The organism is Paucibacter hankyongi (genome assembly GCF_037482915.1).
Taxonomy (GTDB): Bacteria; Pseudomonadota; Gammaproteobacteria; order Burkholderiales; family Burkholderiaceae_C; genus Paucibacter_A; species Paucibacter_A hankyongi.
Genome location: NZ_JBBHJX010000023.1, coordinates 1 through 55,649, shown reverse-complemented (window position 1 = coordinate 55,649; position 55,649 = coordinate 1). Strand labels below are relative to the sequence as shown.

The window sequence follows — 55,649 nt, the reverse complement described above, 5'->3', positions numbered from 1 at the left end:
AGGCAAAAAAAAGGGCAGCCGAAGCTGCCTTTTTTCTTCAGCCTCAAAAGGCTTACTTCTTGGCGAAGCCAGCAAACTTGTTGCGGAACTTCTCGACGCGGCCGCCCAGATTGTCGATGCTCTTTTGCTGGCCGGTGTAGAAGGGGTGCGATTCGCTGGTGGTTTCCAACTTGACCAGCGGCATTTCGCGGCCGTCTTCCAACGTGATGGACTCTTTGCTGCTCATTGTCGAGCGAGTCACAAACTTGAAGCCGTTGGATTGGTCCACGAAGCAGACTTCGCGGTAGTTGGGGTGAATGCCGTCTTTCATGAGAAACCTCTCGCTCGATTTGCGCTGACGTGCCGGCAGCTTCTCGCCACACCATGTGACGCACTTTCCGACAGCGACAAAAACGCGGATTATAGCCAGGAAACGAGGGCTTGGCTAGCCGAACCCTCGCGAGGCGCCCAATTGCAGAGATTTGGGCGCCGTGAAGTCCGATGAATCAACCGCCTCGACGCATCATGTCGAAGAAATCCAGGTTGTTCTTGGTGGACTTCATTTTGTCCAGCACGAACTCCATCGCCTCGATTTCGTCCATGTTGTAGAGCAGCTTGCGCAAGATCCAGCTCTTTTGCAGGATCTCGGGCTTGAGCAACAGCTCTTCGCGGCGAGTGCCGGACTTGTTGATCAAGATCGAAGGGTAGACGCGCTTCTCGGCCATGCGGCGATCCAAGTGGATTTCGCAGTTGCCGGTGCCCTTGAACTCTTCGTAGATCACTTCGTCCATGCGGCTGCCGGTATCGATCAGCGCGGTGCCGATGATGGTCAGCGAGCCGCCTTCTTCCACCTTGCGGGCAGCGCCGAAGAAGCGCTTGGGGCGCTGCAGGGCGTTGGCGTCCACACCGCCGGTCAAGACCTTGCCCGACGAGGGCAAGACGTTGTTGTAGGCGCGAGCCAAGCGGGTAATCGAATCCAGCAGGATGATCACGTCCTTCTTGAGTTCGACCAGGCGCTTGGCGCGTTCGATCACCATCTCGGCCACTTGTACGTGGCGGGCGGCAGGCTCGTCGAAGGTCGAGCTGATCACTTCACCGCGCACGGTGCGGATCATCTCGGTCACTTCTTCGGGGCGTTCGTCCACCAGCAGCACGATCAAATGCGAGTCGGGATGATTGGCCACCAGCGCGTGCGCGATGCTCTTCATCATCTCGGTCTTGCCGGTCTTGGGCTGCGCGACGATCAGAGCGCGCTGGCCTTTGCCGATCGGGGCGATCAAGTCAATGATGCGGCCCGTGACGTTTTCTTCGCCCTTGAAGTTGTCGCGTTCGAGCTTGAACTGTTCGCGTGGGAACAATGGCGTCAAGTTCTCGAACATGATCTTGTGCTTGCTCTCCTCGGGCGTCAGTTGATTGACGCGGTCAACCTTGACCAGGGCAAAGTAGCGTTCGCCGTCTTTGGGGACGCGCACTTCGCCTTCGATCATGTCGCCGGTGTGGAGATTGAAGCGACGGATCTGGCTGGGGCTCAGATAGATGTCGTCGGTCGACGCCATATAGCTGTCGTCGATGGAGCGTAAAAAGCCAAAGCCGTCGGGCAGCACTTCGAGCACGCCGTCGCCGAACACTTGTTCGCCGCCCTTGGCGCGCTTCTTCATGATCGCAAACATCAGCTCCTGCTTGCGCATGCGAGCGACGTTGTCGATTTCCAAGGCCTCGCCCATCTTGATGAGTTCGGAGACGTGGAGTGCTTTCAGTTCTGAAAGATGCATGGGTGAACACCCGGTAGTTCGTCAAAAGTCCTGCCAAGGACTGGGGACAGATACTTCGGCAGCCGGCTCATCCGCTGATGATGGGCGATGGCGCATGGCCGGTGAGGGCGGGCGTTGTCGCGGAGCAAGAAACAATGCGGGAGCTTGGGCGCCGAGTCCACGCGTCGTGGCCATTAAAAAGGCCTAGAGCGTGTTGGCAATACGCTGCTGAAGCGGGATGCAAGTGCTTGAGAAATGCGCCCCGCTACAGCAATCTGCGTTGATTATAGGTTGGCGTCCAGGAAGGCCGTCAACTGGGCCTTGGACAAGGCGCCAACTTTGGTGGCGGCCAGTTGGCCGTCTTTGAAGAGCATCAGCGTCGGAATGCCGCGGATGCCGTATTTGGCGGGCACTTCGCGGTTTTCGTCGACGTTCATTTTGGTGATTTGCAAACGATCGCCGTAGTCCTTGGATACTTCATCAAGGATGGGGGCAATCATCTTGCAGGGGCCGCACCATTCGGCCCAGTAGTCCACCAGCACGGGCTTGCCTGCTTGAATGACATCGGAATCGAAAGACGCGTCGGAAATGTGTTTGATCAGTTCGCTACTCATGGAGTGTCCTTGGGCGGGCCGGATGCAGGGCCGGCAGAGCGCCAGTCATGGCTGGCATTGGTGCTGAATGATTTTGACACAAAGACTGACTCAGTTTCAGGGAGGGGCATTGGCGTGAGTCTTGTTGATGTGCGAGCGCTGCACAGAGGGCTGAGGGGAACTTATTCCACTTATTTTTCAAAACTCTTTACGAGTGCTAAAAAATCAGGCTAGAATAGTCGTCTTAGTCGGGGCGTAGCGCAGCCTGGTAGCGCATCTGCTTTGGGAGCAGAGGGTCGCGAGTTCGAATCCCGCCGCCCCGACCAAGACCCAATTGGATAACCCGCTGTGAGCTCAGGCTTGCAGCGGGTTTTTTCATGCCCGCTTCAAGGGCCGAGCAAAGGTAAGGGCATGCCCAGATGTGCAGGCAAGTCATGCGGCGCGTCCCTGGGTATCCTCGCTTGTTCCGCCTCTGATCGGGCGCGGAAAATCCGGCGAGGCGTCTCGCGTGAATTGGCGCAAGTCAGCGCGAATGGGCGCGAACTGGCGTAAATGGGCTGACCAAGCCTTCAACTCTTTCTCTTCTCTCATGGCTATCCAAACACTGACCGACGAGCAGATTCGCACCTGGACCCGGGCGCAAAAAGACGAGTGGTGGTTCAAGAATGTCTATCGCGGCGATATGCCGCAACTGACGCTGCGCTCGGCGCTAACGGGCTTTTTGCTCGGTGCGGTGTTGGCTGCAACCTCGCTTTATATCGGCGGCAAGACCGGCATTGGCATTGGCGTGGGTTTGACCTCGGTCATCATGTCTTTTGCGCTGTTCCGCGCCCTGCATGGTGCGGGTTTAGCCTCTGACTACACGATCCTGGAGAACAACTGCACCCAGTCGATCGCGACGGCTGCCGGCTATGTGGTGGCGCCGCTGTATTCGAGCTTGGCAGCCTATATGTTGATCACCGGCCGCATCATTCCGTGGTGGCAGATGATCACCTGGATGGCGGTGATTTCCATCTTGGGTGTGTTGGTGGCTTTTCCGATGAAGCGCCGCTTCATCAATGAAGAGCAGTTGCCCTTTCCCGAGGGGCGCGCCAGTGGCGTCGTGCTGGATTCCTTGTACACCGGTGACGCCGGCGAGGGTGTCTACAAGGCCCGTTTGCTGGGGCGGGTTGCGATGTTCACGGCCCTGTATCAGGCGGTGGTCAGTGATGGCTGGATGAAGCTGCTTCAGTTCAAGATCCTGCGCATGGATCAATGGGCTGGCATGAAAGAACCCTGGCACATCCATGAGCGGCTCGACAGCTATTACTACCAGGCGGCCGCCAAGGCCGAGCTGTGGATTCCCAAGATCATGGGCGTAGATTTCCGCGTCCTCGGTCTTCGTTTGACCTTGGATGCGGCCATGCTCGGTGTCGGCGGCTTGATGGGTATCGCGGTGGCCACCAGTTGCATGCTGGGCTCTTTCATCAACTTCGTGATTCTGGCGCCCATCATGATCAATGCGGGCGATATCGCTCAGCGGGTCTCGCCGGCCGGTGCGGTGGTGCCGATCTCGCGCGCCGAGATCGTCAATCAATGGTCGCTGTGGTGGGGCGTGGCGATGATGGTGGTCGGCTCCTTGGTTGGCCTGCTGGCCAAGCCGGAGCTGTTCACCAGCATGTTCAAGTCCTTTGGCAAGAAGAAGGATGCTGCCGCCGCAGGCCCTGACTTGCTTGCAGGCATTGAAGTGCCGCTGTGGATCTCTTACGTCGGTGTGCCGGTATTCAGCATTTTGGCAGCTTGGGTTACGCACGCCTTCTTCGGCGTGCCGATGTTCCTGGCGCTGGTGTCTCTGCCCTTGATCTTTATCTTGACCGTGATTTGCACCAATGCCATGGCCTTGACCTCTTGGACGCCGACCGGCGCGCTGTCCAAGATCACTCAGTTCACCATGGGTGCGATTGATCGCTCGAACCCAGCCAGCAATCTGCTGCCTGCCGGCATGACCTCGGAGATTGCCTCCAATGCGGCCAATCTGCTTTCAGACATCAAGCCGGGCTATATGTTGGGCGGCAAGCCGCGCCATCAGGCGATTGGTCATGTGATCGGCATTTTTGCTGGGGTGATGGCTTGCGTGCCTTTGTATTTCTTGCTCTTCTTGCCGGCCGACGCCAATGGTGTGCGCTCGACGGCGACCTTGGTGTCTGAACAATTCGCGATGCCGGGTGCGCTGCAGTGGAAGGGTGTGGCTGAATTGATTGCCAAGGGCCTGAAGGAGTTGCCTAGCTCGGCCCTCGTGGCTATGGCTGTGGCGGCGGTTTGTGCGGTGCTCATTGAGCTTGCTCGCATTGTCACCAAGGGACGCTTCCCGCTGTCGGCCGTGTCTATCGGTTTGGGTGTGGTGCTGCCGCCGGAGTCGGTGTTCGCCATGTGGGTCGGCGCACTGCTGTTCTGGTTCATGGGACGCAAGAACAAAACGGCTGGTAGCCCGGGTCATCGACTTTGGGTTGAAGGCTGCGAGCCGATTTGTGCCGGTTTGATTTCCGGTGCTGCTTTGATGGGCATTGGCAATGCCATCGTCAATGTGTTGATTGGCTGATCATCTGAATGGCGTAGGCGCAGAGTTTGGCTGGCAAGCTGGCCGAACCTGAGCTTCGCTCATGTCACAATGACGCCCCTGCTGAAGTCTTGGGCGCCAAGATATCAGCCTCTGACCGACCATAGCTCAACTGGATAGAGCACCCGCCTTCTAAGCGGGCGGTTGCAAGTTCGATTCTTGCTGGTCGGGCCACCTCACCATCGTGAGCCTGGTTTCCCGTGCATTTCCCTGCGCTGTCTCAGCATTTGCGCCTGCGAATCAGCGGCAAACAAAGGCTCGATCTATTTCGAGTCGGTGCGGCCTGTGCTGATTGCGCGGGCCTTCAGTGCCTCTTGTACTGACTTTCGCCGAACAGGTTTTCGCGCGCCTTGTCGTTGGTCAGGGGCCTGTGCTGTGTAGACAGCACGTCCAGGCCTCTCTGCACCGCCGGGCGTGCGCTGACCTCGTCAAACCAGCCCTTCAGGTGCGGATAGTCGCTCAGTTCAATGCCTTGGTTTTTCCAGGAGCGCAGCCAAGGGAAGATGGCTATGTCGGCAATGCTGAAATTGCGCCCGCCGAAGTAGGTGGCCGCGGCCAGTCGCTTGTTCATCACGGTGTAAAGGCGCCGTGCTTCACTGCTGTAGCGTTCAATCGCGTACGGAACTTTTTCCGGCGCGTAAATGCGGAAATGGTGGGCTTGCCCCAGCATCGGCCCAACCCCGCCCACCTGGAACATCAGCCATTGCAGCACCTCATATTTACCCGCCGTGTCGGGCGGCAAGAACTGACCGGTCTTGCCGGCCAAGTACAGCAAAATGGCGCCGGATTCGAACAACGAGATCGGTTTGTCTTCGGGGCCTGCGGGGTCGATGATGGCGGGAATCTTGTTATTCGGGCTGATGCTCAAAAAACGAGGCTCAAATTGGGCTCCGCTGCCTATGTCCACGGGGATCACCCGATACGGCAAGCCGCATTCTTCCAACATGATGTGAACCTTGTGGCCGTTGGGTGTGGGCCATGAATACACTTCGATCATTTTGTTTCCCATCGATCAAGGGCTTGCGGGCATACCGCCCTGGCTCAGTGCATTGTCCTAGCTCATGTTTTTTAAGCAAGTAAAACACTGGTTTGTGGCGCGTGCGAATGCCTCGCGCTGGCGCTCCATTTCCGACTGGGCCGAGGCTCGCAATGGTCAATTCCGGATGGCGCGTGATGGTCAAGGCTTCTTGATCGAGCAGCCGAAGGCCTTGCCGGGCGCATTGCGGATCGAGTGGGGGCGCTCGCAGCGGGCCTATATCGAGGGCTTTGAATTGCGCATGCGCTGCGAGCTGCGCTTGCACAGTGATCTGCAATTGCTGATTCTTTGCCGGCAGTTGATGGAAAAGCTCGAGGCCTCGGTGTTCGAGGCCTACACCGATACCTTGAAGACCCGAGTTGACACCGACACGCCGGAAGAGATGCGTTGGTTGGTGATGTTCCCCAAATTCAGCCACATCAGCTCTAAGTTGGTTCGGCAGCGTTTTGGCGCGCTGGGCGTCAACAAAGAGTTGACCGCTGAGTGGGTCGAGGGGGAATTGAGTTCTCTTTTGGCGCAGGCCAGCTTGGAACTCTTGCCCGAAGGCCAGCCTTTCGTGCTGATGACCATGCGCGGCAATGTCTATTTGCGCACGGCGATGGCTGAGCCTTCATTGCCGAAGATACAGGCCTTGGTCAAGTTGCTGGAGTCGGCCTGCAAGGAAGCGCAGTCGGTCAACGCGCGCTTGTCGGACCGCGGTCCTTGGCCCACGACCACTTCGGTGGCGTGGCAAAGCTCTCGGCCGGAGGAGGATCAAGCGCCCGCTTGAGTCGGTCTGGCCTGCTGGTGATTTGGCTGCGCCGGGCCTACGCCCGCTCGGCAAATTGCCAGGCCAGGGCGGCCAGGGGTGCGGCGCCGGCCGCAGCCTCGCGCGCTTGGGCGCTGGCGGCTGTGCCTTCTTCAACCCGTTTGGCAATGCCTTGCAAAATCGCCGCGATACGGAACAGGTTGTAGGCCAGGTAAAAGTTCCAGTCACGCATTAAGTGATCGACGTCGGCGCGCCCGCTGCGCTCGCAGTAGCGGCGCACATAGTCCAGTTCGGCTGGGATGCCCAGGGCCTGCAAGTCCAGTCCGGCCAAGCCGCGTGCGGCACCCGAAGTTTGGATGTGCCAGCTCATGCAGTGATAGCTGAAGTCGGCCAAGGGGTGGCCCAGTGTTGAGAGCTCCCAGTCCAGCACGGCGAGGACGCGAGGCTGCGTGGGGTCAAACATCAAGTTATCGATCCGGAAGTCGCCGTGGACGATGGACACCTCGCGCTCATCACGGGCGGAGTCGGGCATATGGCTGGGCAGCCACTGGATCAGGCGGTCCATGGCGGCAATCGGTTGCGTGACCGAGGCCAGGTATTGCTTGCTCCAACGACCGATCTGGCGTTCAAAGTAATTGCCCGGTTTGCCATAACTGCTCAAGCCGATGGCTTTGTAGTCAATGCGATGCAGCGCGGCGATCACCCGGTTCATCTCATCAAAGATGGCGCCGCGCTGGTCCGGGCTCATGCCGGGGAGGGCGGGGTCCCACAACACCCGGCCGGGCATGAACTCCATGATGTAGAAGGCTCGGCCGATCACCGACTCGTCTTCGCACAGCGCCAGCATGCGTGGCACGGGCACGGCGCTACCCGCCAAGGCCCCCATGACGTTGAACTCTCGCTCGATGGCGTGCGCCGAGGGCAGCAGCTTGGCCGCTGGCCCCGGCTTGGCGCGCATCACATAGCAGCGCGCGGGCGTGATCAACTTGTAGGTCGGGTTCGATTGCCCGCCCTTGAATTGCTCAATGCTGAGCGGCCCCGCAAAGTCCGCCAGGTGGTTTGAAAGCCAAGCGCTCAAGGCCTGCGTGTCGATGGCTTGGCTGGGGGCGCCTGTTCCGGTGAATGCTTCCATGGGGCTCTTGCTGTCCTAGCGTTGGGTGAAGGTGCGGCTGGCAGCCCGGGGTGGGGCTGTGATCAGCCGCTGGCGATGGCCAGTAGTTTTTCTTTGCTCAGAACCACCAAACGAGTTGGCTCGACGCGTACCGCGCCTTCGCGTTCGAAGCTCTTCAACTCCTGATTGACTCGCTGCCGCGAAGCACCCAACAGCTGGGCCAGGTCTTCTTGCGCCAACTGCAGGCCGATGCGAATCTCTTCGCCCTGCTGCACGCCGTAGGAGCGTGCCAGCAGCAAGATCTGCTTGGCCAGGCGCGAGGCCAAGGGCAGGGTGTTGAGGTCCTCGACCACGTCGAACATCAGGCGCAGGCGGCGGCAGTTGAGGCGCAGCAGCGCCTCGTAAAGTTCGGTGTGCGAATGCAGCAGGGCCCGAAAGTCGGGCTTGCGCACGACCAGCAAGGTGGTGGCGCCGTGGGTGTAGGCATCGTGGGTGCGTGGCAGTCCGTCGAACAAGGAAATATCGCCGAACCAAGTGCCCGGCTCGACATAGGTCAGCGCAATTTGTTTGCCGGCCAGTGAGACCGAGCTGATGCGCACCGCACCCAAGGCGACCCCGACCCATTCCTCTGCGGTTTCGCCGCGACAAGACAGCAGGGCGCCATCGTTCAAGCGGCGAACCGTGGCCCGGGAAAGGATGTCGCTGCGCAGGGGCGCTGAGAGCTTGGAGAACCACGACCCCGATTCGATGTTGTTGCGTTCGGGGAGTGTAAGAACCGTACTGTTCATGCTTTGTCGCTGACGTGACAGCAGGACGCTGCTGTGCTTCGGAGGGCATTGTCCACGAGCACCGTCAACCGCGCTCGTGGTCCGCGCAGCGTTGGAGATCAGTGGCTTGCTGTCGGCTTCCTGCACTGCGGATGCGCAACTGATGCGCAACTGATGCGCCGTGAGCCGCTGGCACTTTAACAACGCCGCGCTATCCCTGGGATCAGCGGGCAGTCTGCCATGCTAGAGTGAGAGAACTAACATTTGCCCCGGCATGTACCGAGAAACTGCAGCGCCCCTTTTTGTCATGCGTACCACTTGTGTGGGTGCCCTTTTGCTGTGCGGTCTGGCGCTGGGTTTGACCGACAGTGCGCAGGCGCTGGGTTTGGGGCGGCCGCAGATGCGCACGGCGCTAGGTCAGGCCCTCAACCTTGAGTTCCCGCTCAGTCTGAGTGCCGGAGAGTCGCTGTCCGCAGACTGCGTGACGGCCGAAGTGACCGCTGGAACCAGTCGCCTGCCCGCCGCGGCAGTGCGCGTGCAACTGCAGGGCGCGAGTGACAGCTCGGTGCGCGCGATTCGGGTGCTCAGCAGTGTCAAGATTGAAGAGCCCATCATCAGTGTGACGCTGAACCTGGGCTGCCCAACCCGATTGACGCGCCAATACAGTGCCTTGCTGGACCCGCCGAATGCGCAGGGACAGCATGCCGGTTCCGACATTGAAGAGTTGCCGCAGCAGGCGATGCCGCCACGTTACTCGCCGGCTTTACGGGCAGCCTTGGCCACCACGGGCGCTAAACCGCAAGATTTATTGGGCGCTGATGTGACCGACGCGGGGGCGTCTGAGCGCCTGTCGTCTGGCCCGGCGCTCGCTGCGGCCGCCAAGTCCAGTAAGCCAGCCAAACCGAGCAAGTCCAAGAAGCCTGCCGAGCTTGGTGCAGAGACAGCCAACTTGGCGACCGCACCAAAAGAGTTGGGTGCGGTGGAGGCGGCTCCGGTGCGAAAAACTGGTGCTGAGCCTCATGCACAAGCTCAGGTCGGCAAGTCTGCAGGTTCAGGCAAGGCGGCTGCTGCTGCGGAGCGGCCCGCGCCTCTGGACAGTCCCAAGTTGAGGCTCGAGCCCTTGGATTCGGTGGTGTCCGCCGCAACCGCAGCGCATGTCGCGGCCAGCGCAGCCGAGGCAGAAGCGGCCTTGCAGCGTTTGAATGCGCTGGAGGCTGGGCTGGGCAAGTTGCGCGAAGACAAGCGCCTGTCCGAACAGAAGCTGAAGGACATGCGTGCGCAAGTCGCCGCCGAAGCGTCGGGCGACGGGGCTTCAAGCGGTGTGGATCCCTTGGTCTTGGGGCTGGGTTTGCTCAGCCTGGGTTTGGGCGGGGCCTGTGCCTATCTGTGGCAAGCGCGCAAACGGGGGCAACAGGGGCATGGCGCCAGCTGGTGGGCAGCCGCGGGTGCTGCCCATGATGACTTTGAGCCTGCCGAGAGAACGGCATCAGAGTCAAGCGCAGCGAGCGCTCTCGGATTGGGCTCGCTGACGACAGTAACGCCGCAGCCCGAGGACGTTATGCCGCAGCGCGGTGTGGCGACTGCCGATGTAGCTGCCGCTGCCACTGTCGCTGTCTCGGCCGCCTCCACGGATTTGGGCGCCTTGGGGCGCGATGATGAGCGCACCATTTCACTCGCCAAATTGAGCGATGTGGACCATGCCTTGGACTTTGCGCGTCCCAATGCCGCGGATCTGGATTTGTCATCCAAGTTTGGCCTGCTGCCTCAAGAAGAGTCGCCAGCTCATAGCGACGCTGCGCGCATGGCCGGGCTTTTTGGCCATGACGCAGCTGCCGAGCCACTCAGTGTGCAGTTTCTGGATGCTGCGCCCCAGGCTGAATTTGCGCCCGTGACCGGGCTGGGTGGCCTCGGTGCCGCGGCCCCGATCAAGGGTTTGGTTAGCGTCGAGGCTTTGATCGACCTCGAGCAGCAGGCCGATTTCTTCCTGGTGCTTGGCCAAGAGGAAGCGGCGGTTGACCTGCTCCAAGACCGCATCAAGAGCGGCATCGACAGCGCCTTGCCGTATTTGAAGCTGATGGAAATCTGCCAGCAGCGTGGCGATGCGCTGGCTTTTGCCGATATTGCAGGGCGTTATGCGCTACGTTTTGATGCCTCCGCGCCGAATTGGGATCAGGATTTGAGCCAGGGTCGCGACTTGGAGGCTTACGCCGACGTCCTGCGTGAAATTCAGGGCCGTTGGGTGGACAGCGGCGCCAGCATGAGCCTGTTGCAAAAGCTGTTGTCCAATCAAGCGGCTCGCGGTGTGAGCCTTGAGTTGCCTGCCTTGCGTGACTTGCTTCTGCTGTACAGCGTGGCGCGTGATCGCTCGGAGCATGAGGTCCGAGGGCAGGAAATCGATCTTTTCTTGCCACTGGAGTCCGAGCAGAGCAGTCAAACTGGCTTCGGCATGATGGCGACCATGGTGTGGCAGGCGGCTCCGGCGGCCGATGCCGGTTCGACCGCGCCGGTCGATGTGGACATCGTGCTGGACGAATTGCCGCCGCCAAAATCCTGAGTAACTCTGGGTTTGAGCGGGCCGAGCCGGTTCAAATTTTCTGTAGCAGGCTGAGTGCCCGGTCCAGCGTTTGATCTTGCTTGGCAAAGCAGAATCGGATGATGGTTTGATCGCTGCCCTGGGCATAAAACGCCGACATCGGAATGGCCGCGACACCGCACTCGCGGGTCAGCCACTCACAAAACTGATGGTCGTTCAGCGCTGGCAGATGGGATGCGCGCAGATCGCCATAGTCGACGCATTGGAAATAACTGCCCTCGCTCGGGAGTAGCTTGAATTTCGTGCCCGCGAGGCCGGCTCGGAAGCGATCGCGCTTGGCTTGGTAGAAATCCGGCAAGTCGAGATAGGGTCTGGCGTTCTCCATATAGCTGGCCAGGCCATACTGCATGGGCGTGTTGACGGTGAACACGTTGTATTGGTGAACCTTGCGGAACTCATGCGTCAGCGCCGCGGGCGCCGCCACATAACCGACCTTCCAGCCGGTCACGTGATAAGTCTTGCCGAAACTGGAGACGATGAAGCTGCGGCTGAGCAAGTCTGGGTAACGAGCCACGCTTTGATGCGCTCCGCCGTCAAAAACCATGTGCTCATAGACCTCATCACTGATCAGCAGAATTTCGCTGCCGCGCAGCAAGTCGCTCAGGCAGCTCATTTCATCGTCGGTCCAGACGGTTGCGCTGGGGTTGTGCGGCGAGTTGATGATCAGCGCGCGGGTGCGCGGCGTGATGGCTGCGGCGATGCGAGCGAAGTCGGGGCGAAAGCTCCCGGGTGTCAGTGGCACAGGGACGGGCACGCCGCCGGCCAGCTCGATATTCGGCAGGTAGCTGTCGTAACAGGGTTCCAGCACGATCACTTCATCGCCCGGGTGCACCACGGCCAGCAGGGCAGTCAGGATGGCCTGAGTTGCACCCGCCGTGATGGTGATCTCGCTGTTGCTGTCAAAGGCATGGCCATGCAGCGCCTCTATCTTGCGAGCCACCGCTTCGCGCAATGGGGCCACGCCTGGCATCGGTGGGTATTGGTTGTGTTGGGCCCGCATGGCCGCGGTGACGGCCTCCGGCAAGGCGGGGTCGCAGGCAAAGTCTGGAAAGCCCTGCCCCAGATTGACCGCGTCATGGGCCTGAGCCAGCGCAGACATGGTGCTGAAGATGGTGGTGCCGACCCTCGGCAGTCGGCTGCGCAAGCTGGGGCTTGGGGGAATGGTTGCGGCGTTTGATGAGGGCTTGGGGAAGGGCGGAGGACAGGACATCGTGGGGCAGGTCAAAGGCTGTAGTCGCTGGCGTCGCCGTTCATGGCGCGCTCCAGCAAATGCCGGTTCAGCCGCTCGGACAGCAACTCGGCAAAGCTGTAGACATAGTTACGAAGATAGGCGCCGCGCTTGAAGGCAATGCGGGTGACGTTTTGGCCAAACAAATGGCCCAGCGGGCGCGACACCAGATCGCCCCCGGGAGGGTCTTCGCGCACGGCCATTTCGGCCACGATGCCCGCGCCCATGCCAAGCCGCACATAGGTCTTGATGACATCGGAGTCGATCGCCTCAAGCACGATATTGGGGTGCAGGTGCCGCGCCGCAAAAGCCTTGTCGATGCGGGTCCGACCGGTGAAGCTGGGGTGATAGGAGACCAGCGGCTCGGCCGCCAATTGCTCCAGCGTGGGCCGCTCGACCAGCGCCAGTGGGTGATCGACCGGCACCACCAGGACATGCTGCCATTCGTAGCAGGGCAGGCTGACCAGTTCATCGATGTGGGCCAGTGACTCAGTCGCCAACCCGACGTCGGCACTGTCATCCAGCAGCATGCGAACGACCTGGTCCGGCGTGCCCTGATGCAGGCTGACGCGCACCAAGGGCAGTTGTCGGCGCAGTTGTGCCACCGGACCTGGGAGCACATAGCGGGCCTGGGTGTGGGTGGTGGCGATCGACAGGGTGCCGTTGTCCTGCTTGGAATACTCTTCACCGATGCGTTTCAGGTTGCCGACCTCACGCATGATGATTTCGATGGCGGCCAGTACCTGCTGGCCTGGCTCGGTGATGCGGCGCAAGCGCTTGCCGTGGCGCGAAAAAATATCGATGCCCAGTTCTTCTTCCAATTCCAGGATGGCCTTGGAAACGCCCGGCTGCGAGGTGAAAAGGGCCTTGGCGGTTTCGGTCAGGTTGAGGTTGCGACGGGCAGCCTCTTGCACGAAGCGGAACTGGTGCAGGTTCATGCTGAAGTGTCCTTCTAGCGCGCTTCGGCCTTGTGCGCTGGCGCCAGCCAGGCCAAGCTGGCTTCGGTCATGGCCTGCAGCACGGGTTCTTGGTCTCCGATGGCGGGGTGCAGCAGCCATTCGACGGCCGTGCCGTATTGCGCCGTCAAGCGTTCGATCAGCGGCGGGATGTCCTTGCGCACATGGCCGCCGGTGCCCAAGAACATCGGCACCACATGAATGCGCGTACAACCCTGTGCCACCAAGCCATGGGCGGCTTCTTCCAGCCCGGGTTGCATGAACTCCAAAAAAGCGAGCGCGAGAGGTGTGCCGGCCTGGCGTATTGCGATGCGGCGGGCCACTTCCTTGAAGGGACGCGCCCAATCAGGGTCGCGCGCACCATGGGCAAACAGCAGCATTCCGTCCATTCGAGGTTCCATTCGGGAAAGAGGTCTTAGCGATAGCGAACCAGCCAGCCAAAGGCCGCCAGCGACAGGCCCAGATAGGCCAGGCTGGGCGTTGCGGCCACCATCCACGGCGTCCAGTTCTTCAAGATGCCGATATGGCCCGCCACATTGTTCAGCAGCACAAAACTGATGCCCAGCATGATGCCGCCGAACACCTTCAAGCTGATGCCGCCAGAGCGCCCGTGCATATAGGCAAAGGGCAGGGCCAGGGCGATCATCACAAAGCAGGCAAAGGGATAAAAGGCCTTGCGCCAAAACTGGATGTTATGGGCTTGGGCCGATTGCTCTTGGGCCGACAAATGCTTGGTGTAGCGGTACAGCTCCAGCGTAGACATGGAGTCGGCTGGCAACACGGCCGCCGCAATCACGCCCGCATGCAGCGAGCTTTGCCAGTTCAATACCGGTAGCGTGCTCTCCTTCACGACCGGGCTCGTGTCTTCGGTTGCACTTGCGGTCGATACGCTGACAGGGTGCTGTGGCAGCCACTCGGACTGCGTGACCTCTTCCAATCGCCACAGGCCTTGGCCATCAACGCTGGCTGACTTGGCTTCAATGCGCGATAGCAGGCCGCCGTGCGCATCGAATTCAAAAATGCGCACCCCCAACAAACTGCCGCGCGCATTCGCTTGGCTGACGTTGATTGAAAAGCTGCGCTCTTGGCCGTCCACCACTTGATGGTCTTTCAGCCAGGCTCCGCGGCGACCCGAGTTGACATCACCGGTGAAGCGAGCGCGCATCAAATCGGTCTGGGCATCAAAGTAGGGCGCCGCATAGTCGCCGATCAAAAACGTCAGGGCCGCCAGCACGGCTGCCAGACTGGCCAGCAGACCCAGGGCGCGGCGTGGCCCAAGACCACCGGTACGCAGGATCGTGAACTCGCTCGATTGCGCCATGCGCGCCAGCGAAAAAATGCTGCCAATCAAGGTGCCAATCGGCAGCAGTTGGTAAGCGTGCCCGGGTAGCTTCAACAGTGCCACAAGCGCGGCTTTGGCGGCACCCGCGCCAACACGGTTCATGCGTTCAAGCTCTTCGACGAAATCGATGAAATAGAACAGCGCTAAAAAAGACACCGACACAAACAGGATGGAGCTGATGATGTCGCGGTAGAGCAGTCGGCGGACGGTCTTCATGCTCCGGCCGCTCCAGTTGCATCGACGGTTGAGGTCTTGTGGCGCCGCCAGGGCAGGCATAGCCGGTTGCCTTGCTCCCGCAACCAGAGCACGGACATGGCCAGCAAGAACACGCTGCCGTGCACCTGCGCCAAGCCCACTGCGAGGCTCACCTTGCCGGTACCCACCCAGGACTGCGTCAGGCTGAGTAAATTGAAATAGACCACAAAGCTGAGCAAGGCAAACAGTAGGTTCCAACTGTTGGCGCGGCGCGGGTTGGTGGCCGCCATGCCCAGCCCGAGCAGGGCCATATTCAGGCACGCCAAGATCATGCCAAAACGCCAGGCCAACTCGCCGTCATTGCGAGGATTCGGGTTGCGTAGCAACTCCAGCGTACCGGTGGCCTTGGGCGGGAGTTTTTCGGCGCTGCGCAGCACCTGACTGTCGGCCAGGATCTTGTATTGTTCAAAGCGAGCTAATGATTTCTCACCGCTCTCCAAATTGCTCTCATTGCGCTGGCCACGCTCAAGCACCAAAAAGCGGTCGGCTTCGGTCAATTCGACATGGCCTTTTGCCGAGGTGGTCACGGCCTCGGTCTTGCCTTGCTGGGTCAGGATGAACACATTGCGGCCGGTGCGGCCGTCCGCGCTGTCGCGGTCGATGAAAAAGACGCTGCTGCCGTCTCGTGAGGCCTGGAATTGGCCCGGCGCCACGCGGGACAGGTCGCCGCGTTTTTGATATTGCTCGCGCAACTGGTTGCTGTTCTCGTTGCCCCAGGGCCAGAGCAGCAACTCCAGGACGACCACTGCCAACAATACCGGCAGGGCCAATTGCAATACCGGCTTGATGAAACGACGCAGGCCAATGCCGCTGGCAAACCAGATGGTCATTTCGGACTCGCGGTACATGCGTCCGAGCGAGGCCACGATGCTGATGAACAGGGATAAGGCCAGCATCGTTGGCAACTGGGCCAAGGAGGCGTAAGCCATCAACAGCAAGACATCTTGAGGCGCGACATTGCCCCCGGCGGCTTGGCCGAGGGTGTTGATCAACATCATCGTCAACACAATGGTCAGGATGACCACCAGGGTCACACCGAAGCTGCGAGCCAGTTCGGAACGTACGGAGGAATCGAATAACATCCGGGCACTTTATCTATTCGGCGACATTATGGACTTCCGTACACAGTCTGCGTCCTTCGACGCTTTGGCCGGCATCAATGCCGATGCTCTGATTCTGGTTCTTGCGGGCGAAGAGTTGCCTGCCGGTTTTGATCCGGCGCTGGCGGCCTTGGTGAAGGACTCGATCAAATTGGGTGACTTCGAACTCAAGGCTGGCAAGGTCTTGAGCCTGCAGCGAGCCGCTGGTGTGAAGGCGCCACGCCTGGTTTTGGCGGCGGCCGGCAAAGCCTCGTTGAAGAGCGCTCGTACTGCGTTTCAAGCGGCCCTCGGTCAGTTGAAGGGCCGTGGCGCGACGCACGCTGCGACGGCTTTTGTTGGCTTTGAGGCGATGAGCGACAGCCTGGCCGAGCAGTTTGTGTTGGCTGCCGGTGATGCCAGCTATGTTTATCGTCACACCAAGCCGAGCGCGCCTGCTCAAGGCAAGTTGGGCAAGCTGAGCCTGTTGCTCAACAAGGCCGATGAGGGCGCGGTCAAGGCCGCCAAGGCAGGCTTGGTGCGCGGGCAGGCGATTGGGGCTGGCATTGAGCTGGCGCGCGAATGTGCCAACCGCCCAGGTAACTACGCGACCCCGACCTATCTGGGTGAGCAGGTCAAGGCGCTGGGTAACACGCACGGTCTGAAGGTTGAAATTCTTGATCGCAAGGCGGTCGAGAAACTGGGCATGGGCTCCTTCCTGTCGGTCGCTCAGGGCTCAGACGAACCGCTGCGCTTCATTGTGGCGCGCTATGACGGCGCGGCTAAAACTCAAGCTCCGGTGGTCTTGGTCGGCAAGGGCATTACCTTTGACTCGGGCGGTATCTCGCTCAAGCCGGGCGCCGAGATGGATGAGATGAAGTTCGACATGGGCGGGGCTGCCAGCGTGATTGGTACGCTGCGCGCCGTGGCCGAGTTGAAGCCGAAGCTGAACTTGGTGGTGTTGATTGCGGCCTGCGAAAACATGCCCAGCGGCCGCGCGCTCAAGCCGGGCGATGTGGTGACCTCGATGTCGGGTCAGACGATTGAGATCTTGAACACTGATGCTGAAGGTCGTTTGGTGCTGTGCGATGCGTTGACCTATGCCGAGCGGTTCAAGCCGGCGGTGGTGGTCGATGTGGCCACGCTGACCGGCGCTTGCGTGATCGCTCTGGGTGGCGTGCGCAGCGGCATGTATGCCAGCGATGATGAGTTGGCTGCGGCCTTGTCGGCCGCTGGCGACGCCGCGCTCGACCCATGCTGGCGCATGCCCTTGGACGAAGAGTACGACGAAGGCTTGAAGACCAACTTTGCTGACGTGGCCAATGTGGGTTCGCGCGCTGGTGGTTCGATCACCGCGGCCAAGTTCCTACAGCGCTTTGCGGGCAAATTCCGCTGGGGTCACCTGGACATCGCCGGAACCGCTTGGAAGGGCGGTGCCGCCAAGGGCGGTACCGGTCGCCCGGTGGGGTTGTTGACGCACTTCGTGTTGTCGCAAGCCAAGTGATGGTTCAGCAGAAGGTCTGGCGAGCATGACCGAGGTCGCGTTTTATACCGGGGTACCCGACCGCCTGGCCTATCTGTGTCGACTGCTGCGCAAGGCGCAGCAGTCGGGCGCCCGCATTGGTGTGTGTGGCTCACCAGCCGTCCTGCAGCGGTTGGACCTTGCCTTGTGGGAATTTGAAGCCAGCGAGTTTCTGCCGCACCTCTTGTTGTCGGAAGAGCCTGCTGATCAGGCTTTGCTGGATGCGACGACGATTTTGCTGACACCCAATATTGCCAGCCTGCCGCACCGGGAGTTGTTGTTGAACCTGGGCATGGAAATGCCCGAGGGCTTTGATCAGTTTCAGCGGGTGTTGGAGGTTGTTTCAACCGAAGCTGAACAGGTTCAGGCCGGGCGCCGACGCTATAAACAGTACGAAGCCCTTGGGCATTCGGTCAAACACCATAAGGTGAGCAATTGAGTTCACAGTCGCGTCGCCTGGTGCCGACCTTGACCGAAGTGCTGGAGATGCCGGAGTTGGCGCCAGTTCAGGCGAGTTCGGCTGATTCTTTGCCTGACCTTGTCGTTGATCTGGCGCTGGATGTGCCGGCTTTAGGGCCCCAGGCCTTTGTTGGCAGTGCTCTCGAAGATGTCCACTGGGTCGAGCCTGTTGCGGCAACCGACGAACCTGGTACTTCGACCGAATTCAGCCCCGCAATTCGAGACTTGATCTCGACTGCGCTCGATACAGCAATGGCGGAAATGAGGGTGAGCTTGCAGACTCGCATCGAAGAACTCGTTCGGCAAGCGCTGGTGGCGCAGAGCGCACAAACCTCCTGCACCAAGCAAAGTTAAGTGTCGCGCTCGGAATAGTGATGGCGACACACCACAACGCGGACAACAACTCAATCGTTTACCACGCTTTCCCCATATAGGGCGGTGCATGTTTTGAGTTATGTTTCAAGAGTTGAGATTTCAACAGCCAAAAGCTCTCCTTCTTCCAACTCGGAGGTAATTCATGCAAGTTAAGTTGAATGTTGTTGTCGGCGCCGTTGCGCTGCTGATGAGCGGTACAGCCATGTCGCAAGACCTGGTTGTCAAGATCGGTCACGTCGGCCCCACCAGTGGTGCTATTGCCCACTTGGGCAAGGACAATGAGTTGGGTGCCCGTATGGCCATTTCCGAACTGAACGCCAAGGGCGTGATGATCGGCGGCAAGAAGGCCAAGTTTGAACTGCTGGCCGAAGATGATGCTGGTGATCCGAAGCAGGGCACGGCCGCTGCGCAGAAGCTGGTGGACTCCAAGGTCAATGGCGTGATTGGCCACTTGAATTCGGGCACCACCATTCCCGCATCCAAGGTCTATAGCGATGCAGGCATCCCGCAGATTTCTCCTTCTGCGACCAACCCGAAGTTCACACGCAATGGCTACAAGACAGCCTTCCGTGTAGTGGCTGATGACGTGCATCTGGGCGGCACGCTGGGTAAATACTCGGTCAAGGAACTGAAGGGCCAGTCGATTGCTGTCATCGATGACCGTACCGCTTACGGTCAAGGCGTGGCTGACGAGTTCGAAAAGGGCGTCAAGGCTGCTGGCGGCAAGATTGTTGGCCGCGAGTTCACCAATGACAAAGCCACGGACTTCACCGCCATCCTGACCTCCTTGAAGGCCAAGAAGCCAGATGTGGTCTTCTTTGGCGGTATGGATGCTGTGGCCGGCCCGATGCTGCGTCAGATGAAGCAATTGGGCATCGAAGCCAAGTTTGTTGGCGGCGACGGCATCTGCACCGGCGAACTGCCGAAGCTGGCTGCTGGCACCATGGGTGATAATCAGGTTTACTGCGCTGAAGCCGGTGGTGTTGAGGGCGAGTCCAAGGTGTCTTCGGATGCCTTTAAGGCCAAGTTCAAGGAGCAATTCAAGGTGGACGTGCAGATCTATGCACCTTATGTCTACGACGCCGTCAAGGTGATGGTTGCCGCGATGGAAAAGGCTGGTTCTGCTGATCCCGCCAAGTACCTGCCTGTGTTGGCCAAGACAGACGGCTACAAGGGTGTCACCGGCACTATTACCTTTGACAACAAGGGTGACATCAAGAATGGCGCTTTGACGATGTTCACCTACAAGGGTGGTGCACGTTCACAGATCTCTGTGGTTCGTTGATCAGAAAAGTCAGTTTTTTGAATCGAAAAGCCCGCCTCGGCGGGCTTTTTTTATTTTTCGAAAACCTAGGTGAGGACACGCGACCGGCCGCACGCTGTGGCGTTGACGTCGTCAGACATTCATTCATTGCTCCGAGCTGTGGAAAACGCACGTTCGCTCCGGTCAATGAGCTCCGAAAGTGCTGCGGCATGGGTTCTACTCGCGGCTGATTTGATATTCAACGCTTGGTGGCGCGCAGCAAAGTAAGTGATCGAGCTTTCTCAAGCTGACTGCCCCCTTCAAACGGGGGGCTTTCAAGTTCTGCTGGTACAGGCATCATCGGACCGCGATCAAGGTGGATGGCGCTGAGTTGAGTTGAAAAATCGAAGTTGTTACGGCAATAGCTTGATGCTCGATTCGTTGTTGGTGATTCGAGTGTTCAGCTGAGGTTCAACCCTCAAACGCGCAGAGCAGTAAGTCTTAGTGATCGGGGAACAAAAAATGGTCCGAATTTTCAGCCACTATTTGCATAAGCAGACCTTGCTCCATGTCTTTTTCGACTTGGGCTTGATTCTGTTTGCCGTTGTTGCTGTGGTTTTGAGTCAAGGCGAGTCAGCGTCTACAGTGATCCCATTTGTTGCATCACATGGACTTTCCTTGGCCGGATGCATGTTCGTGATCAATTCGGCCAGTGGCTTGTACCAGCATGTGCACAATCGCTCCGTTACCGAGTCTTGCGCCCGTGCTCTGTTGGGGCTGCTTTTTGGTCTGCCTTTGGCTTACGCAATTTTCAGTCTTCTCCCGGTGAACAGTAGCCACCGTGAATTGATTACCTTGGTCGCCATGGCCGCTGTCGCAGCTGTGATGGTTCATCGCGTTTACGCCGCCCATTCAGGTGCGCAATCACGCCTGCGTACGCGTATTTTGATTTTTGGGTCTGGTGCGCCTGCCAAGACAGTGGGTGAAACCCTGCGTGCAGCCGACCCCCATGCCTTGATTGTTGGGTATTTGCCTGGTCCCAATGAAGAGCAGCAGGAAGTTCCGCAAGCGGAAATTATTACTTCACGTGGTTCCCTGACCGAGACAGCCAAAAGCTTGGGCGTTGATGAGATCGTCGTGGCTTTGTCCGAGCGTCGTGGGGGCAGCATGCCTTTGCGCCAACTGCTGGATTGCAAGTTGTATGGCATTCGGGTCGTGGACATTGCCACTCACTTTGAGAAGACGCTAGCGCAAATCAAGATCAGCCATGTCAATGCAGGTTGGTTGGTTTTTGGCGATGGCTTCAATCAAGGCATGATTCGGACGGCATTCAAGCGACTGTTCGACATTGTGTTTTCCGCCATGATTTTCATTCTGGCGCTGCCGATCATGATCGTCGCCGCAGTGATGATTAAGTTGGAATCGGCCGGGCCGGTTTTCTACCGGCAGGAACGTGTTGGATTGAACGGTACTGTTTTTAAGGTCATCAAGTTCCGCAGCATGCGGACGGATGCTGAAAAGGACGGGAAGCCGCGTTGGGCGACCGTCAATGATGACCGGGTGACTCGAGTTGGACGTTTCATCCGCAAGGTCCGTATCGATGAGCTTCCCCAGTTGCTGAACGTTTTGCGTGGCGAAATGAGTCTGGTGGGCCCTCGTCCGGAGCGCCAATTCTTTGTCGACGATTTGGTCAGCAAGATTCCTTATTTCGCTGTGCGCCACAGTGTCAAACCTGGTGTGACGGGTTGGGCTCAGGTTCGTTATGAATATGGCTCGACTGTTGAGGACTCGATCGAGAAGCTGCAGTACGACCTGTACTACGTCAAGAACAATTCTCTGTTCTTGGATATGCTGATCATGCTGGAAACCGTGGCCGTGGTCTTGACCGGCAAGGGCGCCCGCTGAGACTCCCATTGAATCGGAGCAAATGCCGATTCGTTATAGCGGCGCGGCATGGTTCAATACGCCATGGACTATGGTGTATTGAATCTCACTCTATTAGGTAATTGCCTTGCCTTGCTTCTGTATGCGGGTTTCGCCATAGATTTTGGCGCCCGTATTTGGTGGCGACGGTCTTCGCCGGCCAATTCGATTTCCATTGCCTTCGAATCTGCACTGCTTGTTAGCTCAGTGTGGGCCGGTTTGGGTTTGGCGAGTGGCATGCGGCTTTTGCCCTCGGGCTCTCTGACATGGATGCTGGCTGCGGCAGACCTGTTGCGATACAGCCTCTGGTTCGGCTTTATCTTGCTTTTGCTCCGCCCCAAAGCCGATGCCCCCTCACTGGCGCGCGGCCGGCCACCTCGCTTCGCGGACCTGGCCTATGCCTCTCTTGCCAGTTCGCTGTTGATGCTGGTTTTGCGTGAGGTGCCTGCTGATATCCCAGTAGATTTGCTTCGGCCTACATCATTCACCGCTCTTGGCTTGTCCGTGGTTGGATTGATATTGGTTGAGCAGTTGTTGCGAAACTCTTCTGCTGATTCGCGTTGGAACGCCAAACCGGTTTGCCTAGGCTTGGGTGCAATATTTGCGTATGACTTGTTCGTCTATTCCCAAGCAGCGTTGTTCCGGGATTTTGACGGCGATGCGCTTAGCGTGCGCGCATTAGCCCATTGCTCTGCATTGCCCTTGTTGTTTCTAGCATCTCGCCGCCACGCCGATTGGCTAGAGAAACTGCACGTCTCCCGGGCCGCCGTGTTCCACTCGGCCACCTTGTTGCTGGTAGGTTTGTACCTCTTGCTGGTTTCTGCACTCGGATACTACGTTCGATATACGGGGGGGGAGTGGGGGCGAGCTTTGCAGTTGGCTCTGGTCTTTATGGCCTTGGTTGGCTTGGCCTTATTGGTCTTCTCGGGCGCACTGCGTTCAAAGCTGAAGGTCTATATTGGCAAGAACTTTTTCAGCTACCGATATGACTATCGCGAAGAGTGGCTTCGCTTTACTGCGACCTTGTCCTCCAGTGCCTCACCCCAGTTGATGGGGGAGACTGTCGTTCGCGCCCTAGCGAATCTAGTTGAGAGCCCATCGGGGGCTTTGTGGCTACAGCAAGGGACTGCAGGAGAGTTTTCACAAGCTGCACGTTGGAACTGCCCACCTTCCAACGTTCGAGAGCCCGCAAGTTCAAGGTTTTTTGAATTTTTGGCTGATCGTGCCTGGATCGTTGATCTGGACCAAATGCGTCAAGGGGCCACCGACTATGCCGACTTGAATATGCCCGAGTGCTTTGGTGACGATCAGAGATTTTGTTGGCTCATCCCATTGCTGGTGGGAGAGGAACTGCTGGGGTTCGTCTTGCTTGGGCGCCCGAGAGCGTCTATTGAACTCGACTGGGAGGTGCGTGACTTGCTTAAGACGGCCAGCAGTCAGGCTTCTAGCTACTTGGCCCAAATGCAAGCTGCTGAAGCCTTGCTAGAGTCCAAAAAATTTGATGCTTTCAATCGCATGTCGGCCTTTGTTGTTCACGACCTTAAGAACATCGTGACTCAACTCTCGCTGATGATGAAGAACGCCAAACGACTAAAAGATAACCCCGAATTCCAGCAGGATATGCTGGATACTGTGGAGAATTCTTTGGAGAAAATGCGGCAACTGATGTTGCAACTGCGGGAAGGTGACAAGCCTCACGGTACGAGTAGCGGCGTTGATCTTGCGGCCATTGCGAAGCGACTCGCTGACGTGGCTGACAAGAAGGGGCGCCAACTTGATCTTGAGCTGTTGAGTAGGGTAAGCACACGCGGGCATGACGAGCGTATCGAGCGGGTGATTGGGCATGTGGTTCAAAACGCTTTTGATGCCTCGACCGCTGAAAGCGTGGTTAGCCTCAGCTTGGGACAAACGGGAAGCTACGCCCAAGTCAAAGTGACCGATGTCGGATGCGGTATGTCGGAAGAATTCATCCAGACTCGGCTTTTTAAGCCCTTCCAGACAACTAAAGCTGCAGGTATGGGTATTGGTGCTTATGAGAGCTATCAGTACCTACAGGAGTTGGGAGGCAAGATCGTGGTTGAAAGTAAAGTCAATCAAGGCACAACGGTAACCATCTTGCTACCGCTATTTCATGCAACAAGTGAAACAAATTGATAGGGTTTGAATGATGAGCGCAGAGGGGCGGCAACAGCAGCCACTATTGATTGTTGAGGATGATCTGGCGTTGCAAAAACAACTCAAATGGTCATTGGATAAGTTCGAATCTCATTTGGCGACCGATGTGGCGAGTGCTGTACTTCAGTTCCGTCGCCACAACCCTGCTGTTGTCACCATGGATCTGGGTTTGCCCCCCGATCAAGACTCGGTCTCAGAGGGATTTAAGTGTCTAGAGAAGTTGCTTGAATTGGATCCGTGGGCCAAGGTCATCGTGCTGACCGGGCAAAACGACCAAGAAAATGCGCTGCGCGCTATCCGTATGGGCGCCTACGACTTTTTGTCAAAGCCGGTTGATCCTGATGTATTGAACTTGAGCGTCGAGCGAGCCTACCGGCTCTATGAACTGCAAAAAGAGAACCAGAGGCTTCAAGGTCTGCAGCAATCCGGTGCTCTGGGTGGCTTGATCACTCGTGATCCCGCCATGCTGAAGGTTTGCCGCACTATTGAAAAGGTCGCTTCCAGCAGTGTTTCCGTTCTCTTGTTGGGTGAGAGCGGCACCGGCAAGGAAGTGCTGGCCCAAGGATTGCACGAAGCGTCAAAGCGCAAAGGTCGTTTTGTAGCGATCAACTGCGCAGCTATTCCAGATAACCTGCTGGAAAGTGAGTTGTTCGGTTATGAAAAAGGAGCCTTCACTGGCGCCAGTAAAACGACTGTGGGCAAGATCGAGACGGCCAACGGCGGCACTCTGATGTTGGACGAAATTGGTGATTTGCCGATGAGTTTGCAGGCCAAACTTTTGCGGTTTTTGCAGGAGCGCACGATCGAGCGCGTAGGCGGCAGGCAAGAAATCCCGATAGATGTACGCATCGTTGGCGCGACCCATCAGAACCTGAAGAATCAAATCATTGAAGGTCGATTTCGGGAAGACTTGTATTACCGCCTTGCCGAGATTGTGGTGGACATACCGCCATTGCGTGATCGCCTAGGGGATGCGGTTCTGCTCGCGCATGCCTTCTTGCGGCGGTTCGCCGGAGAGCAACGCAGGCCTGTATTAAGTCTCGCCGAGGACGCGGTACGTGTCATTGAGGCGCATTCTTGGCCAGGTAATGTGCGTGAATTACAGAACCTGTTGAAACGAGCCTGCATCATGGCGGATGGCGACCGTGTGCAAGCAATAGATTTAGGTTTGAAAGTCAATGCCGATCAAGTTAATGAGGAAGAAAACTCATTGGATCTACGTTGGGTGCGTGAGCGAGCGGAGCGGATGGCGGTAGTGGCGGCAATGGCGCGGGCTGATGGCAGCGTCGCCAAGGCGGCTGACATTCTAGGTGTGAGTCGGCCAACTCTATATGATTTAATGACTAGATTGAAAATCAAATGAATTTAACTAAAAATATTGCAAATAGGTTGTTTCAAAAGCAATCGGCGATTGTTTTTCTTTTGTTTCTGAGTGGATGTTTTGAGAAGACGGCAGATGATTTCGTGGGGGCAGCGAAAAAAGATATTTCAAATAATAACCGCGGCGCCGCAGTAATTCAGTTGAAAAATGCTTTGCAGAAGAATTCTTCCTTAGCTGAGGCGAGATTTTTACTGGGCCGATTGTTGCTTGAAAGCGGCGATGTCGAAGGGGCCATTATCGAGCTAGAAAAAGCACGCGAGCTTGGTTTTGAGGAGGATAAGTTGGTGCCCGTTTTCGCTCAGACCCTGCTTGCACAAGGTAAGGCAAATAAATTAGTAGCGGACTTCGGAGGGACCACTCTTCAGGCTTCGGATTCTATTTCAGAACTTCAAGCCGCTTTGGCCAATGCTTATGGTGAATTGGGGAAGTTGGATCAGTCAAAGGAGCGAGTTGATGCTGCAATCAAGGCCGATCCAAAGAATACGCAAGCGCAAATTATTCGAGCACGTTTAATAGCCAGCACAGATGGAGTTGATGCTGGACTGCGGGCTGTTGACAGTCTAGTTAATGCTGAGCCAACGATCGCTTCCGCGTGGCAACTCAAGGGTGACCTGCTAGTGCTCAAAGGGGGTAATGTTGATGCCGCGGTTGAGGCCTATCGTCGTGCAATTGTTCTCGATAAATCAAATATCTCCGCCCATTCTTCGATCATCGGCTTACTCATTGCAAAACAAGATTTTGCTGCTGCAAAGAATCAATTGAATGACTTAAGGAAAGTCAACCCTAAACATCCCCGGACTCTCTTTTATACGGCATTAGTTGCACTTGAGACAAATGACTTCAAGTTGGCTCAGGAAAGCGTGCAGGTCTTAATCAAGATGATGCCAGATGATGCCCGTGTTCTTCATCTGGCTGGTGCCATTAATTTTCGCATAGGTTCCTTGGTTCAAGCTGAAAGTTTTTTGGTTAAATCACTAAAAAATTCTTCAGATGAATCGGGGAAGGCGACAAAGTTGCTTGCTCAGACCTATTTGAGAATGGGTGAATCCACTAAGGCCATCACTACCCTTCAAAGTTTAATTCAACCTCAAAGCAAAGACGGCAGCGCCTTGGGCTTGGCCGCGCAAGCCTACTTGCAGTCGGGCGATAGCAAGAGGGCCGAAGAGTTACTATATCGAGCTGCCGCGTTGAATCCGAGAGATATGTCTAGCCGAACCGCACTGGCCCTTGTTAAAGTGGCTAGAGGGCAAGGCGATGTCGGGTTGGCTGAATTGCGTAATATTTCAACAGATGATTCCGGGACGGTCGCCGATTTGGCGCTAGTAAATGCTCTGGTGCAACGTAGAGATTTTGATCAGGCCTTAGTGGCGATCGCGGCATTGGAAGCGAAAACTCCAAAGCTTCCAACCGCTAGCTATATGCGGGGTAATTTGGAATTGGTGCGGGGTAATAAGGAAAAGGCCCGGCAGGCTTTTGATGAGGCCTTGAAAATAGATCCAGTATTTTTTCCTGCAGCCAACAGTCTGGGTGTTTTGGACGTTGAGTCAAAGCAATTTGACTCCGCGCTTGCTCGGCTCAGAGGGGTTGTCGACATTGAGCCAAAAAATGTACGCGCGCACATGGCCATGATTGCCGTCAAACAAAAGGCAGGCGCCAGCAATGACGAGCTCGCTGCGGCATTGCTTAAACTGGTCACCCTGGCTCCGAGTGACCCGGCCCCTCGCCTAGCCTTGATAGCGATGCAAATTGAGCGCAAGGAGCAAAAACTTGCGTTGACTGCGGCACTAGATGCAGTCTCTGTGCTACCTGATAGCCCAGAACTATGGTCAGCACTGGGGATGGCCCAAGCTATTACTGGCGACACCAATCAGGCGCTAAGTTCTTTGAATAAATCGCTGAGCTTGCGGCCTAGCTACATACAGGCATTGATGCAGTTGGCTGAATTGCACGCTAAGACTAATAATTCCGTTGCAGCCGCCCAAAGTTTGAGGCGTGTTATTGCGATCAACCCAAATTATTTGCCGGCTCAAACATCATTGATATCGCTTGAATTGGCTGGCGGGCGTATTTCTGAGGCAAGGGCAATAGCGAGAAATATACAGTCGCAGCATGAAGCGGATGGCATTGGTCAGGCGATTCTTGGTGATATTGAGGCAAATACAAAAAACTGGAATGAGGCTGCCAATTTTTACCGCGCTGCTTTGAAGAAAAAAGCCTCTCCAGAAGTTGCGATGAAACTGCACCGTGTCTTGCTGGAGAGCGGTAAGGCGGTTGAGCAGGCGCAGTTTGAAGATGAGTGGATGAAACAAAATAAAAATGATGTAGCATTCCTTTATCATATGGGCGATATCGCAATGGCCAAAGGCGCCTATTCTCTGGCGGAGCGGCGTTTTATTGAGGTGTTGAAAGTTCAGCCTAATAATTTCCTCGCGGCGAATAATTTGGCTTGGTTGCTCTTGCGTTCCAAAAAAACTGGTGCGTTGGAATACGCTGAAAAAGCGAATCAGTGGGCTCCAAATCAGCCCATTGTGTTGGATACATTGGCTGAAATTCATGCCGCCGCCGGGCGCTTGGAAAAGGCGATAGAATTTCAAAAGCGTGCGGTTGATTTGGCACCTAATGGCGGCGGTTACCGTGTCGGCCTCGCGCGATACTATATTTCTGCGGGGCAAAAGTCTGCTGCCCGAGAAGAGTTGGATCGCCTTGCAAAGTTAGGGCCGAAATTTCCTCAACAAGGCGAGGTACAAGAGTTACTTTCTGCGTTGAAATAGATAGGGTAAATGCTCTTTCTTTGGGGTGATTTCTAAGAGATTTTAATGAATCTCATTTTTATATGTGAAGATGGGGTTTGTTTTGCGCTGTCTTTTCCTGCTGGATATTTGTGCCTACTCGTTATGGCCTGCAGTTGATTGCGCAGGTTAGGCTGGAGGACTCTTGGGGGAATTTCCAAGTTGATAGGTGGTGTAGAAAATGACGCACATTCGCCGCTCAAGTTTGCGGAAAAAAATTCATCAAGGAGCTCGGCATCTTTTTGCCTGGTTGCCGGCGGTATTGAGATTCGCAATTTATCGCTTGATGGTTGATTGCGATCCTGCCCCGGAATCCCGACTTGAGCTAAAAATTGCAGAAACCAAAGAGGAGTTGGAGCAGTGTTTTAGAATTCTGCACGATGCCTATGTTTCTAGCGGGTTTATGAAGCCGGATCCTAGTGGCATGCGGATAACCATGTATCACGCACTGCCGACCACAACAACCTTGTGCGCTAAATATGACGGCCGAGTTGTTGGGACGATTTCTATGATACGGGAAGGAGTTTTTGGCTTCCCATTGCAATCAGTGTTTGATTTGGAAGGTGTTCGAATTAAGGGCGGCAATATTGCTGAAATATCGGCGCTTGCGGTTCATCCTGACTTTAGGAAAACTGGAGGGGCAATACTATTTCCGTTGATGAAATTCATGAGGGAATATTGTGTTGAGTATTTTGATACTCGGCATTTGGTTATTGCTGTCAACCCTGAAAAAATAGAGCTCTATGAGGCTTTGTTGTTTTTTGAGAGATTGCAAGAGACGACGGTGGATCAGTATGATTTTGCCAATGGCGCGCCAGCAGTCGGCGCGACCTTGGATCTAAAGCACGCCGCCGAGATATTTCGATCAGGGTATAAGGGTCGCCCGGCAAAGAAGAATCTTTATAGTTACTTCTTTCAATTGAAATTGGCGAACATAAAGTTGCCAAGTCGGCGTTATTTCACTACCAATGATCCGGTCATGACTCCGGAGCTGTTGAATTATTTTTTCAATTCAAAAACACAATTGTTTGATCATTTGGATGATCGAAAGAAGTCCCTGTTGTGGTCGATTTATACGATGGCTGAATTCCGTTCGGTGCTTCCAATGATGCAAGGCGTCGCTCTGGAAAGTCACCCTTTGCGGCAGCATCAACGGTATTCATTGAGCTGTCCTGGTTCGATAGCGTTTACTGCTGCGGATGAAAATCGATCATTTGTTGTCAATGTGGTGGAGTTGTCGTTTGGCGGCTTTCAGGCGGAATGTAAATTGGACTTGCCGATCGGCTCATCCGGGCGAGCCGTTATTGAGTTGGGCAATCGGGAGAGATCAGAGGTTATTGTCACCGTCATGCGGCGCAAAGAAACAGAACTTGGAATATTTTATGGCTTCAAAATCGATGAGCCTGACTCGGTGTGGCGGCGCTGCGTAGCCGCATTGGAAGTGGGTCATACCTCAGCGGACTTGATGCAATGAGCAAGGGGGCCTTATCCTGCCGTCGTGGGATTTTGAAACTAGGTTTTTTTGTCTTGAGCCTATTCGGCGCTTCCGCGCCAGCTATTGCAGATTTGCCGGAGTTGGTCTTGCGCAGCAAGCCTTCGGTCTTGTTGGTCGGGACTTTTGTGGAGACCGATCGGCCGCGATTTACTTTTCGGGGGACTGGTTTTGTCGTGGCGAATGGAAACCTGGCCTTTACCAATGCCCACGTGTTGCCTGAAACCCTGGGAGGGGATCGGGATATTCGTTTGGTAGTTCAGGTCAGGGTCGGTTCGCGTGAATGGAGTTCACGTGCGGCCAAGGTTGTTTCTGTGGATGCCGCCCATGACCTTGCTCTGATTCGTTTCGACGGGCCTGCCGTGCCAAGCTTGAAGCTTGCGCAAACGGGGCTTGCGCGCGAGGGCGGCTCGATTGCTTTGATGGGGTTTCCGCTGGGGGGCGCGCTGGGGTTTTCATTGGTCACCCATCGGGGCGTCATTTCTTCAGTCACGCCTATCGCTTTACCTCCGCCTGCGGCTCAGAATTTGAACGAAAGGGCAATTCGGCAACTGCGCGAAGGCAGCTTTGACATTCTTCAGTTGGATGCGACCGCCTATCCCGGCAATAGTGGCGGGCCTGTGTTTGACGTGGACTCGGGCGAGGTGGTGGGCATTGTCAATATGGTGTTGGTCAAGGGCAGCAAGGAGACTGCGCTGACGCATCCTTCGGGCATCAGCTATGCCATCCCTATTCAATTTGCCAGCCAAATGCTGCTAGGCCTTTAGTTCGGCGTCGCTTGCTGTTCCCTGGTGCGCGATCATTGTTGAGGTCCTTCGCAATGGCGGCAGCTTCTAACAGTGTCGAGATTTTTTACAAATTGTGCATGAGTCTTTTGGTTTTGAAGTGTGCTGTGTTGTAAGTCTTTGATTTTGAACAAGTTATTTTTTTTGGCACGCCATTTGCTGTTGTCCTAGGGGCAAGCGGCTGGAAACGGATAAGCTGCCGACTAGTAGAAATTCACTTCACTTCATTGGAGAGCTTTATGAACATGAAAAACACTTTGCGCGCTGTGTCTGCAGCTGCTGTTTTGGCTGCGGCCAGCATGTCGGCATCGGCTGGCTATCAGGTGCTGGATCGCTGGCAAATGAATGTGCCCGCTTTCCTGCCATCACTGACGACGGATATTGGCCATTTGGTCGTGGGCGGTGGGATTGCTAATGTTAAGCAAGAGGTAAATGCGCTCAATCAAGCTTTCGTCGGCGCTAAGTTTTCGGAATCTGGTAACGTCTTCTCTTTAAGCTATATCAAAGAGAATTCGACGGGTTCTGGTGATTCCGGCCCTCTGCAATTATTCAAACCTTTTGGCTTGGCTCAGTTGGAATTGGTTTTTTCCGACATCGCTGGCACAGTTGTGGCGTTGAACGCTGGTGGTGGCTTCCACTATAGTTTTGACAGTGGAACCTTTGCCTTGCGTGCGACGAATGATGCCTTCGGGTCTTACACGACCTACGCAAGTGGGTCAATTGTTGGTTTGGGTGGAAACACGGCGTCAACTGGTGTTATCGGTGGCGCTGCCGGTGACTCCGCTCTCTTGGCGACAGTGATCGGTCAGTTGGGCTTTGACGTTAAGGATAGCTCTGGTGTTAGTTTGGCTCCGGAGATGGCTGTCGGGAAGGTGTTGTGGCAAGCTACAACAACGAATAAGATTGATAACACTTCGGCAAGTTATGGGACATGCGATTTTGGTTTAGGTCATAACGGTGTGAAGTGCCTTAATGTCAATGTGACATCTGAAGGCGCAATTGACACGGTTCGCGTGGTCCCTGAGCCCGCAACCTTGGCTTTGACTGGCTTGGCACTTGTGGGTTTGGGTTTGGCTCGCCGCCGTAACGCTGCCAAGTAAATTGGTTTGACGTACAAAAAAAGGGTGCTTCGGCACCCTTTTTTTATGGTGCCCTTATATGGCCTGGTGGGGAATTTAGTATCAAGTCTTCAATGGGGTGGCGTAATGAGCGTGCGCTTGCTGGTTTGCCTGAGCCGACTCGCCCCATGAATGCGGCCCGTTCGGCAATGGGGGCAGTCAACAAGGTAGACAGCCGTGACTGAATTTTTTGGGCTTGCTTGGCCATGCCGCTTGAGGTTGAAAACGGGGTCTGCTCCCTTGCGTAGCGCGAGAACACCAAGGGAGTGACTTCGGGTTGGATTTGCAAGCCAAGTCGGGTTGCGGTCAGCCAGAATCGTTGCAGGGCTCGGCCTGCCGCCACATAGTCGTCGATGTGCTGGGGTGGGCGTTGCGCGTGGATGACGAAATGAGCCGCGCAGGCGATGCCGGGCAGGAAATCAAGTTGAAGTCGCGGTGCCCAAGTGCCCGCCAGGAAGCGGTTGAAAAACTCAACCCTTGACCAGCTCTTCATTACAAACTGCATCAGTCTGGTGGTGATGGGGTCAGTGCCCAAGGCTTGATCCGGAACTTTGTCTGAGCTGAATTGCGCGTTCCATTCAATGATGCTTCGGTGTACTTCGTAGGCTTCTGGCATGGTTAGCCTAAGCTTGGCCGAATGAAACATCAGCATGGCTGTGTCTAGCCGCTTGGCAAAGCTATCCAGCCAGAGGACTTGAAAGTTTTGCCCCACCGCCGCTTCTAGGATTTGTCGCTGCTCCTTGGTTAATGGTTTTGTTTTGAGTGGGCGTCGCTGGACCGTGCGCGTTTTGATGCTTGTAAAAAGAACATCGGCCGAGATGGTTGAATCAGGTTCGAAACTCAACTCGAATACAGGGCGGTGTTCTGGCGCATCAACGCGGCGTTTGGCTGTCATTTTCCGGCCGAATTGACTGGCGGCGATGGCGGCTGTTTCTAGTAAGGCGCCCATTGCGATTTGACTGGGGTGTCCATCGAGGTCGTAGACGCAATGTTCGCGGGTATCAAAAGCATGTACGACCGCTCGGTCCGCGTCAATGAGTTCAAATCGCCATGGCTGGGTGTTGTCTCCGCTGGGGGCCCAACGTGCGAGGTCCAGGATTTGACGGATGGTGTCGAGAGAGTTCATGGGCCAACCTTTTTGGGCAAACTGACTATTTGCTGGTGGTGAATTTCTTGGTGCAAATTTTGGGCGGGTGACTTGCTTCATGGGTCCCGTGCTTCGTGGCATGATGCCGGGGACGCGGATTTGCGGTTCAAACAGTGGAGTGTCTGTGAAAACCAATTCGACTTTTAATTATGAGCGAGCTTTCTCTCGAAATCATGGTTGGTTGAGCAAGACTGAGCAGGAAAGGTTGCGTGGTTCCCGGGTCGCTATCGCCGGTTTGGGCGGGGTTGGGGGAGCTCATCTGCTGACCTTGGCGCGGCTCGGCGTTGGTAACTTCAATATCGCCGATTTTGACGATTTTGAGGTGCATAACTTCAATCGGCAGGTGGGGGCGTTCATGTCGACCGTGGGTCGCCCAAAGGCCGAAGTTTTGAGGGAGCAAGCGCTTGACATTAATCCTGAAGCAGATGTTCGTGCCTTTGTTGAGGGGGTAACCGCCGCAAATCTCGAAGATTTTTTGCGGGGTGTGGATGTCTACGTTGATGGCATCGACTTTTTTGCAATCGAGGCGCGGCGTATGCTGTTTAAGGCCTGTTATGAACGGGGTATTCCTGCGCTGACGGCTGCACCACTTGGCATGGGGGTGTCCTTCCTGTACTTTCGTCCTGGTGGTATGAGTTTTGAGCAGTATTTCCGTGTTGAGGGGTGCAATCAGCAAGAGCAATATGCTCGTTTCATTGCAGGCTTGTCGCCCCTTGCCTTGCATCGTGGCTATTTGGTTGCGCCGGAGGCAGTGAATTTCAAGGAGAAGCGGGGGCCGTCCACCATGATGTCCTGCGATCTGTGTGCTGGAGTCATGGGCACTTCTGTATTGAAGGTGTTGCTGAGTCGGGGTGCGCTTCGCGCCGCGCCTTGGTCAATGCAGTTTGATGCGTATAGGCAGAAGCTCAGCTTCGCATGGCGCCCATTCGGAAATGCCAATCCACTGCAGCAGGTTTTGCTCGCGCTGATTCGGCCTATGCTGAGGGGGTGAGCTTTGCTTGCCCTGTATTTTGGGGTGGAGGGTTTGGCGTTGTTCCGGGAAGTTGGCAAATAGTCACACCGCAGCCGTTTTCTGGTCTTTCCCCCCCTCATTTCCGAGCCGAGTAGGACGATGCTTTGTGGCATGATCCAGCCGCCATTCAAACCCGTCCGAAGGTGTTTTTTGCTTGGGCGGGCCTGAGGTGTGGTTCGTGTTAGATTTCATTGACAAGTGAGGAGTTGCCTTGGACAAGAGCATTCGTAGTGTTTCGCAAAAGCTGGGCTTTGCTCTGTTTGCAGCCGCCGCTGTTTTACTGGCAGGCTGTGCCAGCAGTTCCGGGCGCTTCCCCCCGGCGCCTGTCGCAGCCACGGCGCAGGATTACAGCTACATCGTGGGTGCTGGTGACAACATCAACATCATCGTCTGGCGCAATCCGGAGTTGTCGATGTCGGTGCCGGTGCGGCCCGATGGCAAGATTGCTACGCCCTTGATCGATGAGTTGTTGGCGCAAGGCAAAAATCCGATCGAACTGGCGCGCGAGATCGAAAAACAGCTCGGCAAGTATGTTCGCGATCCGGTGGTCACGGTCATTGTGACTGGTTTTGTTGGCCCTTACAGCGAACAAATCCGGGTCATCGGGGAGGCCGCCAAGCCTCAGGCTCTTCCCTACAAGATGAACATGACGATCTTGGATGTAATGATAGCAGTTGGTGGCCTTACAGATTTCGCTGCGGGCAATGAGGCCACCATTCTCCGTTCGGCCGACGGGGGCAAACAATACGCGGTGCGTTTGAAAGACTTAATTAGGCGTGGGGATGTCTCTGCAAATGTGGAAATGCGCCCGGGTGATGTGTTGATTATTCCCCAGAGTTTCTTCTGACTGGGTGGTTTAGTAAATTGGTTGTGCAGGTTTGAAGCCTTTGCCTCATATTCCTCTCCATATGGTCAGAGCTTTGGCCACTTCTCACGAGATCGACCGCAGATGGATTTATTGATTGCCCAGATTCTTGCTATTGCTAAGCGTAGTTGGAAATACCGATGGCCAGGGTTGATGGTGGCTTGGTTGGTCGGTGTCATAGGGGCTGTCGTAGTGACGGTGTTGCCTGACCGCTATGAGGCGAGCGCTCGTATCTTTGTAGATACCCAGTCCATTCTTAAGCCGCTGATGTCCGGCTTGGCGATTCAGCCCAATGTTGAGCAGCAGGTGGTGATGTTGAGTCGGACTTTGATCAGTCGGCCAAATGTGGAAAAACTGATTCGTATGGCTGATTTGGATTTGAAAAATCAATCCAAAGCGGAGCAAGAGGCCTTGATCGAGACGGTGACCAGGAACCTTTCGATTCAGAGTACTGCGCGGGACAATTTGTACACCTTGGCTTATCGGGATTCTGACAAGGACAGCGCTAAACGAGTTGTGCAGTCATTTGTGTCAATTTTCGTGGAGTCTAGCCTAGGCTCGAGTCGCAAGGATTCAGCAACGGCGGCGACCTTCATCAATGAGCAGATCAAGAATTACGAAGCTAAGCTTGAAGAGGCCGAAGGCCGCCTGAAGGAATTCCGTTTGCGCAACCTGCAAAACATGGATGCTGACGGCAAAGATTCAGCATCGCGCTTGCGCGAAATGAGTACTGAATTGGAGCGGGCCCGTCTTGAGTACCGTGAGGCAGTCAATGGGCGAGACGCGGCAAAACAGCAGTTGGAAGCCGAGCGCAAGGGTGTGTCGAGTACGACGCAAGGCTTGCTTCAGGAGTCCGCTCTGAATATTGCGACTCCCGAATTGGATGCCCGCCTCGACGCTCAGCGCCGCAATTTGGATGCACTGTTACAGCGCTATACCGAGCAGCACCCCGATGTGATTAGCGCGAGAAAATCCATTTTCGATATCGAAGAAGAAAAACGGATGAAGATGAAGGAGTTGCGTAAGGCTGCGCTTGCTTCACCTGGTACCGTAGGTGCTGCGAATGGCAGTATGGCTGCGCAGGAAATGAGCCGCTTGTTAGCTTCTGCGGAGGTTCAAGTTGCGACCCTGAGAGCCCGGGTTGACGAGTATTCGGCGCGATATGGGCGGGCGCTAGCGAGTGTTCGAACTGCCCCTCAATTGGAATCAGAAGCTGCTCAATTGAATCGCGACTATGCGATTCATAAAAAGAACTATGAAGACTTGGTGTCGCGCCGGGAGTCTGCTTCGATGTCGGGTGAACTTGATTTGGCGTCCGGCGTTGCGGACTTCCGTTTGATCGATCCACCTCGCGTGTCGCCCAAGCCGGTGGCTCCAAATCGATTGTTGCTTTTGGCTGGTGTGATGGCGGGCTCTCTTATTGCAGGTTTGGCCACTGCATTCTTGGTTAGCCAGGTCCGACCTGTGTTCCATGATGCGCTTGAACTGCGGGCGCGCATTGACTTGCCTATTTTGGGAGTTGTGACCCGTTTGACGACTGCCGCAGATGTTCAGCGTAAGCGCAAGGATTTGATCCGATTTGGTGCCGCCTTTGGTAGTTTGCTTGGCATGTTTGTGCTCGGGCTTGCAGTAATGGCTTTTTTGATAACAAGGCAGGTGGCTTGAGATGACTAGCCTGATTGAACAAGCAGCCCGACGCCTCGAGCAACTTCGGCAAGCCGGTGTTGAATTGCCGGAGGATACTAGGGCTGCAGAGGGGACCCTTAACGGGCTAGAGAAGACTATTCCAGAGGTGGAGGTAGTTTTGGCCTCGGCTGAAGCGGCTGCTCTTGGTGCTTTCGGCGAAGGGAAAAATGGCTCTCAAGCTGTCGGCTTATCCAAGCGTGTCGAATTGGATTTAGATGCTTTGGCTGGACAGGGTTTTATTACGCCGAATGCTGAGCGATCACAGTTGGCAGATCAGTACCGGGTGGTGAAGCGCCCCTTGATCAAAAATGCAATGGGCAAGGGCGCCTCGACCTTGAATCATGCCAACTTGATCATGGTGACCAGCGCCTTGGCCGGGGAGGGCAAGAGCTTCACCTCTTTGAATCTAGCCTTGAGTATTGCGGCCGAGTTGGACAACACCGTGATGCTGGTGGACGCCGATGTGGCTCGGCCATCGATGTTACGAATGCTGGGTTTGCCGCAAGGGCCTGGTTTGCTGGATGTGCTTGAGCAGAAGGTTGATATGGCCGAGGTAATGCTTCGGACCAATGTGGACAAGCTGACTTTGCTACCGAGTGGGTCGCCGCATCCGCGCGCGACGGAATTGCTCGCCAGCGATGCGATGAGCCATCTGCTTGATGACATGGCCAAACGCTACCCGGATCGAATCATCATTTTTGATTCGCCACCTTTGCTACTGACCACGGAATCTCGTGTGTTGGCTTCACATATGGGGCAAATCGTGGTCGTAGTTCGTGCCGAAAGTACTGCACAGAGTGCTGTACAGCAGGCTTTGGCTACGATCGAATCTTGCCCCTTGAAGATGCTCCTGCTGAATCAAGCATCAGACAGCGCGACTGGTAGCTATGGCTCTGGTTATGGCTACGGGTATGGCTACGGATATGGGGACGGCAGTAATGCTGCCAAGAGCTGAGGTTCTTGATCGGTCCTCTGGCCGTGCGGTTGGTTCTGTAACAAGGCAACCGTGCCATGCATCTAGCGTGGTTCAAATTCGATTCGGCTATTGTGTTGCCTTAATCGCGCTTGGCTTGACCCATGGGTTAAGTTTTGCGCAGCTTGCTGGTGTGGGACAAGGTGGTGGCGATTCGGCCCTAGGTGCTAATGTGGGTCTCATATCCGGTGGCTCCGGATCTGGCGGTGGCTTGCGAGTTCAACCTCGCATGAGCTTGATGCAGACCTGGACAGACAATTTGAACCTGCGAGACGCAGCCAAAGATGCTGCGTTCATCACGACGGTGGCGCCCGGCCTCAGTATTTCGAGTAGTGCAGGACGCCTGCGTGGCAATTTCGACTACGCGTTGAATGGCTTGATCTATTCAAAGACCGAGCGAGAGAACCATCTTCAGCATTCCCTCTCGGCCAATGCAAATTTGGAGCTGATTGATCGGCGTTTGTTCGTCGATATTCGCGCCAGCTATGGTCAGCAACAGACTTCGGCCTTTGGTCAGCAGACTTCACCCGAGAACTCGGTTCGTAACCCAAATAGCACCGACATCGCCAGCCTCACGGTGACGCCCAGTTGGCGCGGCCGATTCGGGAATTTCGCAAGCTACGAGGCCAGGGCGAGTGCAACCGAGACCAATGCAAAAGGTTCGAGCATTGGTGACTCTCGGGTGACCGATGTTTCATTGAGGGCTGATGCCATGGCTTCCGGCCCTTTGGCTTGGTGGGGCCTGCTGAGTGCTCAGCAGTCTCATTTCAAGGCTGCGCAAGACAATAGCCGTTCGTCTGCAACCGCAGGCTTGAAATATCGCGTTGATGTGGATGTCAATGTCGGTATCAATGCGGGTTTTGAGCGCAGCGACCTCAAAACGGCGTCTTCGCAGGCGGGGGCGACCTACGGTCTCAATGGCTCATGGACCCCGACGGCACGCACGTCGATGCAGGGTGACTATCAACGACATGATTATGGCAATAGCCATTCTTTGAGTCTTAACCACCGCTTCCAACGTTCCTCGATTCGGTTTTCTGACAGCACCTCGGTGTCACAGGGATTTGACAGCCGTGCAGGCGGTCAAATGACCAACTATCAACTGTATTTTTTCCAGTTCGAGAGTCTGTATCCAGACCCTGTCATACGAGATGCCAAGGTCAGGCAATTTCTGCAGGAGACTGGCCGCAGTCCCAATGCGCAAGCCAACTCAGGCTTCTTGTCTTCGTCTCCGTCCTTGCAGCACCGTCAGGAGTTGTCCGCTTCTTGGCAAGGGCAGCGCGCATCGGTTACGGCAACTTTAAATCAGAGCAGAAACAGCCGTATCGGTGGGCAAGTGCCCGGCAGTGGCGATTTGGCGCAGTCTTCGGTGGTGTTGCAACGAGGAGCTAGCGCGACGCTGTCTTACCGCTTGACGCCTGAGAGTTCGACCAATATGACCTTCTCCGAGCAGCAGACGCGCGGCGATCAGGCCAGTCAATCCACGACCTTGCGTACAGTCAACTTGGCGTGGACTGGGCGTTTGGGTCAAAAGGGTTCTTTGAATGTGGGTGCCAGGTACTCACTGTTTCGAGGTGCCTTGCCGTATCACGAGAATTCTGTGTTTGCAACCTTGGTTCACCAGTTCTAACAAATGTACGAAGCGTTCTATGGCTTGAGCAGCAAGCCTTTTCAGCTCAGCCCTGATCCGAACTTTTACTTCGGCAGCAAGCAACATCGACGTGCCAAAGCGTATTTGGACTATGGTGTGCTGCGCAATGACGGTTTTATCGTCATCACCGGAGAGATCGGTGCGGGCAAGACAACCTTGTTGCGCGGTTTACTGGACAGCTTAAATCGCAGCAATGTGGTGATCGGCAATCTGGTCACTACACAGTTGGATGCAGAAGACACCTTGAGGATGGTGGGTTCGGCCTTCGGTGTACGGGTTAAGGACTTGCCCAAATCTGAGGTCTTGATGACCTTGGAGGCATTCTTCGTCAGTCAAACCAGCCAGGGTAAGCGCTGCCTGTTGATTGTGGACGAGGCACAGAATTTGACTGCGCGGGCCGTTGAAGAGTTGCGTATGTTGTCGAACTTTCAGTTCAGCAATCAGTCGCTCTTGCAGACCTTCCTAGTCGGACAACCAGAGTTTCGCGGCATTCTCCAACGACCGGAGATGGAACAATTCCGCCAGCGTGTGGCAGCTACCTGCCATATTGGTCCACTCGATGAAGACGAAACCCAGCGCTATATCGAGCACCGTTTAAAGTGTGCCGGTAGCACCGGGAAGCCAACTTTTGCATCGGATGCGTTCCCCGCAATCTTCAGGGCAAGCCAGGGCATTCCGCGTCGCATCAATTCCTTGTGCGACCGCTTGTTGTTGCTCGGCTTTATGGGAAACAAAACCCATTTGGCCTTGGCCGATGTGGAAGAGGCCTTGCGGGATATCGCTCAAGAGATCGAGGTGCCTAAAACGGTTCAAGGTGCAAATTTGGATGCCTTGGCTTCCTTGCCCGAGGGCGAAGGCTACGACTTGTCTCGATTGACCCTAGGCGCCGAGGAGTTGGCGGGTATGTCCGACGAATTGGCAAAATTGGGTGATGGGCATCAAGCTGATCGTTTGCAGCGTCTTGAAGCCAGTTTGCTCCGATTGGAGCGCATCAATTTGCAGACTTTGAAGCTAATGCAGCGCTTGGTGGATTCGGTCAAACAAGGCTGAATCCCTGGCATGCGAGTGCCGGACTGGCCTGGTCTCGCTGCTCTTCAAATTCAGTGATGGCGGGATGTTCGCCCTCAAGTTCAGCATTCAACCCTTCGTCAGTCGCAATATCTAAGCCATGTTGATGCCTACCTCGCCCGCGCCGCTGCGCAATGCCATGACCATTGATGTGGAAGACTACTTCCAGGTCTCGGCCTTTGCGCCGTACATTGCGCGCGGCGACTGGAATGGCCGCGAATGTCGGGTTGAACGCAATGTCGATCGAATCCTTGCTTTGCTGGCAGAGAAGGATATTCGGGCAACGTTTTTCACTCTGGGTTGGGTGGCTGAGCGTTACCCGCAAATGGTGCGCAGCATCGTCGCTCAAGGACACGAGCTGGCCAGCCACGGCTTTGGCCATGAACGAGTCAGTGACCTCACACCTGCCAGTTTTTCCGATGACATTATGCGCACCAAGCGATTGTTAGAGGACTTGGGCGGGCATGAGGTGTTGGGTTACCGCGCGCCAAGTTTTTCCATAGGTCGAGCCAATCTCTGGGCTTTTGATACTTTGCTGGAAGCGGGCTATCGGTACAGTTCCAGCGTCTATCCGATCCAGCACGACCACTACGGGATGCCAGATTCGCCGCGTTTCGCGTATCCCGTGCGCGAGGGCCTGTTGGAAGTCCCGGTCACGACATTGCGAGTGTTCAATAAAAACTTTCCGTCCAGTGGTGGTGGATATTTTCGTCTGCTGCCCTATGCCCTGTCGCGTTGGATGATTGCTCGGGTCAATGCCGTTGATCAGCAGTCTGCTGTGTTCTATTTCCACCCTTGGGAGATCGATGCGGAGCAACCACGTGTTGCGGGGATTGATGGCAAGACGCGCTTTCGGCACTACGTCAATATCAACCGCACGCATGATCGAATCGCGCAGTTGCTGAGCGATTTTTCTTGGGGACGTATGGATGAGATTTTCCTTGGCCGTCGGGCTGCTGCTCTCGCTTCGAGCGCCACTGATGCTGTTCCTTCTGCCGCTGCCGCCTGAGTCCGAATGACCACTTCCGTACAGATCAAGCGCTTGACGGCGCAGGATAAGACCCTGGCCCGACGTTGGGATGAATTCGTACTTGCATGTCCGCAGGCAACGTTTTTCCACCGAGCCGGTTGGATGCGCATGGTCGAACAGGTGTTTGGCCATCAGGCTTTTTTCTTGTGTGCAGAACGTGCTGGCCAGATCGAGGCGGTGCTGCCCCTGGCCCAAGTGAAAAGTATTCTGTTTGGCCACTCTTTGGTGTCTTTGCCATTTGTGGTCTATGGCGGTGTAGCGGCTGTGAACGAGGAAGCGGCGCTGGCACTGGAGCAGGAAGCGCAGGACATTGCCCTGCGCCTAGGTGTCGAACATCTGGAATTGCGCAATGTGCTTCCGCGTCATGCGGACTGGCCCAAACAGGATCTCTACGTCACTTTCCGTAAGGAAATCTTGCCCGACGAAGAGGCCAATATGTTGGCCATTCCTCGCAAGGCGAGGGCCAGTGTGCGCAAGGGCATCAAGAACAATCTGGTTAGCCATATTGATGCAAATGTCGACCGGTTCTTTGCGCTGTATGCCGACAACACCCACCGCCATGGCACACCCGCCATGCCCAAGCGCTATTTCTCGGCCTTGTTGGACGAATTTGGTGCCGATGCCGAGGTGCTGACCGTCACCGATACGGCAGGTCGACCACTCAGTTCGGTCCTCAGCTTTTACTTCCGTGATGAAGTTCTGCCCTATTACGCGGGGGATGACGAGTCGGCACGGGATCTGGCCGCCAATGATTTCAAGTATTGGGAGTTGATGCGTCGAGCTTGTGTGCGGGGATTCAAAGTCTTCGACTATGGCCGCAGCAAGCAGGGCACCGGCTCTTATGCCTTCAAGAAAAACTGGGGCTTTGATCCCACTCCGCTGCATTACGAGTACTGCTTGTACAAGCGTGACGCCGTACCGCAGAACAACCCCGCTAACGCCAAATATCAACTGCTGATCAAGACTTGGCGGCGCCTGCCCTTGGGTTTTGCCAATTGGTTGGGGCCGTTCATCGTGCGCAACCTGGGTTGAGACGAGTGGCCAACATTCTTTATCTGGTGCACCGGTTGCCTTACCCGCCCAACAAGGGTGACAAGGTGCGCTCCTTTCACCTGCTCAAGCATTTGGCGGCAAAGCATCGAGTGTTTCTTGGCACTTTCGTCGATGATCCGGCCGATATGCAGTATGTGGATACCGTCCGTGACTATTGCGCCGATCTGTGTGCGCTGCCCTTGAAACCGACGGTCGCTAAGCTGGCGTCGCTGCGCGGAATGCTGACTGGTGAGGCGCTCAGCCTGCCTTTCTACCGAGATGCGGCCATGAGCGCCTGGGTCGATCAAGTCTTACGACGAGAGAAGTTGGATGCCTCGGTGGTGTTTTCGTCGCCGATGGCTCAATACGCGATGCAAGCGCCTGAGTTGCCCATGTTGGTCGACTTTGTAGACCTCGATTCGGCCAAATGGACCGATTACGCGCCTAAGCATGCTTGGCCGTTGTCCTGGCTTTATCGTCGTGAGGGCGAGCGGCTATTGGCGTTCGAGCAGGCGGTGGCGGAGCGAGCCAAGTGCTCCTTCTTCGTCACGGACAAGGAGGTGGCCTTGTTTCATCATCAGTCCCCTTCGACAACAGCACCGGTGCAAGCCTTATGCAATGGTGTTGATGCGGATTTTTTCTCGGCCGAGCCAGCTCGCCCCTCCCCATTCCCGCCTGGGCAAGTCCCTCTGGTCTTCACTGGTGCAATGGACTATTGGCCCAATGTGGATGCGGTGGTTTGGTTTGTCAACGAGGTGTTGCCGGCGTTGCGCCGGGATTGGCCTCAATTGCATTTCCACATTGTCGGTCGCAGCCCGACACCGGCCGTCACTGCGTTGGCTGGCGATGGCGTCAGCATCACAGGGACGGTGCCGGATGTGCGTCCATATCTGCAGCATGCGGCAGTTGTTGTCGCACCCTTGCGTTTAGCGCGCGGTATTCAAAACAAGATCTTGGAAGCGATGGCTATGTCCAGGCCGGTGGTCGCTGCCAGCACTTGCGTGGATGCGATAGACGGCGAAAAAGGGCGGGATTTGATGGGCGCGACGGAGCCCGCTGAATTTATCCAAGCGGTCTCCCAGTTATTGAATGAGCCAAGCCTGGCGGACCAAATCGGCGCCGCTGGTCGGGCCTGTGTGCTAAAGAATTACAGCTGGTCGGCTCATCTTGCCGGTATTGATCAGTACCTGGATTGTTCGAATCAGCGAGGCCACAAGGCTTGAAGGACTTCATGAATATTGCTCCTGCCTGGCGACGTGCTCTGCCAGCCTTTTTGCTGCTGCTCGCAGCCGTGTTGCTGATCTATCGCGACACGGCCTTGGCCATGGTCGAAATTTGGAATCGCTCCGAGACCTTTGCCCATGCATTTGTGGTCCCGCCGATCAGTTTGTGGTTGATCTGGCGCCAGCGTGCCGTCCTCGCAACCTTGAGTCCAAGCCCCTCGGTCTGGTTTTTGGCGCCCCTGGCGGCGATGGGTTTGTTGTGGCTGTTGGGAGATTTGGCGGCGGTCAATGCGGCGACGCAACTGGCGCTCACCGCCATGTTGGTCTTGGTCGTGCCTGCAGCTCTGGGTTGGCCGGTTGCTCGGGCTATTGCTTTTCCCTTGGGTTTCTTGTTCTTTGCGGTGCCCATCGGCGAATTCATGACGCCGAAATTGATGGAGTGGACGGCCGACTTCACGGTCGCCGCCGTTCGTGCCAGCGGTATTCCTGTGTTTCGTGAAGGCCAGAATTTCGTCATACCGAGCGGCAATTGGTCGGTGGTCGAGGCCTGCAGTGGCATTCGATATCTGATGGCCTCGGTAATGGTTGGTACTCTGTTTGCTTATCTGAACTACAGATCCTTGACTCGCCGCTGGATCTTTGTTGGTGTATCCATCGCCTTGCCCTTGATAGCCAACTGGGTCCGAGCTTACGGTATCGTGATGTTGGGGCATTTTTCGGGCAATAAGATTGCGACCGGCGCCGACCATCTGGTTTACGGGTGGGTCTTTTTCGGCATCATCATGATGATGATGTTCATGATAGGTGCGCGCTGGTCCGAGCCGGATTCGCTGCTGCCTAAGGCCATTGATACCTCAACCTTGGCCTCGTCGGCGCGGGGGGCTCCGGCTTGGTTATTCTCTTGGGCTGCTGTCCTGTTTGTTGTGCTTTCCCCGCATCTCGCGATCAAGTCGCTCTTGTTGTCGGAAGGGCCGGCAGAGTTTTCATTGTCGGCGCCAATGTTGGGCAATACTTCTTGGCAGGGTGAGTCCACCGCTACGCCGAAATTCAAGCCGGTGATTGAAAATCCAAGTGCTGAGTGGCAGGGCAGTTTTCGATATGTGGCTGCGGATAATTCACTTTCCTCTGCAAGCCCGGTGGGTTTGTATGTAGCCTATTTTCGGCAGCAGACTTATCAGCGCAAGTTGATCAGTTCGAGCCATGTTCTTGTCAGCTCAAAGGACCCGATTTGGTCGGTTGTCAACACAGAGAATCGTTCCCAAGATGTGGGCGGCGTATCATTACCGTTGCAAACCGCCGAATTACGAAACGCGAGGGAAGCAGGATTGGGCGGAGCACCATCAATAGCCGGAGGGCTCAATGTCTGGCGGGTCTATTGGATCAATGGTCGCCCTACGACCAGTGACTGGCAGGCTAAAGTTTACGGCGCAGCCTATCGCCTGCTGGGGCGCGGTGATGACGCGGCCGTATTGGTGTTCTATGCGGACAAAACCGGTGGAGAAGAACAGTTGGCGACATTTGTGCGAGACAACTGGACCGCCTTGGACACTTGGTTGCGCAGCAATCGTGACATGGCGTTGAAAGGGTGGGTTGCTCAGGGGCGGGGGGCGACCACTCCCACTACACAGAAAAGTCTAAATTGATTTCTCCAGTTATCGGGATTTCTGTGCTTTCTACTCGGTGCAAATCATGAAGAGCGAGGCGAGTCACGATTTGCTCTTGTTGCCGGTGCGTTGGAGCGGTATATCCCACGGCAATTCAAAGTTGTTGGTACAAGCTGTTCACTTTGACCGGGTTGTCGGTCCGGATGTGTAATTAGTGGAGGTAAGAGTGCATCGGAGTTGGCTTTTCTCCCGATGACAGTGTGCTCGAGTCTGCCACAATAAAAGAATAAGTTGGCTATGGTGCTCAACCTGAGCGCAATAGTCCCTGAGGTAAAGCTGCGTTCTATTGCTAATTTGGTCTTCGGACCATGTGGCCAACTGGCACGACGCCTACAATACGCTATAGGATTCCTTTGCGATGTGCGGAATTACCGGAATTTTCGATACCCGTGATATGCGGGAGTTGGATCGTTCGCAATTGCAGCGCATGAACGACTCGCAATTCCATCGCGGCCCTGATGAAGGGAGCCTGCATCTAGAGCCCGGGGTGGGCCTGGGTCACAGGCGCCTGTCCATTATTGATATCGCCACCGGCCAGCAGCCACTGTTCAACGAAGACCATTCAGTGGTACTTGTCTTCAATGGTGAGATATATAACTTTCAATCCCTGGTGCCTGAGTTGGAGTCACTCGGACATGTTTTTCGCACTAAGAGTGATACTGAGGTTATTGTCCACGCGTGGGAATCGTGGGGTGAGGGCTGTGTGCAACGCTTGCGCGGCATGTTTGCCTTCGCATTGTGGGACCGCAATAGGCAGACCTTTTTCATCGCTCGCGACCGACTGGGCGTGAAGCCCATGTATTGGTCCTTGCTGGATGATGGGATACTTTTATTTGGTTCGGAGTTGAAGTCCTTGCTGGCCCATGGCGGCATGACGCGCGAGATCGATCCTTGCGCGGTCGAGGAGTATTTTGCGCTTGGTTATGTAGCGGAACCACGGTGCATCTTCAAACAAGCGCAAAAGCTGGCACCTGGTTACAGTCTGCTGATCCGGCGCGGCGAAGCGATACCCGAGCCAAAGCAGTTCTGGGATTTGCGTTTCACGCTCGACAATCCGATCAGTGAAAAAGATGCCTGCGACGAGTTGCAGGCGCGCCTGAAAGAGTCGGTGCGCCTGCGCATGATTTCTGATGTGCCGCTGGGAGCGTTTTTGTCCGGTGGTGTCGATTCCAGCGCGGTCGTGGCGGTGATGGCTGGTATGACTGAAGAGCCAGTCAATACTTGCTCGATTGGCTTTGATGACCCGTCTTTCAACGAGTCAGCCTTCGCTCAGACGGTTGCGGATCGCTACAAGACCAACCATCACCTGGAGATCGTCAAGAGCGACGACTTTGATTTGATCGACATTCTGGCGAGGCTCTACGATGAGCCTTATGCAGACAGCTCGGCAATCCCGACTTATCGCGTCTGCCAATTGGCACGCAAGCACGTGACGGTGGCCCTATCGGGAGACGGGGGTGATGAGACCTTTGGCGGCTATCGACGATATCGCATGCATTTGATGGAAGAGCGCATGCGTTCGGCCCTGCCTGAGGGCCTGCGCAAGCCGATTTTCGGCACCTTGAGCAAGCTGTACCCGAAAGCTGACTGGGCGCCCCGCGTCTTGCGTGCCAAGACCACCTTCGAGGGCGTGGCGCGTAGTTCAGTTGAAGCCTACTTCCATTCGGTGTCGATTCTGCGTGGCTCAATGCGGGAACAGTTGTTCAGTAAGCGCTTCAAATTGGAATTGTCCGGCTATAACGCGAAGCAAGTCTTCGATCTCCATGCCGCCAAGGCAGGTACAGATGATCCATTGGCTTTGATTCAGTATTTGGACCTGAAGACCTATCTTGTGGGCGACATCAACACTAAGGTAGATCGGGCCAGTATGGCGCATTCGTTGGAGGTGCGTGAGCCTTTGATGGACCATCAATTGGTTGAGTGGCTCGCGACCTTGCCATCGAATCTGAAGGTCAAAGGGCAGGAAGGGAAATATTTGCTGAAGAAAGCCATGGAACCGATGCTGTCGGACGACATTCTCTATCGGGCCAAGATGGGCTTCTCAGTGCCATTGGCTCGCTGGTTTCGGGGCCCGCTCAAACAACGTGTTCGGGAGGCAGTACTGGGTGAGCGCTTGGCCTCCACGGGCTGGTTCGACCCGGTCTATCTGCGTCACCTGGTGGATGCCCATCAAAGTGGCGCGAGCGACTACAGTGCGCCAATCTGGACTTTGTTGATGTTTGAAGCCTTTCTGCGCCAAGTGGTAGATGGCATCGGCAACTCGATGGGCACGCATGCACCCGAGCAAGCGTTCGAGGCAGCAGAACAGGCGGTGGCGTCATGAGTTTGCGTGTTTTGCATGTGCTGGATCACACTGTGCCGCTGCACAGCGGCTACACGTTCCGGACCCTCTCTTTACTGCGCGAGCAGCGCAAGCTGGGCTGGGAAACCCACCACCTGAGCAGTCCCAAGCATGGAGAGGGCTTGCCGCCTCAAGCTAGAAATTTGGATTTGGAGGAGGACATCGACGGATGGCATTTCTTTCGTACGCCGATGACATCAGGTGGTGGTGGTTTGCCCGGCTTGGGTGAGTTGCATCTGATGCGCCAGTTGGAATTGCGGCTACAGCAGGTGGCCGAGCAGTTGCGTCCTCAAATTATTCATGCGCATTCGCCGGTGCTGAACGTCTTGCCGGCCTTGAAGGTGGGGCGGCGCCTGGGTATTCCAGTCGTCTACGAGGTGCGAGCATTTTGGGAGGACGCGGCCGTGGACCACGGCACGACTACCGAGGGTAGTCTGCGCTACCGCATAACTCGCGCGATGGAAACCCGTGCGCTCAAGCGCGTAGACCATGTGTTTACCATCTGCGATGGTCTGCGACGCGACATTGTCGCGCGTGGCATCGCGCCGGACAAGGTGACGGTAATACCCAACGCCGTGGACATCGACTCTTTCGAGCCAGGCGGGCAAGCCGACCTCGAACTCAAAATCAGTCTTGGTCTGAATGATTGCACTGTGCTCGGCTTCATCGGTTCATTTTATGCCTATGAGGGCCTGGACCTGTTGATTGAGGCGATGCCTCAGATTCTGTCGCAACGACCCGATGTCCGGCTACTCCTGGTCGGTGGTGGGCCGCAGGACTCGGCGCTGAAGGCCCAGGCTCAACGCCTTGGAGTCCAAGATAAGGTTGTTTTTACCGGGCGTGTGCCGCATGCCGAGGTAACGCGTTACTACGACCTAGTTGATGTACTAGCCTACCCACGCCATTCGATGCGGTTAACTGAATTGGTCACTCCGCTCAAGCCGCTCGAGGCGATGGCGCAAGGCCGTGTCTTAGTGGCCTCGGATGTCGGAGGCCACCAGGAACTGATTCGTGATGGCGAGACGGGCATGTTGTTCAAGGCCGGAAGCGTTATCGCCCTCGGCGAGACGGTGCTGAGGCTGTTGGCCAATTCCGTTCTATGGCCAAAACTTCGACTTCAAGGTCGTGAGTTCGTTGAAGTCGAACGCAATTGGCGAAAGTCCGTCAGTCGGTATCCTGAGGCCTATGCCCGCGCATTGAGTGTCGAGCCTGGAACGGTAGGGTGAAAGAGTTCGTCGGCTTGCGGGTTGCACTTGTGGGGCCTTTGCCGCCACCGGCCGGCGGTATGGCCAATCAGACCCATCAATTGGCTGAGTTGCTTCGGGGCGAAGGTGCTTATGTCGATCTCGTGCAAACCAACGCCGCTTATCGGCCAACTTGGATCAGCCAAGTCCCGGGTTTGCGGGCATTTTTTCGACTGCTACCGTACCTGTTGAATCTTTGGCGAGCCGCAGGTCGCAATCAACTGCTACATGTGATGGCCAACTCTGGTTGGTCCTGGCACCTGTTCGCCGCGCCCGCTATCTGGATTGGTTTTTTGAAAGGTAAGCCAGTGCTCGTCAATTACCGTGGCGGGGAGGCGGGGAGTTTTTTGGAGCGCCAGTCAGGTGTTGTCCGTTTCAGTTTGCGGCGCGCGAGTTCTCTGCTGGTCCCCTCGGGGTTCCTAGAGGCTATTTTTGCGCAGCACGGCTTTACCTCGACAGTTTTGCCGAATGTGGTGGACTTGCAGCGGTTCTATCCTACTGAAAATTCGGAGAATCCCGCGACGAATGAGCTTCGATTGTTGGTAGCCCGAAATCTGGAGCTTTTGTACGATAACGCTACAGCCATTCGCGCATTCGCGAGAATTCGTGAGGCTTACCCAAACGCAACATTGACAGTTGCGGGCTCAGGCCCGGAGAAGGGGAATTTGATGCTTTTAGCTGAACAGTTAGGCATCGGGCAGGCTGTGCGCTTTACCGGGCGCCTAGACCGCGAAGCGATGGCAAACGAGTACCGACTGAGCGCTATTTCGATTAACCCAAGCTTGGCTGACAATATGCCGAACTCGGTGCTTGAGTCGTTGGCAAGTGGTGTCCCAATTGTAACAACCAATGTTGGCGGTGTGCCCTATCTCGTAAAAGACGGAACGACCGCCTTGTTTGTTCCGATCAATGACGATCAAGCCATGGCCGAGGCATTGCTGCGCCTTTTAAAGGACGTACCTTTGTGCAAACGACTCCGAGAAGAAGGGCTGGCAGAAGTGCGGAGGTATACATGGGCGAAGATTGGTCCGCAGCTTGCAGAAAGCTACCGCTTGGCTCTCAAAAGTTCTCCATCGAAGTTCTAGTATATCTGTCCCTAAATATTTTCCACATTTGATTTAAGTCTTCCCCATTCGATATGTCCGCCTACACACGCCTCGTTTCGGACCTGCTTTTTCCATTGCATGAGCGACTCAAGGGTCACAGTACGTTAACCGTTCGGCGGGGATTGGAGCAAAGCCAATGGCTGAGCCCGTTGGCAATTGAGGAGTTCCAACTTCGGCGGCTGAACGAATTTTTAGTCGAGGTAGCCAAGAATGTTCCTTACTATCGAGAATTGATGGCCAACGAAGGCGTTGTTCCCGGGCAATTCGCCAGCTTGAGTGAACTTCAGCGCTTACCGTTTTTAACCAAATCCGTCATTCGCGCTAATACTGAGGGGATGAAAAGCGCCCAGGCAGGCTCCCTCGCGCGTTTTAATACCGGCGGGTCAACGGGAGAACCGTTGATATTCTTCATCGGAAAAGAACGCGTAAGCCATGATGTCGCTGCCAAATGGCGGGCTACCCGTTGGTGGGGAGTAGACATCGGGGATCCGGAAATAGTGGTTTGGGGCTCACCCATTGAGTTGGGCGCACAAGACCATGTGCGTTGGTTGCGAGATAAGGTTTTCAGGACAGAACTCTTGCCAGCCTTCGAAATGTCGGCGGCCAAGTTAGATCGGTTTGTAGAAGCCATTCGCAAGAAACGCCCCAAAATGCTATTCGGCTACCCCTCCGCACTCTCTCACATTGCCCGCCATGCGCGCGAACGCGGCGTGGTCATGCATAACTTGGGCATCAAGGTCGCTTTTGTAACATCTGAGCGTTTGTACGACGAGCAGAGGGTTTTGATATCCGAAGTCTTTGGATGTCCGGTGGCGAATGGCTATGGGGGCCGGGACGCGGGATTCATCGCGCATGAGTGTCCCGCAGGAGGCATTCATATGACGGCTGAAGACGTGATTGTTGAACTGGTAGATGAAGAAGGGAAACCCGTGCCAAATGGTGTGGCGGGCGAGATTGTTGTCACTCACCTCGCCACCAAAGAGTTTCCATTCATTCGCTATAGAACAGGTGATGTTGCTGTCAAGAGTAGCTGTGCATGCGCATGCGGCCGCGGACTACCTTTGCTTCAGGAAATTCAGGGGCGTACAACGGATTTTGTTCTCACACAACACGGTGAAATAATGCATGGGTTGGCATTGATTTATGTGTTACGCGATTTGCCAAGTGTTAATTCATTCAAAATTGTTCAGCATAGTCGTCTTTTTACCGAAGTGTTTATTGTGGCGGCTGACGGTTTTGGGGAGAACGTTCGGGCCTTAATTATTAAAGGTTTCAAACGACGTTTGGGTGAAGGGGTCGAAGTAATAATCAAGATTGTTGATAAGATACCAGTAGAGAAATCTGGGAAGTTTAGGTACATCATTAGCTATGCCGAAGGTTCCTGAAAATTAAATCGTTGAAGTTTTCTAATGTTTTAAAGGGTTGGTGTGGAAAGTTTTCTGTGGGGCATAAATATAATCTGTGTCGTAATTCTGTGCTTTTGGGCGTTGAGGCAAGAAGATAATTCATGAGCTTGGGTGTTAGGGAGTATTTGTGCGTGACATGTTGTTTTTGGCTGTATTTCCACTCTTGTTGTATGGGTGTTATCGGCGTCCGTTTATAGCGGTTGGTTTGTGCGTGTGGGTCGCACTGTTCTACCCAAGTGGGTGGATGTATGGCGCTGCGCAAGGAATACGCTACAACCTAATTTTTGCACTGCTGGCAATATGGGGTGTGATTCGTCAAAAAAATTCTCAAAATTTCCGAATTAGTACTTTGAGTGTATTGGTCTTATTTTTTTTCGCCTGGACGACAATTAGCTCTATTTTGTCAGTCGGGCCGAGTGAGGTTGTCTGGGAGCATTGGACGCGCTTGTTCAAAATAGTGATATTGTATTTTCTTGTGTTGCTGGGAGTACGTCGACGGTTGCATGTGGAATTTATTTTTTGGTGCCTTCTTTTATCCATTGGGACATTTGCGGTAATTGAAGGGCTGAAGTACATTTCCTCAGGCGGGGCGCATGTGTTGCAGGGATTGCCCGGGCATGTTCTTGGGGATCGCAATGAATTAAGTATTGCCATGGTTATGACTATCCCGTTGGTAGCTTTTTTTTTGGCCGATGTCAGTCGAGGACAAGTAGTTCTTAAAGCATATCTAGTATCTGTGCTGGTGTTGTTGATCGTGTCTGTTTTGGGTTCAAATTCAAGGGGTGGTTTTTTGGCGTTGTCGTGTCTGGGGGTTTACTTTTTTCTTCAAAGTCGACATAAATTGTTGGTGTCATGTTTTTCGCTATTAATGGGGTGGATGGTTTTAAGCTATATGCCGGATAGCTGGTTTCAGCGTATGGATACGATTAATGATGCGACTTCTGATGGTTCCTTCTTAGGGCGATTGATGGCGTGGAAGATGAATTATGTAATGGCGCTTGATAGGCCCTTATTTGGAGGGGGATTTAAATCTGTCGAGAATTTGCAGGTGTGGCAATCTTTGGTTTCTAAGTTTTATCAAACCAATTTTTTTGGGTTGGATTACATTGAATTGACGCCAAATTCATCGAAGGCGGCGCATAGCATATATTTCCAGGTGCTAGGGGAGCATGGATTTGTTGGGTTAATGTTGTTTATGGGCTTGTTGGTGGTTGCATTTTTGAAGCTCGGTAGATTAAGGAAATTGGCAAGCAAATACGTCGAATTATCTTGGGTGTCTAGTTGTTCGGTCACGTTGCGCTTGATTCTTTTTGCATATGCGGTAGGGGGGGCTGCATTAAGTTTTGCATACTTCGACTTTGTGTATGTTGTTCTTGCGTTGGTGGTGGTCTTAGAGCGAATTCTAGATGAGTATTTTGCGAGCGACGGTCAGCGTTCTTTTGACGGAAACTAATCTATTTATTTCTCCTATTCGCAATGATTTGGTGACCTGCTTGGTGTTGCGTAGTTGGTGTTGATGCCATTCGGATGGTTGTGGTTGTCTGTAGAAATAGTTTGGTGATTAAGTGCTCAAATCTATAATAGGTAGCCTCGGTAAAGGCAAGCTAACAGTACTAGCTTTTCATAAGGTTTCTAGGTCTGTGCCAAATCAGCGCCTTTACGATGAGATGCCATTCGAACAGTTTAGCAAGCTGATTGATGTGGTCCGAACACACTTTAATGTGGTACCACTTTCGGAGGCAATTGACGACCTCCGTGCCGGATTACTGCGGCAAGCGACTGTTGCTATAACGTTTGATGATGGTCATGAGTCCTGGGTGAGTGACGTCTTGCCTTTTTTGCTTAGTCGCGGTTTACGTGCGACCTTTTTTGTTTCTACTGGACAACTTGGTGGCCCGAGGCTTTGGAATGAACGCGTTCAAATGGCTGTCGATGCTTTGCCGATAGATATGGTAATGCTGCGATTGAGATCGGCCGACATGCCAAATTTCCCCGTAGAGGGGGATTGTGAGAGGCGCGAAGCTATTGCAGCTTTGACGGGAATAGTTAAATACTTTTCTATAGGTGAGCGTGAGAAAATTATCCTTGAATTGGAGGAGTTGGCTGCGGTAGATGGCTTTGGTAGGCGTTTTAATGAAGCTTCCGTTATCGAGCTCAATGATGCAGGTATGGAAATTGGATGCCATACTGAAAATCATCCTATTCTTACTCTATGCACACACGATGAAGCACTGAAGGAAATTCGCGACAGTAAATTGAGATTGGAGCGAATTATTCGTGAGCCTGTCTTAGGGTTTGCCTATCCTAATGGCCGTCCGGGTCTCGACTATGGGTACCAGCATGTCGAAATGGTTGAGTCGTTAGGCTTTCGATATGCTGTTTCCACTGAAAAGGGCTTTGCCAATGGCACGACACCTTGGCTGCAGATTCCGCGGTTTACCCCGTGGCGCCACAGTCGTTTGGGGCAATTGGCTCAGTTGGTCCACAATTTGGTGTTGTCGAGCCCTGCTTGCGGGCTGGCGGTGGCATCTCCCAAAGCTGTAACTATGGTGGCCTTCCACTTCCCGCCTCAAGCAGGTTCAAGCGGAATACTGCGCACACTCAACTTCGTCCGAGAGCTGCCGTTGCTCGGTTGGCGCGTAGGTGTCGTTAGTGCTTGTCCGCAAGCTTATGAGCGAGTCGATCCAGAACTGGCCGGGCAGATTCCCTCCTCGGTGACCGTGACCCGTCCCCAAGCCTTTGACAGCAAGAAGGTATTCTCGATTAAAGGTCGATATCCCGAGTTTCTGGCTCTACCGGATCGCTGGTGGACTTGGTTTTTTGCGGGACGAAAGGACGGCGCCCGGCTGTCGCAACGGCTCGGTGCCAGGGTGATTTGGAGTACCTATCCGATCCTCACTTCCCATTTGATCGCCGCTGGAATAGCGCGCAGGCTTAGTAAGCCATGGGTGGCGGAGTTTCGTGACCCCGCGTTTCATGAGGAATGGGGCTATGGACTGCTGCGGGCGGTGGTCCTACGGTTTCTGGAAGCTTGGGTGGTGCGCCGCTGCACGCTGTGTGTGCTGGCTACCGAGAGCACTCGCAAGTTGTACGCGCGACGCTATCCGGACTGTGCTGAAAAGCTTCGTGTCATTCCCAATGGTTTTGATGAGCAAGCCTTCAACGATTTGTTGCCACAGCGTTTCGGTGTCCCGGATCAGCGATTTCTGGTTCTTCATAGCGGTGCGATTTATCCCAGGGAGCGTGACCCTACAACGTTCTTTTTGGCCTTGCGAACCTTTATGCAGTCCGAGGGCTTGAATGTCCGAGATGTTCTGGTGCGATTCCGTGCGTCTGGCGCTGATCAGTCCATCGCTGCAATTGCGAATGACTTAGGGCTAGCAGAGTGCATTGAGTTTTCGCCGGCTCATCCCTACCGTGCTGCTCTCAGTGAAATGATGGGCAGTGATCTGTTGCTGGTGTTTCAAGGAACAGCCTTTAACAATCAGATACCGGCAAAGGTGTACGAATACCTGCGGGCTTTTCGTCCCGTGTTCGCCGTAGTCGATCCGGTCGGGGCGACCGCCGAGCTACTTAGGGACCACCAGGGTGTTCTGATAGCCGATTGTTCTGATGTATCGGCTATTGCAGTGCAATTGACAGAAGCGTACCGCACTCATGCTGTGCGGCTTCCCGGTGCCAAGTCGCCTGTACGCTCGCGGGAATCTGTCGCTCAGTATTCTCGGCAGTACGGTGCCAAGGCATTGAGTGATTTGCTTGGAGAGTTGTGTGGTGAAGCGTGAGATTGAATTCCGATGCTGCAAACAAGCCCGCTGACATGGACCACCAACTTGAAGTCAATGTTGGTCCTGGAGCAAATTGAAGGTGCCCAGAAAGCAAAGGCTCAGCAAGGCTCGGGCGGAATGTAGCTATGTTCCAAAGTGATTCCTGGTTCAATCTCCTACGGCGTAGTGCGAGGCAAGTAGGTTTGTACTGCTTCCAACTGCGATTTCCATGCAGTGACGCTCGCGCTAACCATGTGCTCGAGTTGGTTGCAAGGCAGGGGAGCATTGACAGCTTGCTCGGACCTGTTGGTGGTTTGGTTAACTGTTATACACCGTTGTTTGGGCCGGTTCGAGGCGACAGTGTTCATTCCTTGCCGGAGGATTGCACTCATTCCCGAATCATGGATTTGACTCAACTTCGTCGCGAAAATCGATCTGGCGTGATAGTTCTTTCCCCCTTGGCGACCGAGGAGTCGTTCACGTGGGAATTAATTTCTGCACTTCGGGCGCAGGGATATTGGGTCAGGACCTTTCATTGTTTTGGAAATTGGTACTTCCAAACTAATGGTAAAGGATTTTCTGAATATCTGGCCGAACGCCCGTCGCAACTTCGTAATACTTTACGACGTGCGCAGGGCAAGCTGAATAAATTGGGCAACTGGAACATTGAACTGCACAAAACAACTGGCGTAGAACTAGAAAGGGCAATTCGTGACTACGACAAGGTCTACGGCGCCAGTTGGAAGCCTAGTGAAGCCGATCCCGAATTCGTGTTTAGCCTGATTCGCATGGCTGCCGAGCAGGGTAGTTTGCGCCTGGGCTTGCTCAAAATCGAGGGGGAGGCACTTGCGGCTCAGCTTTGGTTTGTCAAAGGCGGCGTGGCTTCCATTTACAAATTAGCCTATGTCGAGAATGCTGCGCCTCTATCCTTGGGCACGGTGCTTAGTGCGTTTATGTTCGAGCATGTGTTGGATTATGACCGTGTCGACGAGATCGATTTCCTCAATGGTGACGAACCATATAAGAGAGAATGGATGTCAGCTCGCCGCGTTCGTATTGGTATCCATGCTCTCGACTTGCGTCGGCCACCCGCCTGGGGTGCAGCAATCAAACAATTGGTTGGAGATTGGCTGCGTAAGCTCAC

43 protein-coding genes and 2 tRNA genes are annotated in these 55,649 nt (G+C 55.2%); 33 read left to right on the top strand and 12 right to left on the bottom strand.

Annotation, left to right across the window (positions count from 1 at the left end; translation table 11 throughout):
* Window positions 1-52: 52 nt before the first annotated feature.
* The 3 genes from WG899_RS21040 to trxA form a co-directional block, all read right to left on the bottom strand.
* Window positions 53-310, bottom strand: a complete 258-nt coding sequence (locus WG899_RS21040) for a type B 50S ribosomal protein L31 (protein ID WP_339597619.1) — start codon at window positions 308-310, stop codon at window positions 53-55.
* A 175-nt stretch (window positions 311-485) separates the two neighbouring features.
* Window positions 486-1,751, bottom strand: coding sequence for a transcription termination factor Rho (rho, locus tag WG899_RS21035; RefSeq protein WP_263536629.1), 1,266 nt, complete (start codon window positions 1,749-1,751; stop codon window positions 486-488).
* Window positions 1,752-2,014: 263 nt separating this feature from the next.
* Window positions 2,015-2,344, bottom strand: a complete 330-nt coding sequence (gene trxA, locus WG899_RS21030) for a thioredoxin TrxA (RefSeq protein ID WP_339597618.1) — start codon at window positions 2,342-2,344, stop codon at window positions 2,015-2,017.
* Between the two features lie 228 nt (window positions 2,345-2,572).
* On the opposite strand from trxA, the gene WG899_RS21025 reads away from it, so the two are divergent.
* The 3 genes from WG899_RS21025 (at window position 2,573) to WG899_RS21015 (ending at window position 5,093) form a co-directional block, all read left to right on the top strand.
* Window positions 2,573-2,649, top strand: a tRNA-Pro gene (locus tag WG899_RS21025).
* A 263-nt stretch (window positions 2,650-2,912) separates the two neighbouring features.
* Window positions 2,913-4,901: an OPT family oligopeptide transporter gene (locus WG899_RS21020; protein WP_339597617.1), complete on the top strand. Its 1,989-nt coding sequence runs from the start codon at window positions 2,913-2,915 to the stop codon at window positions 4,899-4,901.
* A gap of 115 nt (window positions 4,902-5,016) precedes the next feature.
* A tRNA-Arg gene (locus tag WG899_RS21015) sits at window positions 5,017-5,093 on the top strand.
* A 130-nt stretch (window positions 5,094-5,223) separates the two neighbouring features.
* Here the strand turns inward: WG899_RS21015 and WG899_RS21010 are convergent.
* On the bottom strand, window positions 5,224-5,916 hold the full coding sequence (locus WG899_RS21010) for a glutathione binding-like protein (RefSeq protein ID WP_339597616.1): 693 nt from the start codon (window positions 5,914-5,916) through the stop codon (window positions 5,224-5,226).
* 64 nt (window positions 5,917-5,980) lie between these two features.
* On the opposite strand from WG899_RS21010, the gene WG899_RS21005 reads away from it, so the two are divergent.
* Window positions 5,981-6,724 carry a hypothetical protein gene (locus WG899_RS21005; protein ID WP_339597615.1) on the top strand — a complete coding sequence of 248 codons (744 nt, stop codon included), beginning with the start codon at window positions 5,981-5,983 and terminating at the stop codon, window positions 6,722-6,724.
* A 37-nt stretch (window positions 6,725-6,761) separates the two neighbouring features.
* On the opposite strand, the gene WG899_RS21000 is transcribed toward WG899_RS21005, so the two are convergent.
* Window positions 6,762-7,835, bottom strand: a complete 1,074-nt coding sequence (locus WG899_RS21000) for a phosphotransferase family protein (RefSeq protein ID WP_339597614.1) — start codon at window positions 7,833-7,835, stop codon at window positions 6,762-6,764.
* Window positions 7,836-7,897: 62 nt separating this feature from the next.
* Window positions 7,898-8,602, bottom strand: a complete 705-nt coding sequence (locus tag WG899_RS20995; protein WP_339597613.1) for a Crp/Fnr family transcriptional regulator — start codon at window positions 8,600-8,602, stop codon at window positions 7,898-7,900.
* A 286-nt stretch (window positions 8,603-8,888) separates the two neighbouring features.
* Here WG899_RS20995 and WG899_RS20990 point away from each other — a divergent pair, with 286 nt between their 5' ends.
* Window positions 8,889-11,135: a type IV pilus assembly protein FimV gene (locus tag WG899_RS20990; protein ID WP_339597612.1), complete on the top strand. Its 2,247-nt coding sequence runs from the start codon at window positions 8,889-8,891 to the stop codon at window positions 11,133-11,135.
* Window positions 11,136-11,166: 31 nt separating this feature from the next.
* On the opposite strand, the gene WG899_RS20985 is transcribed toward WG899_RS20990, so the two are convergent.
* The 5 genes from WG899_RS20985 to lptF are packed head-to-tail and all read right to left on the bottom strand — an operon-like array spanning window position 11,167 to window position 16,037.
* Window positions 11,167-12,384, bottom strand: coding sequence for a pyridoxal phosphate-dependent aminotransferase (locus WG899_RS20985; RefSeq protein WP_339597611.1), 1,218 nt, complete (start codon window positions 12,382-12,384; stop codon window positions 11,167-11,169).
* Window positions 12,385-12,395: 11 nt separating this feature from the next.
* Complete coding sequence (locus WG899_RS20980) at window positions 12,396-13,340, bottom strand: CysB family HTH-type transcriptional regulator (RefSeq protein ID WP_339597610.1); 945 nt, start codon at window positions 13,338-13,340, stop codon at window positions 12,396-12,398.
* A 14-nt stretch (window positions 13,341-13,354) separates the two neighbouring features.
* On the bottom strand, window positions 13,355-13,747 hold the full coding sequence (locus WG899_RS20975; protein ID WP_339597609.1) for a sirohydrochlorin chelatase: 393 nt from the start codon (window positions 13,745-13,747) through the stop codon (window positions 13,355-13,357).
* Between the two features lie 26 nt (window positions 13,748-13,773).
* Window positions 13,774-14,916 (bottom strand): LPS export ABC transporter permease LptG, encoded by a 1,143-nt coding sequence (lptG, locus tag WG899_RS20970; RefSeq protein ID WP_339597608.1) that lies wholly within the window; start codon window positions 14,914-14,916, stop codon window positions 13,774-13,776.
* Window positions 14,913-16,037, bottom strand: a complete 1,125-nt coding sequence (gene lptF / locus WG899_RS20965; RefSeq protein WP_339597607.1) for an LPS export ABC transporter permease LptF — start codon at window positions 16,035-16,037, stop codon at window positions 14,913-14,915. The genes lptG and lptF overlap by 4 nt, the downstream gene beginning before the upstream one ends.
* A gap of 28 nt (window positions 16,038-16,065) precedes the next feature.
* Here lptF and WG899_RS20960 point away from each other — a divergent pair, with 28 nt between their 5' ends.
* The 11 genes from WG899_RS20960 (at window position 16,066) to WG899_RS20910 (ending at window position 31,275) form a co-directional block, all read left to right on the top strand.
* The gene (locus WG899_RS20960) at window positions 16,066-17,535 is read left to right on the top strand and encodes a leucyl aminopeptidase (protein ID WP_339597606.1); all 1,470 of its coding nucleotides are present in this window, start codon (window positions 16,066-16,068) and stop codon (window positions 17,533-17,535) included.
* A gap of 25 nt (window positions 17,536-17,560) precedes the next feature.
* The gene (locus tag WG899_RS20955) at window positions 17,561-17,992 is read left to right on the top strand and encodes a DNA polymerase III subunit chi (RefSeq protein ID WP_339597605.1); all 432 of its coding nucleotides are present in this window, start codon (window positions 17,561-17,563) and stop codon (window positions 17,990-17,992) included.
* A gap of 29 nt (window positions 17,993-18,021) precedes the next feature.
* On the top strand, window positions 18,022-18,366 hold the full coding sequence (locus WG899_RS20950; RefSeq protein ID WP_339597604.1) for a hypothetical protein: 345 nt from the start codon (window positions 18,022-18,024) through the stop codon (window positions 18,364-18,366).
* A gap of 163 nt (window positions 18,367-18,529) precedes the next feature.
* Complete coding sequence (locus WG899_RS20945) at window positions 18,530-19,672, top strand: branched-chain amino acid ABC transporter substrate-binding protein (protein WP_339597603.1); 1,143 nt, start codon at window positions 18,530-18,532, stop codon at window positions 19,670-19,672.
* Between the two features lie 480 nt (window positions 19,673-20,152).
* A complete protein-coding gene (locus tag WG899_RS20940) occupies window positions 20,153-21,535 on the top strand; it encodes a TIGR03013 family XrtA/PEP-CTERM system glycosyltransferase (protein WP_339597602.1) in 1,383 nt (460 codons plus the stop codon).
* Between the two features lie 48 nt (window positions 21,536-21,583).
* Window positions 21,584-23,707 (top strand): XrtA/PEP-CTERM system histidine kinase PrsK, encoded by a 2,124-nt coding sequence (gene prsK / locus WG899_RS20935; RefSeq protein WP_339597601.1) that lies wholly within the window; start codon window positions 21,584-21,586, stop codon window positions 23,705-23,707.
* Between the two features lie 13 nt (window positions 23,708-23,720).
* Entirely contained in the window at window positions 23,721-25,091 is a 1,371-nt protein-coding gene (gene prsR, locus WG899_RS20930; protein WP_339597623.1) for a PEP-CTERM-box response regulator transcription factor, read from the top strand.
* The gene (prsT, locus tag WG899_RS20925; protein ID WP_339597600.1) at window positions 25,088-27,880 is read left to right on the top strand and encodes an XrtA/PEP-CTERM system TPR-repeat protein PrsT; all 2,793 of its coding nucleotides are present in this window, start codon (window positions 25,088-25,090) and stop codon (window positions 27,878-27,880) included. Before prsR ends, prsT begins: the two co-directional genes overlap by 4 nt.
* A gap of 199 nt (window positions 27,881-28,079) precedes the next feature.
* Complete coding sequence (locus WG899_RS20920) at window positions 28,080-29,372, top strand: GNAT family N-acetyltransferase (RefSeq protein WP_339597599.1); 1,293 nt, start codon at window positions 28,080-28,082, stop codon at window positions 29,370-29,372.
* Window positions 29,369-30,157 carry a S1 family peptidase gene (locus WG899_RS20915; protein WP_339597598.1) on the top strand — a complete coding sequence of 263 codons (789 nt, stop codon included), beginning with the start codon at window positions 29,369-29,371 and terminating at the stop codon, window positions 30,155-30,157. The genes WG899_RS20920 and WG899_RS20915 overlap by 4 nt, the downstream gene beginning before the upstream one ends.
* 257 nt (window positions 30,158-30,414) lie before the next feature.
* Window positions 30,415-31,275 (top strand): PEP-CTERM sorting domain-containing protein, encoded by an 861-nt coding sequence (locus WG899_RS20910; protein ID WP_339597597.1) that lies wholly within the window; start codon window positions 30,415-30,417, stop codon window positions 31,273-31,275.
* A gap of 43 nt (window positions 31,276-31,318) precedes the next feature.
* Here the strand turns inward: WG899_RS20910 and WG899_RS20905 are convergent, their stop codons facing one another.
* On the bottom strand, window positions 31,319-32,500 hold the full coding sequence (locus tag WG899_RS20905) for a nitroreductase family protein (protein ID WP_339597596.1): 1,182 nt from the start codon (window positions 32,498-32,500) through the stop codon (window positions 31,319-31,321).
* A gap of 64 nt (window positions 32,501-32,564) precedes the next feature.
* Here WG899_RS20905 and WG899_RS20900 point away from each other — a divergent pair, with 64 nt between their 5' ends.
* From WG899_RS20900 to WG899_RS20820, 17 genes are all read left to right on the top strand, one after another.
* Window positions 32,565-33,431 carry a ThiF family adenylyltransferase gene (locus WG899_RS20900; RefSeq protein WP_339597595.1) on the top strand — a complete coding sequence of 289 codons (867 nt, stop codon included), beginning with the start codon at window positions 32,565-32,567 and terminating at the stop codon, window positions 33,429-33,431.
* A gap of 232 nt (window positions 33,432-33,663) precedes the next feature.
* Window positions 33,664-34,299 (top strand): XrtA/PEP-CTERM system exopolysaccharide export protein, encoded by a 636-nt coding sequence (locus WG899_RS20895; RefSeq protein ID WP_444718883.1) that lies wholly within the window; start codon window positions 33,664-33,666, stop codon window positions 34,297-34,299.
* A 102-nt stretch (window positions 34,300-34,401) separates the two neighbouring features.
* Entirely contained in the window at window positions 34,402-35,982 is a 1,581-nt protein-coding gene (locus WG899_RS20890; RefSeq protein WP_339597594.1) for an XrtA system polysaccharide chain length determinant, read from the top strand.
* Window position 35,983: 1 nt separating this feature from the next.
* A complete protein-coding gene (locus tag WG899_RS20885) occupies window positions 35,984-36,958 on the top strand; it encodes an XrtA-associated tyrosine autokinase (protein WP_339597593.1) in 975 nt (324 codons plus the stop codon).
* Window positions 36,891-38,606: a TIGR03016 family PEP-CTERM system-associated outer membrane protein gene (locus tag WG899_RS20880; protein ID WP_339597592.1), complete on the top strand. Its 1,716-nt coding sequence runs from the start codon at window positions 36,891-36,893 to the stop codon at window positions 38,604-38,606. Before WG899_RS20885 ends, WG899_RS20880 begins: the two co-directional genes overlap by 68 nt.
* Before the next feature lie 3 nt (window positions 38,607-38,609).
* Window positions 38,610-39,677 (top strand): XrtA/PEP-CTERM system-associated ATPase, encoded by a 1,068-nt coding sequence (locus WG899_RS20875; protein ID WP_339597591.1) that lies wholly within the window; start codon window positions 38,610-38,612, stop codon window positions 39,675-39,677.
* Between the two features lie 118 nt (window positions 39,678-39,795).
* Window positions 39,796-40,704, top strand: coding sequence for an XrtA system polysaccharide deacetylase (locus WG899_RS20870; RefSeq protein WP_339597590.1), 909 nt, complete (start codon window positions 39,796-39,798; stop codon window positions 40,702-40,704).
* A 6-nt stretch (window positions 40,705-40,710) separates the two neighbouring features.
* The gene (locus WG899_RS20865; protein ID WP_339597589.1) at window positions 40,711-41,757 is read left to right on the top strand and encodes a FemAB family XrtA/PEP-CTERM system-associated protein; all 1,047 of its coding nucleotides are present in this window, start codon (window positions 40,711-40,713) and stop codon (window positions 41,755-41,757) included.
* The gene (locus WG899_RS20860; protein WP_339597588.1) at window positions 41,691-42,980 is read left to right on the top strand and encodes a TIGR03087 family PEP-CTERM/XrtA system glycosyltransferase; all 1,290 of its coding nucleotides are present in this window, start codon (window positions 41,691-41,693) and stop codon (window positions 42,978-42,980) included. The genes WG899_RS20865 and WG899_RS20860 overlap by 67 nt, the downstream gene beginning before the upstream one ends.
* An 8-nt stretch (window positions 42,981-42,988) precedes the next feature.
* Window positions 42,989-44,623 carry an exosortase A gene (xrtA, locus tag WG899_RS20855; RefSeq protein ID WP_339597587.1) on the top strand — a complete coding sequence of 545 codons (1,635 nt, stop codon included), beginning with the start codon at window positions 42,989-42,991 and terminating at the stop codon, window positions 44,621-44,623.
* 379 nt (window positions 44,624-45,002) lie between these two features.
* Window positions 45,003-46,967: an XrtA/PEP-CTERM system amidotransferase gene (locus WG899_RS20850; RefSeq protein WP_339597586.1), complete on the top strand. Its 1,965-nt coding sequence runs from the start codon at window positions 45,003-45,005 to the stop codon at window positions 46,965-46,967.
* A gap of 2 nt (window positions 46,968-46,969) precedes the next feature.
* Entirely contained in the window at window positions 46,970-48,211 is a 1,242-nt protein-coding gene (locus WG899_RS20845; protein ID WP_339597621.1) for a TIGR04063 family PEP-CTERM/XrtA system glycosyltransferase, read from the top strand.
* Entirely contained in the window at window positions 48,208-49,314 is a 1,107-nt protein-coding gene (locus tag WG899_RS20840; RefSeq protein ID WP_339597585.1) for a glycosyltransferase family 4 protein, read from the top strand. Before WG899_RS20845 ends, WG899_RS20840 begins: the two co-directional genes overlap by 4 nt.
* Before the next feature lie 53 nt (window positions 49,315-49,367).
* Window positions 49,368-50,720: a phenylacetate--CoA ligase family protein gene (locus tag WG899_RS20835; RefSeq protein ID WP_339597584.1), complete on the top strand. Its 1,353-nt coding sequence runs from the start codon at window positions 49,368-49,370 to the stop codon at window positions 50,718-50,720.
* Between the two features lie 157 nt (window positions 50,721-50,877).
* On the top strand, window positions 50,878-52,194 hold the full coding sequence (locus WG899_RS20830) for a putative O-glycosylation ligase, exosortase A system-associated (RefSeq protein ID WP_339597620.1): 1,317 nt from the start codon (window positions 50,878-50,880) through the stop codon (window positions 52,192-52,194).
* A 214-nt stretch (window positions 52,195-52,408) separates the two neighbouring features.
* On the top strand, window positions 52,409-54,523 hold the full coding sequence (locus WG899_RS20825; protein ID WP_339597583.1) for a polysaccharide deacetylase family protein: 2,115 nt from the start codon (window positions 52,409-52,411) through the stop codon (window positions 54,521-54,523).
* A gap of 383 nt (window positions 54,524-54,906) precedes the next feature.
* A partial coding sequence (locus WG899_RS20820; protein WP_339597582.1) for a GNAT family N-acetyltransferase occupies window positions 54,907-55,649 on the top strand: 743 nt, incomplete at its 3' end.

Excerpts from the sequence above, each read along its gene's own strand:
- WG899_RS20915 (WP_339597598.1), top strand. The coding sequence starts at position 29,369 with ATGAGCAAGGGGGCCTTATCCTGCCGTCGTGGGATTTTGAAACTAGGT.
- WG899_RS20885 (WP_339597593.1), top strand. The coding sequence starts at position 35,984 with ATGACTAGCCTGATTGAACAAGCAGCCCGACGCCTCGAGCAACTTCGG.
- WG899_RS20980 (WP_339597610.1), bottom strand. The coding sequence starts at position 13,340 with ATGAACCTGCACCAGTTCCGCTTCGTGCAAGAGGCTGCCCGTCGCAAC.
- WG899_RS20835 (WP_339597584.1), top strand. The coding sequence starts at position 49,368 with ATGTCCGCCTACACACGCCTCGTTTCGGACCTGCTTTTTCCATTGCAT.
- WG899_RS20955 (WP_339597605.1), top strand. The coding sequence starts at position 17,561 with ATGACCGAGGTCGCGTTTTATACCGGGGTACCCGACCGCCTGGCCTAT.
- WG899_RS20890 (WP_339597594.1), top strand. The coding sequence starts at position 34,402 with ATGGATTTATTGATTGCCCAGATTCTTGCTATTGCTAAGCGTAGTTGG.
- WG899_RS20985 (WP_339597611.1), bottom strand. The coding sequence starts at position 12,384 with ATGTCCTGTCCTCCGCCCTTCCCCAAGCCCTCATCAAACGCCGCAACC.
- WG899_RS20940 (WP_339597602.1), top strand. The coding sequence starts at position 20,153 with ATGGTCCGAATTTTCAGCCACTATTTGCATAAGCAGACCTTGCTCCAT.
- WG899_RS20945 (WP_339597603.1), top strand. The coding sequence starts at position 18,530 with ATGCAAGTTAAGTTGAATGTTGTTGTCGGCGCCGTTGCGCTGCTGATG.
- WG899_RS20995 (WP_339597613.1), bottom strand. The coding sequence starts at position 8,602 with ATGAACAGTACGGTTCTTACACTCCCCGAACGCAACAACATCGAATCG.
- WG899_RS20870 (WP_339597590.1), top strand. The coding sequence starts at position 39,796 with ATGTTGATGCCTACCTCGCCCGCGCCGCTGCGCAATGCCATGACCATT.
- lptF (WP_339597607.1), bottom strand. The coding sequence starts at position 16,037 with ATGTTATTCGATTCCTCCGTACGTTCCGAACTGGCTCGCAGCTTCGGT.
- WG899_RS21040 (WP_339597619.1), bottom strand. The coding sequence starts at position 310 with ATGAAAGACGGCATTCACCCCAACTACCGCGAAGTCTGCTTCGTGGAC.
- WG899_RS20920 (WP_339597599.1), top strand. The coding sequence starts at position 28,080 with ATGACGCACATTCGCCGCTCAAGTTTGCGGAAAAAAATTCATCAAGGA.
- WG899_RS20975 (WP_339597609.1), bottom strand. The coding sequence starts at position 13,747 with ATGGACGGAATGCTGCTGTTTGCCCATGGTGCGCGCGACCCTGATTGG.
- WG899_RS21000 (WP_339597614.1), bottom strand. The coding sequence starts at position 7,835 with ATGGAAGCATTCACCGGAACAGGCGCCCCCAGCCAAGCCATCGACACG.
- WG899_RS20875 (WP_339597591.1), top strand. The coding sequence starts at position 38,610 with ATGTACGAAGCGTTCTATGGCTTGAGCAGCAAGCCTTTTCAGCTCAGC.
- WG899_RS21020 (WP_339597617.1), top strand. The coding sequence starts at position 2,913 with ATGGCTATCCAAACACTGACCGACGAGCAGATTCGCACCTGGACCCGG.
- WG899_RS20830 (WP_339597620.1), top strand. The coding sequence starts at position 50,878 with ATGTTGTTTTTGGCTGTATTTCCACTCTTGTTGTATGGGTGTTATCGG.
- prsT (WP_339597600.1), top strand. The coding sequence starts at position 25,088 with ATGAATTTAACTAAAAATATTGCAAATAGGTTGTTTCAAAAGCAATCG.
- WG899_RS20825 (WP_339597583.1), top strand. The coding sequence starts at position 52,409 with ATGCCATTCGAACAGTTTAGCAAGCTGATTGATGTGGTCCGAACACAC.
- xrtA (WP_339597587.1), top strand. The coding sequence starts at position 42,989 with ATGAATATTGCTCCTGCCTGGCGACGTGCTCTGCCAGCCTTTTTGCTG.
- rho (WP_263536629.1), bottom strand. The coding sequence starts at position 1,751 with ATGCATCTTTCAGAACTGAAAGCACTCCACGTCTCCGAACTCATCAAG.
- WG899_RS20960 (WP_339597606.1), top strand. The coding sequence starts at position 16,066 with ATGGACTTCCGTACACAGTCTGCGTCCTTCGACGCTTTGGCCGGCATC.
- trxA (WP_339597618.1), bottom strand. The coding sequence starts at position 2,344 with ATGAGTAGCGAACTGATCAAACACATTTCCGACGCGTCTTTCGATTCC.
- WG899_RS20865 (WP_339597589.1), top strand. The coding sequence starts at position 40,711 with ATGACCACTTCCGTACAGATCAAGCGCTTGACGGCGCAGGATAAGACC.
- WG899_RS21010 (WP_339597616.1), bottom strand. The coding sequence starts at position 5,916 with ATGATCGAAGTGTATTCATGGCCCACACCCAACGGCCACAAGGTTCAC.
- WG899_RS20910 (WP_339597597.1), top strand. The coding sequence starts at position 30,415 with ATGAACATGAAAAACACTTTGCGCGCTGTGTCTGCAGCTGCTGTTTTG.
- WG899_RS20880 (WP_339597592.1), top strand. The coding sequence starts at position 36,891 with ATGGCTCTGGTTATGGCTACGGGTATGGCTACGGATATGGGGACGGCA.
- WG899_RS20990 (WP_339597612.1), top strand. The coding sequence starts at position 8,889 with ATGCGTACCACTTGTGTGGGTGCCCTTTTGCTGTGCGGTCTGGCGCTG.
- prsK (WP_339597601.1), top strand. The coding sequence starts at position 21,584 with ATGGTTCAATACGCCATGGACTATGGTGTATTGAATCTCACTCTATTA.
- lptG (WP_339597608.1), bottom strand. The coding sequence starts at position 14,916 with ATGAAGACCGTCCGCCGACTGCTCTACCGCGACATCATCAGCTCCATC.
- WG899_RS20905 (WP_339597596.1), bottom strand. The coding sequence starts at position 32,500 with ATGAAGCAAGTCACCCGCCCAAAATTTGCACCAAGAAATTCACCACCA.
- WG899_RS20850 (WP_339597586.1), top strand. The coding sequence starts at position 45,003 with ATGTGCGGAATTACCGGAATTTTCGATACCCGTGATATGCGGGAGTTG.
- prsR (WP_339597623.1), top strand. The coding sequence starts at position 23,721 with ATGAGCGCAGAGGGGCGGCAACAGCAGCCACTATTGATTGTTGAGGAT.
- WG899_RS21005 (WP_339597615.1), top strand. The coding sequence starts at position 5,981 with ATGTTTTTTAAGCAAGTAAAACACTGGTTTGTGGCGCGTGCGAATGCC.